General features: G+C 72.8%; 52 protein-coding genes (1 of these 52 only partly in view). 20 read left to right on the plus strand and 32 right to left on the minus strand.

Annotated elements, in window-relative coordinates; translation table 11 throughout:
• On the plus strand, positions 1-561 hold a 561-nt coding region (locus ACZ6ZR_RS08000; RefSeq protein ID WP_465640533.1), incomplete at its 5' end, for an RraA family protein.
• Between the two features lie 7 nt (positions 562-568).
• Here ACZ6ZR_RS08000 and ACZ6ZR_RS08005 read toward each other — a convergent pair.
• Positions 569-943, minus strand: a complete 375-nt coding sequence (locus tag ACZ6ZR_RS08005; protein WP_465640535.1) for an ATP-binding protein — start codon at positions 941-943, stop codon at positions 569-571.
• Positions 944-1055: 112 nt separating this feature from the next.
• On the minus strand, positions 1056-1961 hold the full coding sequence (locus tag ACZ6ZR_RS08010; RefSeq protein ID WP_465640537.1) for a SigB/SigF/SigG family RNA polymerase sigma factor: 906 nt from the start codon (positions 1959-1961) through the stop codon (positions 1056-1058).
• 241 nt (positions 1962-2202) lie between these two features.
• Between ACZ6ZR_RS08010 and ACZ6ZR_RS08015 the strand changes: the two genes are divergently transcribed.
• Positions 2203-2493, plus strand: a complete 291-nt coding sequence (locus ACZ6ZR_RS08015; RefSeq protein ID WP_465640539.1) for a WhiB family transcriptional regulator — start codon at positions 2203-2205, stop codon at positions 2491-2493.
• A 90-nt stretch (positions 2494-2583) separates the two neighbouring features.
• Positions 2584-3717, plus strand: a complete 1134-nt coding sequence (locus ACZ6ZR_RS08020; protein WP_465640541.1) for a mechanosensitive ion channel family protein — start codon at positions 2584-2586, stop codon at positions 3715-3717.
• On the opposite strand, the gene ACZ6ZR_RS08025 is transcribed toward ACZ6ZR_RS08020, so the two are convergent.
• Complete coding sequence (locus ACZ6ZR_RS08025; RefSeq protein ID WP_465640543.1) at positions 3687-4124, minus strand: protein-tyrosine phosphatase family protein; 438 nt, start codon at positions 4122-4124, stop codon at positions 3687-3689. The two genes, ACZ6ZR_RS08020 and ACZ6ZR_RS08025, sit on opposite strands and share 31 nt — an antisense overlap.
• Complete coding sequence (locus ACZ6ZR_RS08030; protein ID WP_465640545.1) at positions 4121-4873, minus strand: 2-phosphosulfolactate phosphatase; 753 nt, start codon at positions 4871-4873, stop codon at positions 4121-4123. Before ACZ6ZR_RS08030 ends, ACZ6ZR_RS08025 begins: the two co-directional genes overlap by 4 nt.
• Positions 4874-4952: 79 nt before the next feature.
• On the opposite strand from ACZ6ZR_RS08030, the gene ACZ6ZR_RS08035 reads away from it, so the two are divergent.
• Positions 4953-5684: a TSUP family transporter gene (locus ACZ6ZR_RS08035; RefSeq protein WP_465640547.1), complete on the plus strand. Its 732-nt coding sequence runs from the start codon at positions 4953-4955 to the stop codon at positions 5682-5684.
• A 54-nt stretch (positions 5685-5738) separates the two neighbouring features.
• Here the strand turns inward: ACZ6ZR_RS08035 and ACZ6ZR_RS08040 are convergent, their stop codons facing one another.
• A complete protein-coding gene (locus tag ACZ6ZR_RS08040) occupies positions 5739-6794 on the minus strand; it encodes a LacI family DNA-binding transcriptional regulator (RefSeq protein ID WP_465640549.1) in 1056 nt (351 codons plus the stop codon).
• Positions 6795-6975: 181 nt separating this feature from the next.
• On the opposite strand from ACZ6ZR_RS08040, the gene ACZ6ZR_RS08045 reads away from it, so the two are divergent.
• Both ACZ6ZR_RS08045 and ACZ6ZR_RS08050 read left to right on the plus strand, forming a co-directional pair.
• Positions 6976-8544: a DNA-3-methyladenine glycosylase 2 family protein gene (locus ACZ6ZR_RS08045; RefSeq protein ID WP_465640551.1), complete on the plus strand. Its 1569-nt coding sequence runs from the start codon at positions 6976-6978 to the stop codon at positions 8542-8544.
• On the plus strand, positions 8541-9047 hold the full coding sequence (locus ACZ6ZR_RS08050) for a methylated-DNA--[protein]-cysteine S-methyltransferase (RefSeq protein WP_465640553.1): 507 nt from the start codon (positions 8541-8543) through the stop codon (positions 9045-9047). The genes ACZ6ZR_RS08045 and ACZ6ZR_RS08050 overlap by 4 nt, the downstream gene beginning before the upstream one ends.
• A gap of 44 nt (positions 9048-9091) precedes the next feature.
• On the opposite strand, the gene ACZ6ZR_RS08055 is transcribed toward ACZ6ZR_RS08050, so the two are convergent.
• The gene (locus ACZ6ZR_RS08055; protein WP_465640555.1) at positions 9092-9601 is read right to left on the minus strand and encodes a MarR family winged helix-turn-helix transcriptional regulator; all 510 of its coding nucleotides are present in this window, start codon (positions 9599-9601) and stop codon (positions 9092-9094) included.
• A 103-nt stretch (positions 9602-9704) separates the two neighbouring features.
• On the opposite strand from ACZ6ZR_RS08055, the gene ACZ6ZR_RS08060 reads away from it, so the two are divergent.
• A complete protein-coding gene (locus ACZ6ZR_RS08060; RefSeq protein WP_465640557.1) occupies positions 9705-11288 on the plus strand; it encodes an MFS transporter in 1584 nt (527 codons plus the stop codon).
• Between the two features lie 39 nt (positions 11289-11327).
• Here the strand turns inward: ACZ6ZR_RS08060 and ACZ6ZR_RS08065 are convergent, their stop codons facing one another.
• The 3 genes from ACZ6ZR_RS08065 to ACZ6ZR_RS08075 all read right to left on the minus strand — a co-directional run bounded on the left by ACZ6ZR_RS08065 (position 11328) and on the right by ACZ6ZR_RS08075 (position 13352).
• A complete protein-coding gene (locus ACZ6ZR_RS08065) occupies positions 11328-11993 on the minus strand; it encodes a DUF305 domain-containing protein (protein WP_465640765.1) in 666 nt (221 codons plus the stop codon).
• A gap of 47 nt (positions 11994-12040) precedes the next feature.
• On the minus strand, positions 12041-12733 hold the full coding sequence (locus ACZ6ZR_RS08070; RefSeq protein ID WP_465640559.1) for a DUF3105 domain-containing protein: 693 nt from the start codon (positions 12731-12733) through the stop codon (positions 12041-12043).
• Between the two features lie 118 nt (positions 12734-12851).
• On the minus strand, positions 12852-13352 hold the full coding sequence (locus ACZ6ZR_RS08075) for a hypothetical protein (RefSeq protein WP_465640561.1): 501 nt from the start codon (positions 13350-13352) through the stop codon (positions 12852-12854).
• A 264-nt stretch (positions 13353-13616) separates the two neighbouring features.
• Between ACZ6ZR_RS08075 and ACZ6ZR_RS08080 the strand changes: the two genes are divergently transcribed.
• Positions 13617-15038: a protein phosphatase 2C domain-containing protein gene (locus ACZ6ZR_RS08080; RefSeq protein WP_465640563.1), complete on the plus strand. Its 1422-nt coding sequence runs from the start codon at positions 13617-13619 to the stop codon at positions 15036-15038.
• Between the two features lie 31 nt (positions 15039-15069).
• Here the strand turns inward: ACZ6ZR_RS08080 and ACZ6ZR_RS08085 are convergent, their stop codons facing one another.
• The 6 genes from ACZ6ZR_RS08085 to ACZ6ZR_RS08110 form a co-directional block, all read right to left on the minus strand.
• Positions 15070-15816 (minus strand): SDR family oxidoreductase, encoded by a 747-nt coding sequence (locus ACZ6ZR_RS08085; RefSeq protein ID WP_465640565.1) that lies wholly within the window; start codon positions 15814-15816, stop codon positions 15070-15072.
• Between the two features lie 92 nt (positions 15817-15908).
• Positions 15909-16514 (minus strand): TetR family transcriptional regulator C-terminal domain-containing protein, encoded by a 606-nt coding sequence (locus ACZ6ZR_RS08090; RefSeq protein ID WP_465640567.1) that lies wholly within the window; start codon positions 16512-16514, stop codon positions 15909-15911.
• Between the two features lie 184 nt (positions 16515-16698).
• Complete coding sequence (locus ACZ6ZR_RS08095) at positions 16699-18336, minus strand: FG-GAP-like repeat-containing protein (protein WP_465640569.1); 1638 nt, start codon at positions 18334-18336, stop codon at positions 16699-16701.
• A gap of 161 nt (positions 18337-18497) precedes the next feature.
• On the minus strand, positions 18498-20366 hold the full coding sequence (locus ACZ6ZR_RS08100; protein ID WP_465640571.1) for a trypsin-like serine protease: 1869 nt from the start codon (positions 20364-20366) through the stop codon (positions 18498-18500).
• Between the two features lie 65 nt (positions 20367-20431).
• Positions 20432-20890: a hypothetical protein gene (locus tag ACZ6ZR_RS08105; RefSeq protein ID WP_465640573.1), complete on the minus strand. Its 459-nt coding sequence runs from the start codon at positions 20888-20890 to the stop codon at positions 20432-20434.
• A complete protein-coding gene (locus ACZ6ZR_RS08110) occupies positions 20863-24282 on the minus strand; it encodes a hypothetical protein (protein WP_465640575.1) in 3420 nt (1139 codons plus the stop codon). Before ACZ6ZR_RS08110 ends, ACZ6ZR_RS08105 begins: the two co-directional genes overlap by 28 nt.
• 472 nt (positions 24283-24754) lie before the next feature.
• Here ACZ6ZR_RS08110 and ACZ6ZR_RS08115 point away from each other — a divergent pair, with 472 nt between their 5' ends.
• A complete protein-coding gene (locus ACZ6ZR_RS08115) occupies positions 24755-25240 on the plus strand; it encodes a hypothetical protein (protein ID WP_465640577.1) in 486 nt (161 codons plus the stop codon).
• Between the two features lie 182 nt (positions 25241-25422).
• On the opposite strand, the gene ACZ6ZR_RS08120 is transcribed toward ACZ6ZR_RS08115, so the two are convergent.
• The 3 genes from ACZ6ZR_RS08120 to ACZ6ZR_RS08130 form a co-directional block, all read right to left on the minus strand.
• A complete protein-coding gene (locus ACZ6ZR_RS08120; protein ID WP_465640579.1) occupies positions 25423-25797 on the minus strand; it encodes a hypothetical protein in 375 nt (124 codons plus the stop codon).
• A 264-nt stretch (positions 25798-26061) separates the two neighbouring features.
• Positions 26062-26406, minus strand: coding sequence for a hypothetical protein (locus ACZ6ZR_RS08125; protein WP_465640581.1), 345 nt, complete (start codon positions 26404-26406; stop codon positions 26062-26064).
• A 704-nt stretch (positions 26407-27110) separates the two neighbouring features.
• Positions 27111-27446, minus strand: a complete 336-nt coding sequence (locus tag ACZ6ZR_RS08130) for an HGxxPAAW family protein (protein ID WP_465640583.1) — start codon at positions 27444-27446, stop codon at positions 27111-27113.
• A gap of 82 nt (positions 27447-27528) precedes the next feature.
• Here ACZ6ZR_RS08130 and ACZ6ZR_RS08135 point away from each other — a divergent pair, with 82 nt between their 5' ends.
• From ACZ6ZR_RS08135 to ACZ6ZR_RS08155, 5 genes are all read left to right on the plus strand, one after another.
• Positions 27529-28011 carry a MarR family winged helix-turn-helix transcriptional regulator gene (locus ACZ6ZR_RS08135; RefSeq protein ID WP_465640585.1) on the plus strand — a complete coding sequence of 161 codons (483 nt, stop codon included), beginning with the start codon at positions 27529-27531 and terminating at the stop codon, positions 28009-28011.
• Positions 28012-28115: 104 nt separating this feature from the next.
• The gene (locus ACZ6ZR_RS08140) at positions 28116-28577 is read left to right on the plus strand and encodes a hypothetical protein (RefSeq protein WP_465640587.1); all 462 of its coding nucleotides are present in this window, start codon (positions 28116-28118) and stop codon (positions 28575-28577) included.
• Positions 28578-28627: 50 nt separating this feature from the next.
• A complete protein-coding gene (locus ACZ6ZR_RS08145) occupies positions 28628-29524 on the plus strand; it encodes a spherulation-specific family 4 protein (protein WP_465640588.1) in 897 nt (298 codons plus the stop codon).
• Positions 29525-29682: 158 nt separating this feature from the next.
• Complete coding sequence (locus ACZ6ZR_RS08150; protein ID WP_465640590.1) at positions 29683-30561, plus strand: glycerophosphodiester phosphodiesterase; 879 nt, start codon at positions 29683-29685, stop codon at positions 30559-30561.
• Positions 30562-30605: 44 nt separating this feature from the next.
• Complete coding sequence (locus tag ACZ6ZR_RS08155) at positions 30606-31985, plus strand: phospholipase D-like domain-containing protein (protein ID WP_465640592.1); 1380 nt, start codon at positions 30606-30608, stop codon at positions 31983-31985.
• A 9-nt stretch (positions 31986-31994) separates the two neighbouring features.
• Here the strand turns inward: ACZ6ZR_RS08155 and ACZ6ZR_RS08160 are convergent, their stop codons facing one another.
• From ACZ6ZR_RS08160 to ACZ6ZR_RS08180, 5 genes are all read right to left on the minus strand, one after another.
• Positions 31995-32909 (minus strand): GNAT family N-acetyltransferase, encoded by a 915-nt coding sequence (locus ACZ6ZR_RS08160; RefSeq protein WP_465640594.1) that lies wholly within the window; start codon positions 32907-32909, stop codon positions 31995-31997.
• A gap of 28 nt (positions 32910-32937) precedes the next feature.
• Positions 32938-33099, minus strand: coding sequence for a hypothetical protein (locus tag ACZ6ZR_RS08165; protein ID WP_465640596.1), 162 nt, complete (start codon positions 33097-33099; stop codon positions 32938-32940).
• Between the two features lie 234 nt (positions 33100-33333).
• The gene (locus ACZ6ZR_RS08170; protein WP_465640598.1) at positions 33334-34374 is read right to left on the minus strand and encodes an agmatine deiminase family protein; all 1041 of its coding nucleotides are present in this window, start codon (positions 34372-34374) and stop codon (positions 33334-33336) included.
• A gap of 54 nt (positions 34375-34428) precedes the next feature.
• Complete coding sequence (locus ACZ6ZR_RS08175; RefSeq protein ID WP_465640600.1) at positions 34429-36144, minus strand: urease subunit alpha; 1716 nt, start codon at positions 36142-36144, stop codon at positions 34429-34431.
• 31 nt (positions 36145-36175) lie between these two features.
• The gene (locus tag ACZ6ZR_RS08180) at positions 36176-36886 is read right to left on the minus strand and encodes an urease subunit gamma (protein ID WP_465640602.1); all 711 of its coding nucleotides are present in this window, start codon (positions 36884-36886) and stop codon (positions 36176-36178) included.
• A gap of 354 nt (positions 36887-37240) precedes the next feature.
• Here ACZ6ZR_RS08180 and ACZ6ZR_RS08185 point away from each other — a divergent pair, with 354 nt between their 5' ends.
• A complete protein-coding gene (locus ACZ6ZR_RS08185) occupies positions 37241-37762 on the plus strand; it encodes an ATP-binding protein (protein WP_465640767.1) in 522 nt (173 codons plus the stop codon).
• Positions 37763-38110: 348 nt separating this feature from the next.
• Positions 38111-40345, plus strand: coding sequence for a SpoIIE family protein phosphatase (locus tag ACZ6ZR_RS08190; RefSeq protein WP_465640604.1), 2235 nt, complete (start codon positions 38111-38113; stop codon positions 40343-40345).
• Between the two features lie 224 nt (positions 40346-40569).
• Here ACZ6ZR_RS08190 and ACZ6ZR_RS08195 read toward each other — a convergent pair whose 3' ends face one another.
• The 5 genes from ACZ6ZR_RS08195 to ACZ6ZR_RS08215 form a co-directional block, all read right to left on the minus strand.
• On the minus strand, positions 40570-41643 hold the full coding sequence (locus tag ACZ6ZR_RS08195) for a DUF2637 domain-containing protein (RefSeq protein ID WP_465640606.1): 1074 nt from the start codon (positions 41641-41643) through the stop codon (positions 40570-40572).
• A gap of 171 nt (positions 41644-41814) precedes the next feature.
• Positions 41815-42684: a (2Fe-2S)-binding protein gene (locus ACZ6ZR_RS08200; protein WP_465640608.1), complete on the minus strand. Its 870-nt coding sequence runs from the start codon at positions 42682-42684 to the stop codon at positions 41815-41817.
• A gap of 143 nt (positions 42685-42827) precedes the next feature.
• Entirely contained in the window at positions 42828-43613 is a 786-nt protein-coding gene (locus tag ACZ6ZR_RS08205) for a hypothetical protein (RefSeq protein ID WP_465640610.1), read from the minus strand.
• A 177-nt stretch (positions 43614-43790) separates the two neighbouring features.
• On the minus strand, positions 43791-44654 hold the full coding sequence (locus tag ACZ6ZR_RS08210; protein WP_465640612.1) for a hypothetical protein: 864 nt from the start codon (positions 44652-44654) through the stop codon (positions 43791-43793).
• Positions 44655-44806: 152 nt separating this feature from the next.
• Positions 44807-45397, minus strand: coding sequence for a nucleotidyltransferase family protein (locus ACZ6ZR_RS08215; RefSeq protein WP_465640614.1), 591 nt, complete (start codon positions 45395-45397; stop codon positions 44807-44809).
• 131 nt (positions 45398-45528) lie between these two features.
• Here ACZ6ZR_RS08215 and moaA point away from each other — a divergent pair, with 131 nt between their 5' ends.
• On the plus strand, positions 45529-46524 hold the full coding sequence (moaA, locus tag ACZ6ZR_RS08220; protein ID WP_465640616.1) for a GTP 3',8-cyclase MoaA: 996 nt from the start codon (positions 45529-45531) through the stop codon (positions 46522-46524).
• 170 nt (positions 46525-46694) lie between these two features.
• On the opposite strand, the gene ACZ6ZR_RS08225 is transcribed toward moaA, so the two are convergent.
• The 4 genes from ACZ6ZR_RS08225 to ACZ6ZR_RS08240 all read right to left on the minus strand — a co-directional run bounded on the left by ACZ6ZR_RS08225 (position 46695) and on the right by ACZ6ZR_RS08240 (position 52697).
• Positions 46695-48299 carry an alpha/beta hydrolase gene (locus ACZ6ZR_RS08225; protein ID WP_465640618.1) on the minus strand — a complete coding sequence of 535 codons (1605 nt, stop codon included), beginning with the start codon at positions 48297-48299 and terminating at the stop codon, positions 46695-46697.
• 40 nt (positions 48300-48339) lie between these two features.
• The gene (locus ACZ6ZR_RS08230; protein ID WP_465640620.1) at positions 48340-49098 is read right to left on the minus strand and encodes an HNH endonuclease family protein; all 759 of its coding nucleotides are present in this window, start codon (positions 49096-49098) and stop codon (positions 48340-48342) included.
• A gap of 164 nt (positions 49099-49262) precedes the next feature.
• On the minus strand, positions 49263-51491 hold the full coding sequence (locus ACZ6ZR_RS08235; protein ID WP_465640622.1) for a glycosyltransferase family 39 protein: 2229 nt from the start codon (positions 51489-51491) through the stop codon (positions 49263-49265).
• Positions 51492-51572: 81 nt separating this feature from the next.
• Complete coding sequence (locus tag ACZ6ZR_RS08240) at positions 51573-52697, minus strand: alpha/beta hydrolase (RefSeq protein WP_465640624.1); 1125 nt, start codon at positions 52695-52697, stop codon at positions 51573-51575.
• A gap of 160 nt (positions 52698-52857) precedes the next feature.
• On the opposite strand from ACZ6ZR_RS08240, the gene ACZ6ZR_RS08245 reads away from it, so the two are divergent.
• The 3 genes from ACZ6ZR_RS08245 to ACZ6ZR_RS08255 all read left to right on the plus strand — a co-directional run.
• A complete protein-coding gene (locus ACZ6ZR_RS08245; protein WP_465640626.1) occupies positions 52858-53874 on the plus strand; it encodes a LacI family DNA-binding transcriptional regulator in 1017 nt (338 codons plus the stop codon).
• Positions 53875-53909: 35 nt separating this feature from the next.
• Positions 53910-54578 carry a formylglycine-generating enzyme family protein gene (locus ACZ6ZR_RS08250; RefSeq protein ID WP_465640628.1) on the plus strand — a complete coding sequence of 223 codons (669 nt, stop codon included), beginning with the start codon at positions 53910-53912 and terminating at the stop codon, positions 54576-54578.
• Positions 54579-54701: 123 nt separating this feature from the next.
• Positions 54702-55025: the start of a sporulation protein gene (locus ACZ6ZR_RS08255; RefSeq protein WP_465640630.1), read on the plus strand. The gene runs 462 nt beyond the window's last position; the window shows 324 of its 786 coding nt (coding positions 1-324); it begins with the start codon at positions 54702-54704; the stop codon falls past the right edge of the window.

Raw genomic sequence — 55025 nt, forward strand, 5'->3', positions numbered from 1 at the left:
CTGCCGGTGCGGCACCACGGCAGCGTGGACGTCTTCCTGGAGGCCTTCGGCACGGCCGGCGCGGGTGAGGTGCTGGTGATCGACAACGGCGGCCGGACGGACGAGGCCTGCGTCGGTGACCTCGCGGTGCTGGAGGCCGCCGCCGCCGGGATCGCGGGCGTGGTGATCTGGGGCCTGCACCGGGACACCCCGCAGCTGGAGGAGATCGGCCTGCCGGTGTTCAGCTACGGCAGCAACCCGCTCGGCCCGCTCCGGGCTGACCCGCGCGCACCCGAGACGCTCGTCTCGGCCCGCTTCGGCCCCCATCTGGTCACGGCGGAGGACCTGGTGGTCGCCGACCGGGACGGCGTGCTCTTCCTTCCCGCCTCCCGGGCACGGGAGTTGGCCGAGACCGCCACCGCGATCCACACCACCGAACGGACCCAGGCCGACCGCATCCGGGCCGGTGAGACCCTGCGTCGGCAGACCTCCTTCGAGGACTACCTGGCCCGCCGCGCCACCGACCCGGCCTACACCTTCCGCGAGCACCTGCGCCGGGTCGGCGGTGCGATCGAGGTCTGAGGCGCCGTCACCCGGGGTGGTGCGGGACGTCGGCCCAGACGGTCTTGCCGGGCGGGGTGGGGTGGAAGCCCCAGGCGCGGCTGAGGTGGTGGACCACCAACAGGCCGTAGCCGCCGGGACGTTGGGCCGGGGTGCGCGGGCTGGTGTCGGTGACCTCGACCCGGACGGCGGCCGGGCCGTGCTCCGGCGGGCCGAGGTCGGTCAGCACCAGGCTGCGCGGGCCGCCGCCGTGCTGGACGGCGTTGGCCACCAACTCGCCCGCCACCAGGGCGACATCGCCGCGGCCCGGCCGGCCGACCAGCCAGTCGGCCAGCGTCACCAGGACCACCTGACGGGCGGCCGTGACCGGGGCCGGCAGCCCGGCCAGGTCCAGCCGGCGCACCCGCGCCGACGGCGGGGGGCGGGTCCGTGACGCCTTCGCCGCCACCGGCCACCTCCGATCTCTCGTTCCCGTGCTCTCCCGTGCCCGTCCTGTCGCCCCTGTGCACGGCGGGTCAGGACCGGTCCGCGTCCATGGCGGTGCGCAGCTCACCGAGCACCCGGGCGAGCAGCCGGGAGACGTGCATCTGCGAGACGCCGAGCCGCTCGCCTATCTGGGACTGGGTCAGCTCCTCGCCGAAGCGCATCGCCAGCAGCCGGCGGTCCCGCTCCGGCAGTGCGGAGATGGTCGGCTTCAAGGTCTGGACGGCGTCGACCTGTTCGAAGTGCGGGTCCTCCGCGCCGAGCAGGGCCTCCAGGGCAGGGCCCTCCCCGTCGTCGACGGAGTCCAGCCGGGCCTCCAGCGAGTTGGCCGTCCGGGCCTCGGCCGCGCCGATGCCCTCCACCACCTCCTCCTCGGAGAGGCCGAGGTGCTCGGCGAGTTCGGGCACGGTCGGGCTTCGGTCCAGCTGCTGCTCCAGCTCGTCACTGCCCCGCACCACGGCCAGCCGGGCCTCCTGGAGCCGCCTCGGGACGTGCACCGCCCAGGTGCTGTCCCGGAAGAAGCGCTTGACCTCGCCCACGATGGTCGGCACGGCGAAGGTGGTGAACTCCAGCCCCCGCTCGGGCTCGAAGCGGTCGATCGCCTTGATCAGGCCGACCGTCCCGGCCTGCACGATGTCCTCCAGCGGCTCCCGGCTGCCGGAGAAGCGCCGCACCGCGAACCGCACCAGCGAGACGTTCAGCTCGATCAGGGTGGCCCGCACGTAGGAGTACTCCGGCGTGCCCTCCTCGAGTTCGTGCAGCCGGGCGAAGAGCGCGCGGGACAGCTGGCGGGCGTCCGGTGCGGCCACTTCGCGGGGTCGGTCGAGCTCGGGCCCCTCTTGCAGATCGGGCAGGCCGGCCAGGGCGGTCCGGCGCAGCCCCGAGGGGGTGGGCGGGACGGGGCCGGTGTCCGCCAGGGCGGTCGTGATGGTCGCCATGTCGTTCCTCTCCTCGGGCTTCCGCGATGGGAACGCGGTTACCCGCGGTGCCGCGCGCCATGTCCGTACACACGCGATCGTCACAGGGTCGGCACGGCGCGTCCGGATCGCGGTGGCAGGTCTTCACGGACAAGTGGCTTGTGCCACAAGGACGGTTGGTATGCAGAGGGTGGGTTTCGCCCCGCGCAACGGGGTGAGACGAATCCCGGGCCGTACCAACGGAACGAGCGAAGGAGCACCCATGACCGTCGTCTCGCGCCTGCCCGGCGCCGTCGAACACCAGTGGAGCTGGCAGCTGCGCGCTGCCTGCCGCACCGTCAGCACCGACATGTTCTACACGCCGCTCGGCGAACGCGGGCCCGAGCGGGAGGCCCGGGAGGCGAGCGCCAAGGAGGTCTGCGCCCGCTGCCCCGTGCGCGAGGCCTGCCTGCGCCACGCGCTGCTCGCGCACGAGACGTACGGGGTCTGGGGCGGGCTGACCGAGGACGAGCGGGCGCGGATGCTCCGCGCCACGCGACGCCGCGCGGCCTGACGGCCGCTCACCACCTGCCCCTTCCCGTGCGGACGAGTCCCGTGCGGACGAGAGAGCCCGCGTACAGGAGAGAGAACGAGGAGCTCAGGCGTGCAGATCTGGACCGTCCTGCGCCCGGCGGTGGCGGTGGCCGCCGTCCTGGTACTGCTGCTGGTGCTGGACCGGGTGGTGCGCCGCGCCCTGCGGCGGCTCACCGCCGCCCACCCGGAGGCCGTCGCCTGGCCGGTGCTGCGGCGCTGCCGGACGCCGTTCCTGGCGGCGGCCGGGTCGGCGCTGCTGCTGGCCGGAGTGCCGGTGGCCGGGGTGGGGGTGGTGCGGCACGCGCTGCTGCTCGCCCTGCTGGTGAGCTGTGGGTGGCTGGCCGCCCGGATGGTGGCGCTGATGCTGGTCACCGGGCTGAGCCGGTACGCGGCCGGGCGGCGGGATCCCGCCCGGGTGCGGCGGGTGCGGACGCAGGCGAGCCTGCTCGGCCGGGTCTGCGGGGCGGCCATCGCGGTGCTCACGCTGGCCGGCGTCCTGATGACCTTCCCGGCCGTCCGCACGGTCGGCACCAGCCTGCTGGCCTCGGCCGGACTGGTCGGGCTGGTGCTCGGGGTGGCGGCCCAGAGCACCCTCGGCAACCTCTTCGCCGGGCTCCAACTCGCCTTCAGCGACATGGTCGGCATCGACGACGTGGTGGTGGTCGACGGGGAGTGGGGGACCGTGGAGGAGATCACCCTCACCTACGTCGCCATCGCCACCTGGGACCAGCGACGGATCGTCATGCCGGTCTCGCACTTCGTCGGCCAGCCCTTCGAGAACTGGTCCCGCCGCGGCCCCGGCATCACCGGCACCGCCGTGCTCCACCTCGACCACAGCACCCCCGTCGGCGAGCTGCGCGCCGAGTTCGAACGCCGGATCGCCGAGCACCCGCTCTGGGACGGCGTCGGCCGTGCCCTCCAGGTGGTCGACACCACGCCGAGCACCATCGTGGTCCGGGCCCTGATGACGGCCCGCAACGCCGATGACGCCTTCGAACTCCGTTGCTGGGCACGGGAGGAGCTGATCCGTCACCTCCGGCACCACCACCCCACCGCCCTCCCTCGGCTCGCCTTCGCCGCGGCCCCGGCGGCTGAGGAGGAACCGGCAGCTCCCGAGGCCCCGTCAGGCCAGGCGGCTCAGGTGGCTCAGGTGGCTCGCGGGGCTCGCGAGGCTCAGGAGGAGCCGGTGAACCGGGCGACGTAGCGGCGTTGCCACGGGGTCTCCACCGCGTGCGGGGAGTAGTGCGCGCGGACGTAGTCGACGGCCTGGTCCGCGGGGACCCCGTCCAGGACGGCGAGGCAGGCGAGGGCGGTGCCGGTGCGGCCGCGGCCGCCCGCGCAGGCGAATTCCACCCGCTCGGCGGCGCAGCGCCGCCAGGCCTCCCGGAGCGCCTCGGTGGTGGCGGCCGGGTCGGCCGGGAGGCGGAAGTCCGGCCACCGGAGCCAGCGGAACTCCCAGGCCACGGGCGGGGGTTGACGGCCCAGCAGGTAGAGTGCGAACTCCGGCTCCGGGCCCGGCGGCAGGGGACGGCTCAGGCCGCGGCCGCGCACCAGCCGTCCGGACGGGAGGCGGAGCACGCCGGCCGCCGCGTGGTCCCAGGTGGTGGTCATCGGGCGGCCCCGAAGGCACCGTCCGTCAGGAGCGGGACGGTGGTGGAGGCGTCGCGCTCGACGGCCACCGCGACGTCCTGCGGCCAGCCCCCGTCGGCCAGTTCGCGGCCGGAGGCGCAGGCCCGGACGGTGGCGGCGAGGTCGGTCGCGGCTGCGAGCGCTGCGAGGGCGGCCTCCGGGGAGCGGGTGGCGCTCCGGGGCAGGGCGGCGATCACCGCACCGGCGCCGAGCAGGTCCTCGACGGCGGGACGGAGCGAACCGTCCGGCCAGCGTTCACCGGCGGCGACCACGGCGAGGGGTCGCTCGGGCGTGCCGTAGCCCTGCGCGTGCAGGTACCGGGCGACGGCGGTGGCGTTGCGCAGGCAGGCCGCGTACACCGGCAGGCCCTCGGCGGCCGCGGCGATGGCGGAGCCGTTCGGCGAGGGCAGCACCAGGCGCGGGGTGAACGGCGCCTCGCGCAGCGCCGCGGGGGAGAGCGACCAGGGATCCCGCTGCGTGGCCTCCCGCCGTCCGACCGCCAGGTCCGCCCCGTGCCGGGCCGCGAACTCCCGGGCGGTGCCGTCCCGCCACGGGTACGGGTACACCCGCGTCCCGCGCTCCACCGCCACGCTCACGGCCGTGGTGAACGACAGCACGTCCACCACGACCAGCGCCGCCGCCCCGGCCCCCACGAGCCGCGCCGCGCCGACCGGCCCCCACTCGAACCGCACCCCGTACCCGGCCTGGGCGCTCCACGTCTCTCCGTCCATGACGGCGCATCATCCCACCGACCGGGCGCGGCCGGAAACCTCTTGATCGCGCCGGGGCAGGCGGAGCAGAGTGCCGGGCATGACGACTGGGTGGGTGGCGGAACTGTGGCTGGGCGGAGTGGTACTGCTCGGCTCGACGGTCCAGCGGATGGCCGGGATGGGTCTCGCGCTGGTCGCGGTGCCGGTGCTCGCCCTGCTGATCGGCCCGGGGGACGGGGTGGCCCTGGCCAACTGCGCCTCCGGCGTGGTCAGTCTGCTCGGCCTGGCGGGGAGTTGGCGGGAGGTCAGGCCGCGGGCGATGGTGCCGCTGGTCCTGGCGGCCGGCTGCACCGTCCCCGCCGGCGTGTGGGTGGCCGGCCGCCTGCCGGAGCCGGTCCTGCTGCTCGCCATCGGTTCGGTGGTGACCCTCGCCGTGGCGCTGGTCCTGGGCGGCGCCCGGGCCGCCACCCTGCGCGGCACCGGCGGTGCGGTGGCCGCCGGGGCGGCCAGCGGCTTCATGAACTCCGCGGCCGGCGTGGGCGGTCCGGCCCTCTCCCTCTACGCCGTCAACGCCGGCTGGACCGTCCGCGAGTTCCTCCCCAACGCCCTCTTCTACGGCTTCGTCGTCAACGTCTTCTCCGTCACCGCCAAGGGCCTCCCCCACCTCTCCCCCCTCGCCTGGTCCCTCACAGCCGCCGCCATCGCCGGCGGAGCCGCAGTCGGCGCCGCCCTCTCCGGCCGCGTCCCGGAACACTGGGCCCGCCGCACAGTCCTGACCATCGCCCTGGCGGGCGGGCTCAGCACGTTGGTGAAGGGCCTCTGGAGCTTGTGACACCCGGACACCCGGACACCTGGCAGGGACTCGTGGTGCGCCGCCGCCGGAGGGTCAGGCGGAGCCGCGGAGGATCAGGCGGGTGGGGGTGATGACGGAGGTGGGGGACGGTTGGGTGGGGGTGTTGAGGCGGCGGAGGAGGAGGCGGGCCATCAGGCGGCCCATTTCCTCGATGTCCTGGCGGATGGTGGTGAGTGGGGGTTCGGTCCAGGCGGCGATGGATTCGACGTCGTCGAAGCCGACCACGGCGACGTCGTCGGGGACGGTGCGGCCGTGGGTGCGGAGGATGTGGAGGGCACCGGAGGCCATCTGGTCGGAGGCGGCGAAGACGGCGTCGAGGTCGGGGCGGCGGTCGAGGAGTTCGGCCATCGCGCGGCGGCCGCCCTCGGGGGTGAAGTCGCCTTCGGCGATCAGGGCGGGGTCTCCGTCGGGGAGGAGGTCGCGGTAGCCGTCGAGGCGGTCCATGGAGGAGGTCTGGTCGAGCGGGCCGGTGATGGTGGCGATCCGGGTGCGGCCGAGGGAGCGCAGGTGCTGGACGGCGGTGCGGGCGCCGCCGCGGTTGTCGCTGTCGACGTAGACCAGTTCGCGGTCGGATTCGGCGCCGGGCCAGCCGGGGCGGCCGCCGATCACGGTGGGGAGGCCGACCCGGCGGGCCATCTCGGGCAGCGGGTCGCTCTGGTGGAGGGAGAAGAGCAGGGCGCCGTCCACGTGGCCGCCGGCCAGGTAGCGGCCGACCCGCTGGTAGTCCTGCTGGTCCTCTATGAAGAGGAGCACCATCTGGTTGTCGGCGGCGGAGAGTTCGCGGCTGATGCCGCGCAGGTGCTGGGCGAAGAAGGGGTCGGAGAAGAGCCGGCTCTCCGGTTCGGCGACGACCACGGCGATGGCCTGGTTGCGGCGGGTGACCAGGGTGCGGGCGGCCAGGTTGGGCACGTAGCCGAGCTCCTCGACGGCGCGCTGGACCTTCTCCCGCAGGGGCTCCCGCACGCCGGTGCCGCCGTTGATCACCCGGGAGGCGGTGGCGCGGGAGACGCCGGCGCGCTCCGCGACCGACTCCAGAGTGGGTCGGGAGAGCGGGGCGGCCGACTCGGCCTCGGGCTGCGGCTGGGCCACCTCGGTACTCCTCGGGAAGAGCTGTGGGCTGGGACGGGGGACGTGCCGGTACAGAGCTTACTCGTACCGGGCCAATTGTGAGAGCGCTCTCATTCGCCGTTCGCCGACCGGGCCGCCGGAGACGACGGCGGTGTCCGATTCCCGCCAGTCGAACCCTCCGGGGTGGCGCAGACTGGAGGACGTGACCGAGACTCTGACCGACGACACCCGCTACCGGGCGGTGGACAGCCGGGACGCCCGATTCGACGGGGTGTTCTTCACCGCCGTCAGCAGCACCGGCATCTACTGCCGCCCGAGCTGCCCCGCCGTCACGCCCAAGCGCGCCAACTGCACCTTCTACCCGACCGCCGCCGCCGCCCAGGGCGCCGGCTTCCGGGCCTGCCGCCGCTGCCGCCCGGACTCGGTGCCCGGCTCGCCGGAGTGGAACCACCGGGCCGACCTGGTCGGCCGGGCCGTGCGGCTGATCGGCGACGGCGTGGTGGACCGCGAGGGCGTCTCCGGCCTGGCCGAGCGACTCGGGTACAGCGCACGGCAGTTGCAGCGGCAGCTGAGCGCGGAGCTGGGCGCCGGCCCGATCGCGCTGGCCCGGGCGCAGCGCGCGCAGACCGCCCGGCTGCTGCTCCAGACCACCCGGCTGCCGGTCACCGAGATCGCGTTCGCGGCCGGCTTCTCCTCGGTCCGCCAGTTCAACGACACCGTGCGCGAGGTCTACGACCGCACCCCCAGCGGCCTGCGCACCGAGGCCAACGGCCACCGCCCCGGCGCCGCCACCGCCGGGCAGATCGGGCTCCGGCTCGCCTACCGGGGCGCGCTCGACAGCGATCACCTGCTGGACTTCCTCGCCCTGCGCGCCGTCCCCGGCGTGGAGGAGGTGGTGGCCGACGCCCCGTCAGGCGTGCGGACCTACCGGCGCACGCTCGCCCTCCCGTACGGCCACGCCGTCGCGGAGGTGGACGGTCTGGCCCCCGGCGAACGCCTGGACCGGGGCTGGCTGGACTGCCGCCTCCAGCTCACCGACCTGCGCGACCTCACCACCGCCGTGCACCGGCTGCGCGCGCTCTTCGACCTGGACGCCGACCCGGACGCGGTGGACGGCCAGCTCGGCGCCGACCCGGTGCTCGGCGAGCTGGTCCGCTCCCGCCCCGGGGTGCGCTCCCCGGGGCACGTGGACCCGCACGAGCTGGCCGTGCGCGCCGTGCTCGGCCAGCAGGTGACGGTGGCCGCCGCCCGGACGCTGGCCGGACGGCTGGCCGAGAAGTACGGGGCGCCGCTGGCCGAGCCGAACGGCGGGCTGCGGCTGCTCTTCCCGACCGCCGCCGCCCTCGCCGGGGCGGCCCCCGAGGACCTGGCCATGCCCGAGGCGCGCAAGCGCGCCCTGCGCGGGCTCTGCGCGGCGCTCGCGGACGGCACGGTACGGCTGGACGGCGGGGTGGACCGGGAGGCCGCCGCCGCCGAACTGCTCGCCCTGCCCGGCATCGGGCCCTGGACCGTCGGCTACCTGCGGATGCGGGCGCTGGCAGATCCGGACGTCTTCCTGCCCAGCGACATCGGCGTCAAGCACGGCCTGCTCCGGCTCGGGCACCCCGGCGACCCGAAGGCGGCGGCGGTGGCGGGCGCGGCCTGGGCGCCCTGGCGCTCGTACGCGGTGCACCGGCTGTGGGCCTCGCTCACGCCACCGGTGCGGGAGAATCCTCCGAAGGACAAGCGGGGGACGGTCATTGACGGTGCGTCAGGAAGTGGAGCGGCATGACGGCGACGGTGTACACCACGATGGAGAGCCCGCTCGGGCGACTGCTGCTCAGCGGGGTGCCGGACGGCTCCGGCGGGGTCGCGCTGCGCTCGGTCACCGCGCCCGGCCAGAAGGGCGCCCCCGAAGGCCCGGCCGACGGGTGGGTGGCCGATGACGCGGCCTTCACCGAGGTGGTGGCCCAGCTCGACGCGTACTTCGCGGGCGACCGCACCGACTTCTCGCTGGCACTCGACCCGGAGGGCAGCGACTTCCGCCGGGCGATCTGGGCCGCACTGGCCGAGATCCCCTACGGCGAGACGGTGACCTACGGCGAACTCGGCACGATGGCCGGCCAACCCCCGACCGCCGTCCGCGCGGTCGGCGGCGCGGTCGGCGCCAACCCCCTGCTGGTCATCCTCCCCTGCCACCGCGTCCTCGGCGCCAACGGCGCCATGACCGGCTTCGCGGCAGGAGTCGACCGCAAGCGCCAACTCCTGGCCCTGGAGCGCGGCGCGCTGTTCTGAGCGGCGAACCGTTCGGTCGGACGAACCGAACCGCCGTCGCACCGTCAGAGTGGGCGGTCCTCCGGGGAGGTGAGGGCTCGGGCGAGGAGTTCCAGGCCGGGGAGGGCGTTCATGACGGCTTGGCGGTCGGGTTCGCCGAGGCTGTGGAGGGCGTCGGCGAGGCGGCGTTCGTGGGCCTGTTGCCAGTCGCGGAGTTGGCGGCGGCCGGCGTCGGTGAGGGCGATGCGGGCGGTGCGGCGGTCGCCCGGGTCGGGTTGGCGGTCGACGAAGCCGGCGTCGAGGAGCTTGCCGACCAGGCCGCTCACGGTGTTCGGGGCGAGGCGCTGACGGGCCGCCAGTTCGCCGACCCGGAGGGGGGCGGCGGCCAGCGTCTGGAGGAGTTCGACCTGCGCCATCGGCAGGGACTCCCACGGGTAGTCGGTGCGGATGCTGCTGCGCAGCGCCCGCCGCAGCCGGGTGATCACGTCTGTCAGCCGCTGGGCCCGCTCCAGCGTGCCGTCGTCGTCCTGGGGGTCGGTGGGGGCGGACGGAACGGGGCTGGGCTGCGAAGACATGGGCGACAGCGTAGCGGGCGGTGCGCGAGGGCCCGGTCCCGTTCCGAGGAGTGGCCCGGTAGCTCTGTGGACCGATTGGATCGGCAGCAGATATATTTTGGGCATGACCACCGTGCGAGAGCTCACCGGACGCCTGCTGGTCGAGCGACCCCGGCCACGGCTGATCGCCACCCGGCCCTACGCGCATTGGCTGGCCGTCGGCGCGGTCTGCCTGGGCGCTTTCCTCGGGCAGCTCACCGCGAGCGTCACCGCACTGGTCTTCCCCGCCCTGGAGTCCGCCTTCGACGCGGGCTTCGCGGCCGTCGCCTGGGTGTCGCTGGCCTACCTGCTGGTTCTGGTGGCGCTGCTCGCCCCGGTCGGGCGGCTGTCCGACCTGATCGGGCGCAAGACGGTCTACCTGGGCGGCTTCGCGGTCTTCGCGCTCGCCTCGGCGGGAGCGGGGGCGGCCGGGAGCCTCGGCGCGCTGGTGGCCTGCCGGGCCGTGCAGGCGGTCGGCGGCGCGATGATGCAGGCCAACAGCGTCGCGCTGGTCGCCCGCGGCGTGCCCGAGCGGGCCATGCGGACGGCGCTCGGCGTGCAGGCCGCCGCCCAGGCGCTGGGGCTGGCGCTGGGCCCGACCCTCGGCGGCCTGCTGGTCCAACACGCCTCCTGGCGTTGGACGTTCTGGGTCAACGTGCCGATCGGGCTGGTCGGGCTGGTGGCGGGCTGGTTCCTGTTGCCGCGCACCCGCCCGGACGGCTGCGTCGGCCAACTCCCCGGCCCCGTAAGGAAGGTGGCGCGCACTCAACCGGCGGACGGTTGCGATGGCCGGCTCCCGGGAGTCGAGGGGGAGTCGGCTCACAAGGGCGGCCCGGTCCGCCGACTCCCGCGCTCCGAGGGGAAGTTCGACCTCGCCGGGCTGCTCCTGCTGGCAGGTGCCACCACCTCCGCCCTGCTCGGGCTCTCCGCCGCCTCCGGACTCCCGTTCCCCGCCTGGGCGGTGGCGGCGCTGCTGCTGCTCGCCACCGTGCTGGCGCTCGCACTGACCCGGCAGGAGCGGCGCGCCGACCGCCCGTTGATCCCGCCCGGCTTGGTCAACACCCCCGGCATCCGGACCGGCCTGCTGGTCGCGCTGGTGGGCTACCTGCTGCTGTTCTGCCCGTTGGTGCTCGGCCCGGTGGTGCTGGCCGGGGCAGGGGTGCCGGTCGCGGTCGCGGGGTTGGTGATCACCGCGCTGCCGGGGGCGTTCGCGGTGGCGGCCACCGTCGGCGGCGCGCTGCTGCCCGCCGCCTGGACGGACGGCGCGCGCTGCCGCTGCGGGGCGCTGCTGGCGGCGCTCGGCCTCGCCGGGGCCGCCGCCCTGCCCGTCTCCCCGGTGGCGATGGCCGTGCCGCTGGCGGTCGCCGGGTACGGGCTCGGGCTGCTGCTGCCGGCCAACAACGCGCTGGTGATGCGGGCCATACCGGCCGCCAGCTCGGCGGTCGGCGGCGGGCTGGTCAACATGGTGCGCAGCCTCGGTACGGCGCTCGGCACCGCCCTGCCGGTGCTCGGCGTCCACCTGGCCGGGCCGGCGGCCGGTGGCCGGGCGGTCTACGCGCTGCTCGTCCTGGTCGCCCTCGCGGCGGCCGTGGCGTCGGGGAACGCCGACGGGGCGCGGCGCGGACGGCGTACCGTCCGTGCCGCGCCCCGTCGGGCCGGGACACGCTGAGGCCGAAGCCAGGAGGCTAGTGCCGTGCCGGGCACGGCACTAGGAGAGCGGCTTGGCGCCGCGCGTGCCCAGCATCGAGGTCATCAGGTCGATCTCGGCGCTCTGCCCGTTGACGTTGGTCTGGGCGAGGCGCTTCTCCACCGGGTCGGTGCCGATGTCCAGGAAGCCCTGGGCCATCGCGACCCCGCCCTTGTGGTGCTCGATCATCAGCTGGAGGTAGAACACCTCGGCGTCCCGGCCGCTGAGCGAACGCAGCTTGTCCAGGTCGGTGTTGGTGGCCATGCCCGGCATCAGCGCACCGTCGTGGGCGGTGAACCGGTGGTCCATCTTCATCCACGCCATGGGGGCGGCACCGGAGTGCTGGGTCAGCCCCCACTGGTCCAGCCAGCCGGTCATCATGCCGCGCTGGTTGGCCTGGGTGTTGATGATGTCGAAGGCCAGGGTCCGGACGTCCGGGTCCTGGGTCCGGTCCCGGACGATGAACGACATGTCCACGGCCTGCTGGTGATGGGTCGACATGTCCCGCGCGAAGCCGGCCTCGGCCGACTCCTGGGCGGGGGCCGCCGCGGCCGTGCCGCCGGAGCTGCTGCTGACCAGCGCGGGCACGCCGAGGCCGAGGGCCACGGCGGCGGCCAGCGCTGCCGGCCACCAGACCCGGCGACGGCTGCTCCGCGACGGGGCGTCCGCCGTCTGACCCTCCGTCATCACCGGCTCGTCCCGGACGGTCGCGTTCTCGTTCTCGACGGTCACGGTCACATCACCGCCGCGCTGCAGGAGGCACCGGGCTCCTGGGTCTGCGGGCCGTTGACGTACTTGGTGAAGAAGGTGCCCACGCGCGGGTCGGCGGCGCTGTCCACCGTCAGCTGGGTGCCCCAGGCGGTCAGGGTGATGGTGCCCTTCTCGTCCGGGTACGGGCTGATGAAGGAGTACGGAGTGGCCTTCACCTTGGTGGAGAGCGTGGTGATGTCGTCGGCCGAGGCCTTCGAGCTGTAGGTCACCCAGACCGCGCCGTGCTCCAGGGCGTGCACGGCCTTCTCGTTCTCGACCGGCTTGTCGTAGACGGTGCCCATGCAGTTGAGCCACTGCGGGTTGTGGTCGCCGCCGACCGGCGGGGTCTGCGGGTAGGTCACGGTGGTGGTGACGTGGTTGCGCGAGAGCTTGTCGAAGGTCTGGACGCCGTCGATCGGGGCGTTGGCGGCCGCGCGCTCCTTGTCCTTCTTCGCCTTGGCGTCGAGCGCGATCCACGCGCCGCCGCCGATCATGCCGCCGATCAGCACGACGCCGAGGCTGATCGCGACGATCTTGTTGCGGCGGTCGCGGCGCTGTTCCTCGGCGCGCAGCTCGGCGATCCGGGCGCGGCGCTCGGCGGTGCTGCCCTTCACGGTGCCCTTGCCCTTGGCGGGCTGCTGGGGGGTGGTCGGCTGCTGCTTGGAAGCGGAACCCATGGAAGTGTGTCCTTGTCCCCGCCGGGCGGTGTCCGGCCGGCGGTATGCGGATTGGCAGGGGAAGCGGAGCCGCCCGGTCCGGCCGGTCGGCCGGGGTGGTTCGGGCGGTGGGTTCCGCTCAGCTCAGTTGGACCTGGAGGACGTGCAGGTCGGGCGCGAGGTCGAGATCGCCCACCGGCGTCGGCTGTGAGGGCTCGGGCAGTACCTGCGGCGGGACCAACTGGGCCGCGACCGCCGGTACGGGCTGCGGCGGCGCGTTCGGCAGCTGGGCCTCCGGCCCGCAGAACGTGTGCCCGGAGCATCCGCTGCCCGGGAACGGCCGCTCGCCGTCGACCGAGCACCAGACCAGCTCGACGGGGAGCTGGGCCGGGGAGGAACGGTGGTGCGCGGTGCCCTGCCCGGCGGCCTGGGTGTGGGCCTTTGCGTGGGCGCCCGGGAGCGCGGTCACCGTGGTCAGGGGCGCCGGAGCGGCGGCCGACCGGGCCACCGCGTGGGCCGGGCCAGAGCACGGCAGGGCCAGCAGCAGACCCGCCAGCAGGAACGCCCAGAGCGCGGCGACGGGGTAGTGGCCTGCGCGGGCCCTCCCCGGCTGCGGTCTGGTGGCACCCGGCGCGGTCATGCGCACATATTAATCAGCCGAACGGGTGAGGGTAGAGCCCCTTTAGGTCTCGGATCACCACCCCCCTCCCGCCCTCCTGCCGGGAATCCGCCCTGCTGGGCACCGCACCGGCCGCGCCGGAGGGGCCGTTCCGGCCGCTGAGCCCATGGAGTGACCGGTTGTCGCCGATTGCCGGACAGCGTCGTTCTCCGTTCGGAAGAATGACGTCGAGTCCGGGAGCAGGCCCCGCTCGGCAGTGGCCAGAGACGCACGAGGAGCAGCCGGATGAGCAACCAGGGCACACCGTTGCAGCGCGGCGACGGCTGGTGGCACGAGGTGTACACCGGTCCGGCGGCCACCCTGCCGGAGGCCCTGGCGGAGCCCGACGCGGCGGCCGAGGGCGCAACGGTGGACGAGTGGTTCGACTCCGCGGTCGGGATGATCGGGGCCCAGCGGACGGCGGAGGCGGAGCCCGAGGCGGTGCCTGCGGCCGCGCCCGAGGCCGAGGTGGTGGTGGATGCCGTCGAGCCTGCGGAACCGACCGTGGACGAGTGGTTCGACTCGGCGCTAGGGATGATCGGGGCCCAGCGGGTTCCGGACGCTCCGTCAGATCCACCGGTGGAGGTGGTGGCTGCCGAACCCGAAGCCGTCCCTGACGCAGTCCCCGAGGCGTCCGTCGAGCCGTCCGTCGCCGAGCCCGAGGCAGTCGTCGATGTCGCGCCCGAACCGGAGTCCGCACCCGAGCCCCTGACAGTTCCCCAGGCAGTGGAGCCCGAGGTGGTCGTACCGTCCGCCGAGCTGTCCGTCCCGCCGCTGACGCCGCCCGCCCGGCGGGCGTACGCGCAGCAGCCCGTGCCGCACGTGGGCGACCGCCCGCCGACGTACGGGCCGGAGCCGACCGCCGTCACTGCCCTGGAGCCGGACGAGTTGGCCCTGCTGACACCCGACACGGTGCTGGACGGTGCGCAGTACGGCGGGGCGACCGTCCGGGCCGTCTCGGTGCGGGGGGACTCGGCCCGGTACCGGGGCGAGGGGCGGCGGGACGCGCTGCTGCTGACCCGGTTCGGGGAGGGGGAGGACGGGCTGCTGCTGGCGGTGGTCGCCACCACGCCCGAGCCCTCGCTCCTGGCGGCGGAGGCCTGCCGGCAGTTGGCGGCGGCGGTCGGCCGGAGCCGGGCGGAGCTCGCCGAGGACCTGCGCGCGGGCGCGCGGGACCGGCTGCGCTACGGGCTCCAGCGCCTGGCTACCGGCGCGTTCGCCCCGCTGCGCGCCCCCGGGGTGCCCTCTGACGCCCCGCAGGACGCCGCCCTGCACTGCCTGATGATCTCGCTCGACCCGACCGCCACCCACCGGGCCGCCTTCGGCCTCGGCCCCGGCGGCCTCTACCTGCTGCGCTCCGGCCACTGGATCGACGCCTACGCCGCCCGACTGCTGCACCACCCGGACGGCCAGCCCCCGCTCCAGCCCGGCCCGAACCCCCGCTCGTTCCGCTTCCGGCTGGTCCCGGCCACCCCGGGCGACATCCTGCTGCTCAGCACCCCGGGCCTGGCCGACCCGCTCGCCGAGGAGCCCTCGGTGGCCCACTTCCTCGCCAACCACTGGGCCCACCCGCACCCGCCGGGCACGGTGGACTTCCTCCGCCAGATCCAGGTCCGCGCCAAGGGCTACGCCGCCGACCGCACCGCCGTCGCCCTCTGGACGGAGTGACGGCGCGTCAGAGGACGCGTCGGACGGCGGGTCAGCCGCGCTGCTTCACCAGCCAGTCCTCGAAGGTGGTCGGGGCGATCCGGGCGCCCGGCCCGGGCAGCAGGACGTTCCCGGCCATCGCGGTGGAGAACGGTCCGGACCAGGTCGGCACCAGCTTCACCGTCCGTCCCCGGGCCTGGTGTGTGCGGCGGGCCATGTCCACCAGGTCCTGGGTCTCCGGCCCGGCCACGTCGACATGGCGGCCCTGCGGCGTCCCGGCCGCGACCTCGGCGAGCACGTCCGCCACGTCGTCGGGGTCGATGGGCTGGACCAGCAGTGGCGCGAGGGTGGCGACGCCGTCCCGCTCCGTCCAGTCCGCGACCATCGCGGCGAAGTCGTGGAACTGGGTGAACGGCACCACCGTCCACGGCACCGGCCCCGCCGCGATCAGACGCTCCTGCTCGCGCTTGCCGGCGTAGTGGGCGTTGTCGGCACCGCCGTGGATGCCGACGATCGACAGCAGCACGTGGTGCCGCACCCCGGCGCGGGCCCCGGCGGCGAGTAACTGCCGGGTGGTGGTGCCGAAGTAGCCGACCGCCTCGTCCCGGTCGACGGAGGCCGCGTTACTGGCGTCGACCACCGCATCCACGCCGGCCAGGGCCGCGTCCAGCCCGTCACCGGTGATCAGATCCACCCCGAGCGAGCGGCTGATCCGGACGACCTGGTGGCCGTCCCGCTCCAGCGCGGCGGCGGTGCGGGCCCCGATGTTCCCGGTGGCCCCGGCGACGGCGATGCGCATCACGTACTCCCTCTCCTCACCCGGCGGACTGCCCTCGACGCTACCCGGCCCCGAAGCGGCGGACGGCGTCGCACCGCCGCCACCCGCAACTCTCAATCCGGCAGAAGCGCGCGCGACGCCGAGGCGAACCGTGCCTCCGCCACGCCCCGGTCGGCCCCCGGCAGCCCGATCGCCACCGGCACGGCCAGCCCGTCCAGCAGCGCCCTCAACTGCACCGCACGCTCGGCGGCTTCGTCACTGCCGACCCCGAACTCCCCGCCCGCCACGCCCTCTTCGAGCAGCGCGACCAACTCCGCCTGCCAGGGCGCCTCGATCTCCAACTGCCCCTGCCGGATCTCGGCACTCTCCGGCGAACGCCCCCAGACCTCCAGCCAGAGCACCCACCGCGGATCCCCCGCCCCCTCCGGCAGGTAGAGCCCGGCGTACGCGGCCAGCCGCTGCCGGACCGTCAGCTCACCGTCGGCCAGGGCGGCCCGACGGCGTTCGCCGAGCTGCTCCTCGCTCCAGCGGAGCGTCTCCAGCAGGAGCTGGTCCTTGCTGCCGAAGTAGTAGAGGAGATGACCCGCACTCATCTGCAGCTGCTTCCCGAGCCCGGCCATGGTCAGCTTCGCCAGCCCGTGCTCGGCGATCGCCGCCCGCGCGGTGGCGAACACCTCCTCGCGCGGCCGTGCCGGGCGCCGCGTGCGTGGCTCGGCCATCGGGGCTGTCCTCCCTGCTCGGGGTCGGTGTCGTGGTGGGTCCGGTCAGCCTCTCACGGCTGGGCGACCGCCGTTGATCCGACGGCGCTGCGGCAGCGTTGCGGCAGGCCCGAACGCGCCGCGGACCGGACCCGCCGTGGTGATCGGCAGGTCCGGTCCGCAGTATGGACATCCGGTGGTTCGGTCAGGCGCCGCTGGCGACCTTGCCGAGGTAGGCCCAGCCGTTGCCGGTGTCGCCGCCCTTCCAGACGTAGACCTCGACGCTGTTGTTGGTGGCGATGACGATCAGGTAGTCGGCGTGGCCGTCGCCGCTGAAGTCGACGAACTGGACCTGGTTCTGGTTGGTGGTGGCGCCGGTGGTGATCTGGCCGTAGTAGGTCCAGCCACCCGCACCGGCGGTGTCGCCGCCCTTGTTGAGGTAGACCTCGACCCGGCCGTCGGAGCGGATGACGTAGTAGTCGGCCCGGCTGTCGCCGTCGAGGTCGGCGAAGCGGACCTGGGTGCGGTCGGTGGTCAGGCCGGTGGTCACGCGGCCCAGCGGCTGCCAACCGGCGGCGCCGGTGGTGTCGCCACCGCGGTTGAGCCAGACGTGGACCTCGCCGTTGTCGGCGATGACGGTGTAGTCGGTGCGGCCGTCGCCGTCGAAGTCGGCGAGGCGGACCTTGTTCTGATCGGTGGTCGCCCCGGTGCTGACGCTGCCGAGGGGTTGCCAGCCGCCGCCTCCGGGCTGCTCGCCGCCCTTGTTGAGGTAGACGTCGACCTTGCCGTCGGGGGTGATGACCAGGTAGTCGGTCTTGCGGTCGCCGTCGAAGTCGGCGAAGCGCACCCGGGTGGGGTCGGTGGTGGCGCCGTAGGCAACCTTGCCCAGGCTCTGCCAGCCGTTGCCGCCGGCGGTGTCACCGCCGCGGTTCAGGTAGACGGACACCTCGCCGTTGTCCGCGACGGTGATGTAGTCCGGCTTGCCGTCGCCGTCGAAGTCGGCCCACCGTACGCGGCCGCTGCCGCCGGCCTCGTTCGCGGAGGCGTTGACCTGGGTGGTGACGCCGCTCACCCAGGTGCCGAGGTCGTCGACGCGGGTGCTGGAGGCGCCGGTGCGGGTTTCGGTGACGCCGAGGCAGCCGCCCTGCCAGGAGCGGCTGTTGACGGCGACGAGCTGGGGCTTGCCGCCCACGGTACGGAAGGCCGGGCCACCCGCGTCGCCCTTGCAGATCGCCGCAGTGGAGGACGCGGCGGGAGCGAGGTTGAGGGCGCCGGCGGTGCTGGCGCCGGTGGTGAAGTCGGCGGCGCGCATCTGGCCGGGAACCCACTCGGTCTTGGTGCGGCCGAAGCCGGTGACCTTGAGGGTCTCACCGGCGGCGGGAGCGGTGGTGGCGAGCGGGACGGGCGTGATGCCCTTGGCGGGAACCGCGAGGCGGGCCATGACCAGGTCCCGGCCGCCGTAGGGCACGAGCCGCGTCACGGTGGTGACGTGACCGCCGGAGGCGTTCAGGTCGGTGCGACCGATCGTGGCGGTGACGGTGCCCTTGGGCGCGCCGGTCTGCAGACTGGTGCCCTGAGCGGGGTCGACAACGAAGCAACTGGTGGCACTGAGAAGCCAGTTCGGGTCGACGAGGACGCCAGTGCAGCTGCGCCGGTCGGCTTCCTTGCCGGTGCCGCCGGCGTCGATGTCGAGCTTGGTGGTGAACGCGTAGGAGCCGTTGGTCGGGGGATCACCGGCAACGGCGTTGGCGGAGATGCCGGAGCCGGCTGCCAGGCCGCCCGCGGTGACGGCGGCCGTGAGCAGGCCGGCCTTCCACCGGGAGGTTCGGATTCTACGAGTCATGGGGTTCAGCTTTCGTTGAGCGTGCGAAGCCGCTGCCCGGCAAGGGCATTCGGCAGCGCGGGAGTTGTAGGCGAGCGGGCCCGCTGCACCCTGAACGTCGGAGTGCAGCGGGCCGCGTCACAGGCCCCGGGGCCTGTCGTGTTGCTCCTGCTGGTGGCAGGTCAGGCGAAGGTGTTGGTGTTCCAGATGGCGTTGCCGATGCCTTCGCCGCCCTCGGCCTTGTAGACGACGAGGTTGCCGTCGTCCTGGAGCTTCAGGTAGGCGCCGGGGGCCCAGAAGGTGCCGGTGTTCCAGACGCCGCCGTTGCCGTTGCCGCCGCCCGCCTGGTAGACGACGACGTTGCCGTCGTACTGCGTCGTCAGGTAGGCGCCGTTGTTACCACCGGTCTTCGACTCCCACAGCAGGCTGTGGTCGCTGACGCGGCGCAGGGTGAGGTTGCCGTCCCAGTTCACGGTCAGGTAGGTGCTCTTCGCGCGCAGGACGTTGCCGGGCTTGACCACGTTGCCGCCGCGCAGGGTGCCGGTGCTCCACACCGAGTCGACGACCGTCTCCGGACCGCCCTTCTTGAACATGAGCAGGCTGCCGTCGTCCTGGAGCTTCATGTACGCACCGGCGAAGCTGTAGGTGCCGCTGCTCCAGTAAGCGTTGGCGGCATTCTCGCCGTTGCGGTTGAAGACGATGGCGTTGCCGTCGGGCTGCACGCGCAGGTACAGGCTCTGGCCGCTGGAGCCGGAGGCCCAGTCGGCGTTGCTGCTGCCGCGGTCGTAGCGGACCAGGTTGCCGTCCTGCTGCATCTCCAGCACGCCCGTGGCGGACTCGATCCACTCACCCGTCCACAGCGCACCGCCACTGGCGACGGCCTGGCCCCGCTTGAAGGTGGCGGTGTTCCAGAGCGCGCCGCCGATGCCGTCACCGCCGCCGGCCTTGTAGATGACGACGTTGCCGTCGGCCTGGATGGACAGGTAAGCGCCGTTGTTGCCTGCGGTGTTGGAGTACCAGAGCACACCCTGGCCGGTGGCCGGGTCGCCGTCGGCCTTGTAGACGACGAAGTGGCCGTCGGTCTGCATGTACGCCCAAGCGCCGGGGTTGCCGGCGGTGTTGGTCGACCAGAGCACGCCGCCGTCGACCTGCTTGTGCGTCACGACCAGGTTGCCGTCCTGGCGCATCGTCAGCTTCAGGTCCGCACCCGTCATCGACTGACCCGACGCCAGCTTGGTCCCCGCAGCGATCGACAGGTTCTTGCGCTGGGTGCTCTGCACCCAGCTGCCGAGGTCATCGACACGGGTACTGGAGGCGCCGGTGCGGGTCTCGGTCACGCCGAGGCAACCACCCTGCCAGGACCGGCTGTTGACGGCGACCAGCTGAGGCTTGCCGCCCACGGTACGGAAGGCCGGGCCACCCGCGTCACCCTTGCAGATCGCCGCGGTGGAGGACGCGGTCGGAGCGAGGTTGAGGGTGGAGGCGGTGCTGGTGCCGGTGGTGAAGTCGCCGGTGCGCATCTGGCCGGGAACCCACTCGGTCTTGGTACGGCCGAAACCGGCGACCTTGAGCGTCTCACCGGCGGCGGGAGCGCTGCTGGCCAGGGCGATGGGCGTGATGCCCTTGGCGGGAACCGCGAGGCGGGCCATGACCAGGTCCCGGCCGCCGTACGGAACGAGCTCCGTCACGGTCGTGACGTGACCACCGGAGGCGCTCAGGTCGGTGCGCCCGACCGTGGCGGTGACGGCACCCTTGGGCGCGCCGGCCTGCAGACCAGCGGCCTGGGCGGGATCGGTGACGAAGCAACTGGCGGCAGAGAGCAGCCAACCGGCATCGACCAGGACACCGGAGCAGCTACGCCGGTCACCCTCCTTACCGGCACCGCCGGCATCGATGTCCAGCTTGGCGGTGAACGCGTAGGAGCCACTGGCCGGGACGTCACCGGACATGGCGTGCGCCGTGCTCCCGGAAGCGGCGGTCAGCAGACCTGCGGCGAGAGCCGCAGTGGTCAGAGCCGCTGCCCGGGTCGGGCGGGCGGTGGAGCGGAGCATACGGATGAACCTTCGCAATGTACAGAAGAGATGGAACAGGGGGTCGACTCGTGAAATCACGGGCTTCAGTCTTTTTCGACCTTGCAGCTGGATGCGCCGTCCGAGCGCTCAAAATTGTTGTCGCGACTGGCCGGCTGCTGGGTGTCGAAGAAAATCTGAGTTGTTCCCTGACGGCAGTCGAGTGCGAGTTCGACCGAGAACTGGCCCGGTGAGGTGTCACCCCACATTCCGTTGAGTCGAATGGTCGAAAGCCGCGCACTGTTGGACAGATTCCAAAGCCCGGTGGCACTTCTGGTCGAATCGGCAGCCGAGGCGAACATGGTCTTCTCGGAGATCCCGGCGAGAGTGAATGAGCCGTCTTCGCGGAAAGTGATTGTGCCGCCCTGGCCATTCGTCCACTGTCCGCTCAGGGTGGAGCGATCGACTGTCACTCGGTGGCCCTGTTGTGCACTTGTGCAGCCCGTGACGGCGACGAGCGCCGCCACTGCAGGGAGCGCTACTTTCCAGGCTTGATAGTGGGCCACTTTATTTCCTCCATCCACAGGAAATGCTGCTTGACATCGTGGACCCCAAGAGACCTCAAGGCGCCTGCCGCTCCTGAGTTGCTTTCGCTTCCGGAATATCCGCCAGATCCAGGAGGCCTGGTTCCTGACTCGACTGACATTGAGTTGGTGATCTCAAACTGGACCTTGGAAGATCCGCGCTTTTCGTCCCGATCGACAACTCGGTATCTGAGGTTGAAGCTTCCTAGCATCATCTTGGTCGCGCTACGGTCGTCGGCCCATGTGTTCGATATCTTGGGGATTCCGACCAGTGAAGTCACATCCTGCCAGAACAGTGACTTGATCTCTTGTTGAGAGTGGTCAGAGATCCTGTAGGGAGCGTTCACTTCGGTGCCAAGCGGCATGTTCATAATCGCACCGAACGCCAGGCTCTGGTGGACTCCCTTGACATGGTCGAGCCTCTTGACCTCGTTCATCAAGTAGTCGCCATCGAGGAAGTAGAGATCACTCGGAAGAACTCCGCCCAACCATCCCCACCCCATGTCCATCGGCCCCATCCGCTCTTGCCAGCGAAGGCGGGTGTAGCCGTTCACGGTTACCAACGGTCCAGTGATACTGGTCCCGGAGCCGCCGGAGCCGCCGGAGCCGCCACCCGCGTCGGGCTGTGGTGGCTTGGCAGCCTCCTCCTTGCGGCGCTTCTCGTCCTCGGCCTGAAGTTTCACCGCCAGGACACGGACGGTGTCCAGGGCGATGGCGGCAGCTTGAGCGGAGTCCTTCCCGGCTGCCGCGGCACTCTGCCGCGCGGATTCCGCAGCCGAGTACGCACTGGCTGCACTCGAGCGGGCCTGTGATGCCGATGCGCCGGCCTTCGAGGCGTACTTCGAGGCGGCCACGGCGGCAGCATTGGCGGTGGCCGCGGCGCCCTTCGCCTTCTCGGCGGATCCGCTGGCCTCTTGAGCGCTCTTGCTCGCACTCGTGGCGTACCCGTCAGCTGTCTTCTGGTAGCCGGTGGCCGTGGCAGCGGACCTGCCGGCTTCTTGGCGGTAGCCCTCTGCCTGATCAGCCGCACCGCGTGCGGTGGCTGCTGCTTCGTTCGCCGCTGCCGCGTCCGCGTGAGCCGTGGCCGCAGCGGCGGCGGCCTCCTCGAGCAGTTGGTTGATGCGGGCCACGTGGACGGTGGCGTCCAAATCTTGCTTCGTGGCTTCGAACTGAGCCCGCATCACGAAGGAACGGAGCATGGACGGGGGGCCGGCCAGTGCCACCTGAGCCATGGCCTTCACGTGCGGTCCCCCGGTGTTCATGATCGCGAGGGTCTCCACACGGTCGTCCTCCTCGGCCGCCCGGTACTGGCCGACGTCCAGGAAGTCGCGCAGAGCCTGAGGCGTCTGGCGGCGGACGGCGGCTGACCCTTCCTCCTTCACGGCGCGACCGCCGGTGTGCATGATTTCCAGGACCCGGACCCGGTAGTCGTCCATCTGGGCGATGTGCTGACCGGAGAGAAGGAACGCCTCGACGTCCTCGCGCCGGGAGTAGAGCACGGCTGCAGCGGCCTGCTTCAGGTCCGGGCTGCCGGTGTCGACCATGTTGGCTACCCGTGCGCGGTCGTCCTGCTCGGCGGCGTCGAGCCGGCCGACCGTGACCCAGCTGATCACGTCCGACTCGCTTCCGGTAAGCGCGGACTCCGCAGCCTTCGCGGTCCAGGGGCCGCCGGTCGCCTGAAGACGCAGCGCTGCGAGGCGTCCCTTGGCGACGACCGTCTGCGGGGATGTGCCGGGCGCCGAAGCATCGGCGATCAGCTGCTTGGTTTCCCCGTCGCGTCGGGCTTCCTCGGTCTGTTCCACGACAGTGGTCGCAGCACGGTCCTCGTACTCCTTCCGAAGCCTTCGGGCCTCGGGCAGGGCCAGGTCCCGATCCAGTTCCAACTGGACGGCCTCGGCGGCGCGTGCGGTGTTCATCACGGTCTTGGCCTGGTCCACCGCACGGCTCGCCGCGTCGGCGGCCTTCGTCGCGGCATCGGCATGCATGGCCGCCTGGTTCGCCCACTGATCGGCGGCGACAGCGTGGTCGGCCGCCTCGGAGGCGGCAGCCGCCGAGGCATTCGCATGAGCTGCCGATTCGAGCGCCGAAACGCGGGCGAGGGCGGCTGCGTCAGCGGCCTGCTTGGCCAGCACTGCGGCGGAGTTGGCGGCCTTCGTCGCGGTCTCGGCGTTGCGGGCAGCAAGCTGGGCGGCCTGGGTGGCCCGCTGGGCCTGGGCACCGGAGGCCTGGCTGTACCCACCGGCGGTCGCGGCGGCCTTGGAAGCCGCTGCCGAGTGGCCGCCGGCGCTCGCTGCGGCCTTGCTCGCCGTCTCCGCCTCACGCGCGGCGTCCTCGATGTTCCGGACGACCTCTGCTACGTCGGTCGCTGCGGTGGCGGCGTCCCGTGCGTTCTGAGCTGCCACGCGGGCCTCGGCTACCTTGCCGCGGTCCCGGGCTGCGGCTCCGGCTGCATTCCTGGCGACGTTCGCGGCCCGCTCCGCTCCGGCGGCGGCGGACTGGGCCGCCGCCGCAGCGGTGGCCGCGGCCCGAACGGCGGAGTTGGCCGAGCCTGCGGCGGAGACGGCCGTCTGTGCCGCATCTGCGGCGGCGAGTGCGGCATCGGCGGCCCGGCCAGCCGCGCCCGACGCCCGTTGCGTCGATTCCTTGGCGGCCTCGGTCTCGGTGGCGGCGCGTTCAGCGGCCTCCTTCGCCAGCCGGGCGGCCTCCTGGGCCCGCTGAGAGGTGTCCTGTGCGGCGGCCGTTTCCTTGCGCGCCTCCTGTGCCGACTGCTTGGCGCTGTCGACCAGTTGGGTGACGCTCATCTTCTCCTGGTCGCGCGCGCGGGCGGTCAGCACATCACGGGTCAGAAACGTGTGGATGTCAGCCGCGGAGCCCTTGAGGGCTTCCTGTGCTGCCTTCTGGACCTCGGTGCCCGCGCCCTTCAACATGGCGAGGACCTCGACGCGTTCGTCGTCCGCCTCAGCCTGTGGGCGGACGGACATGAGGAACGCTGCATAGGCGTCCGGCGTGCCGTCCTTGAGCGCCTGCTGGCCGGCTTCCCGAACTCCCTTGCCACCGACGTGAATCGCGGCAAGCACAGAGACGTGCTGGTCATCCCGGTCGGGGGCCTTCCAGCCCGTTTCGAGGAAGGTGCGGATGTCCTGGGGAGACCCCTTCAGGGCAGCCTCAGCTGCCGAACGGACCCCGGGGCCACTGCTGTTGACCATACGGAGGACTTCCGCGCGGCCGTCCTCGTCCATGGCGATCCTGAGACCTTCGCTGAGGAAGAGCGCGACATCCTGGTCGGAACCCGTGAGCGCCTTCTCCGCTGCGGTCTTGGTCGCACGCCCTCCATCGGACCAGGCGTCGAACACCTTTCCGCGATCGGTGAGCACCGGGCCCGCCTCCGGTGAGCTTCCAGGGCTGGGTTCAATCGCGACGGCCGGGCTTCCCAGCGCCCCCGTACTCAATCCCAGGAGCATCGCTCCCACAACAACCGCCCGGAATCGAGCAGCACAGCGCGGCTCGATCCGGGTTATCTGACCGAACATTCAATGACCAACCAAGCGAAACATGGAGCGGACACGGATCTTTGTCGAAGCGCATGACCAGCTGCTGAACATGCAGCTTGCAGATCCTATACGAATCCTTTAGGAGGAGTTTTGTTGCAGATCAACATAATCTGCCGCAAGTAGCGCAAATCAGGCATCGAGATGTGGCCCATGTGGTTCCTCTGTGTACGAGGGGTGGTTAGATGGGGCGGTCGCGCTGGGGTCAACGGACTGGCCGAGAGTCAGCTCTTGATTGACGAACAAGCGTGAAACTGTATTTGACTGGCAATTTGGGAATTTTAGGATGCGCGCTCTGATGAGATCTTCCAAGGCATTGCTGGCCTGTTGTGCAGCAGTAGTGATCAGCCTGGCTGCTGGCGCCTCGGCCGGCTTTGCCGCGGGCGGAGGTGAAGATCCTTCGGAGATCCCTCCGGTTGCCGTTGAAGACTTCTCCTACCCCGGTGCCGAGCAAATCTTCGGGAAGGCTGGAATTGTCCTGAAGGGCGGCGACGGGCATATCACCCTCGCCGACTGTGGTGGCCCTGATCTGATCGAGATTACGGCTCGGATGAAGCCCACGTTCTGCTTGAAGGTGACCGGTGATTCCGGGTCGCTGGTCATGGACGTTCCCAAGGTGACCAGCATCATGAGCCCCGCCTACAACCTCGTGGCAAGCATGAAGCGCGACGGCACGGACGTGACCTTCAACGTGCCGAAGAGTCAGCTGGTGGTCGAAGTTGGCGAGCCGACCGACCCGCAACGACGGGACCACAGCCTCGTCAAGATCACGGCGACGAAGTAGGGCCCAGTGCCGCATCTCCGGCGCGTCCGGCTCAGTGGCCCGATCCTCCGGGTTCGGGCGCGCAGGGGATGCGCTTATTGCATGGGCTCGCAGGGCCCTCCGGGTGACGGCGCCGAGCCCGTTGACCGGTGCGGTGTGATATTCCCCAGGGCCCGATGGATTCCGGGGAGCTCGTAACACGATCACGGTGTCGGTTTGTTGAGTCTTCGCCAGCAGATGTGGGTGCATGCGAGCGACAAGGGTGCGTCGTGGAAGTCGAGGTGGTGTTCTCGGTGGGTGGTGAGGCGCTTGAGTTGGTGGAGCAGGGCGAAGGTCTGCTCGATGACGTGGCGTAACTTGCCGAGATCGCTGATGTCGGGCTTGCCGCAGCGTGGGGTGATGGGCAGGATCCGACGTCGGGTCAGCTCGCGGCGGATGTGCCTGCTGTCGTAGCCCTTGTCTCCGAGAACGGACTCGAGCCGCTTGCGGGGCCTGCCGGATGGCCGGCGACGGGTGAGACCCCGTCGACGAGGGTGAGGGTCTGGGAGATGTCGGATGTTGCCGCCGGTGCTGAACACCTAGAACGGGGTGGCGTTGCCGTCGCAGATCAGACATCCCATGGGGTTAGCGGGTCAAGCCGCGATGGTGAGCTCGAGTTTCTCTGGGCGGAGGAGTAGCGGTCTCCGGCTTCGCGGCGGCGGTCGTGGTGGGCCCCTTGCGTCGGGCGAGGCGGCGAGGGGGGCGAAGGCCCAGACGTAGCCGGCTGCGGTCAGGCGCTGGTTCTTGATCCGACGGACGATGGCTGAGTGGCTTCTGTCGGAGGCGCGGTTGACGGGTGCTGATCAGGCCTGGGCCTTGAGGGCCTTGGCGTCGGTGAAGCGGGTGCGGTTGTTGCCGGTCTCGGCGAGGATCCGGGCGCCGCTGAGTGTGCCGAGGCAGGGGAAGCTGGTGATGACTGCCGCGTCGGGGTGCTGCTCGAACAGCTCGACAGATGCTTCGGCGAGGCCGTCCGCAGGATGCGCAGGGCGGCCTGCAGGCGCTCGGCCTCGGCGTCGATGCCGTGTTGGCGGCCGGGATGCTTGAGCACGGCCTCTGAGCTGGGTGCGGGTGAGACGGTCGGCGTGGCCGGGGTGGGGTGCGGCGGCCAGCAGGGTGCGGGCCAGTGGCGAGTTGAGGCCGCTGGTCATCGCCTGGACGGCGCCGAGGTGGCCGGGGAAGTACTCGCGCAGGTGGGAGTGGAGCTCTTACTGGAGCTCAGGGCCCCGTGTGTCTGTCAGAAGTGACCCGACGTTGGGCACCTTCACGGCCGTGCCACTCGGCGGTGGCCGGCCGACGCCCGGGGCCGGCCCTCTCTGGAGGGCTCAAGGCCCGGATGTGTCATAGGACTGACAGGACGTCAGCTGATCACCGCCGAGGCGAAGCCGGCGAGCCTGTCTGATCTGAGGGTTCTGGACCCCGTGGTGCTTTGGGTTTCACCGGCTTCGGCCCCCATTAGGTGGTGCTTGCTGCCCGGCTTGCCGCGGTCCACCGGCGACGGGCCACCCCCGGCACTCCCCTTTTGGCCCATACGCGGGAGGCGTCCACGCTCGCACGTGTCCAGCCGATCCGGCTGGCCGCGTTCGGCTCGGCGAGGAGTACCCGGTGGACCTGGTCGAAGACCCGGGCTTCCGTCAGGGCGCTCTGCCGGCAGAGCCGGTCGTCCACCGGATACGGGCCCGGTGGCCGCTCTGGCCACGACGGTAGGACCGGCTCGATCAGAGACCACAGGTCGTCATCGACCATCCAAGGCGCGCTCACATGCCACCAAGGGACAAATCGTCACACCGGACACGGCCCACCAGCTCGTGTCGACAAGATCCTCTTACGGGCCCTGAGGGCATCTGACTCGAGGTCAGATCTCGCCCGTCATTCGCGAGGGTCGACTGCGGGGTCGACCCCTGCCAGCCGGACGGCAGCCCAGGCAGTCGGTGTGGGTGGTGGTGTCGCGGGTGCGCCAGGGCCATTGGGATTCGGGGCGGGGGCCGCTGGGCTTGCCCCAGCCGGTGAGGTGGAGGGTCCAGGTGGTGAGGGCGCCGAGGAGGATGGTGGCGGCGCCGGTCCAGAGGAGGGTGGGGGAGGCGGCGCAGAGGCCGATGCCGGTGAGGGTGGTGCCGGTGGTGACGACGGCGGTGCCGGTCCAGCCGGCGAGGGTGTGGCCCATGTCGTGGTGGCCGTGGATGCCGCTCATGGCGGTGCTCCTTCGTCATGATGGGGGACGTAGGACCAGATGTCTTAGTTGCTAAGTATCTTAGACTGTAAGGAGCTTTTTGGTGGAGGGCAAGCCGCGCCCCGAGGCGTCCCCGGAGCAGGCCCTGGCGGCCATGGACCAGCTGATCGCGCTGAGCCTGACCGGTCAGCAGGACATCGCGCAGCGCCTGGGGCTGGGGGTCACCGACCTCACCTGCCTCGGCCACGTGCTGGGGGCGGGGGCCGAGCCGATCACCGCGGGGGAGCTGGCGGAGCGGGCCAACCTGACCACCGGGGCCGTCACCGGGGTGGTGAACCGGTTGGAGAAGGCCGGCTACGCCCGGCGGCAGGCGGATCCGGGGGACCGGCGGCGGGTGCGGATCGTCGCGGACGAGACGGCGGTGGGGCGGCTGTACGAGGTGTACGGGCCGTTCTACGCGCGGTTGAACGAGCTGTTCGCCGACTACACGGCGGATGAAGTCGCGGTGCTGGCGGACTGGTTCGGCAGGGCGGCCGGGTTGATGCGGGTCCGGCAGGAGGAGCTCCGGCGGCCCGTGGAGGGGTGACGGCGGGGCGTCGGCGGGCTGTCAGTGATCTGTCACCTCGCTGTCGGCGAGTTGTGGGTGGGCCCTGTGATTCTGGACTTCCTTTGAACGAGAGGGAGTTGGCGATGGATCAGGCGTTGGTGGACCGGATGTGGCAGTACCTGCACGCGGGGCTGGCGATGGACCTGGAGGTTCTCGACGCGCTCTACGACGAGGAGTTCGAGAACCTCCGGGTGGACCGGGCGGGTCTGAGCGTGCGGCTGGTGAAGGAGCAGTTCATGCACCGGTTCCGCGCGCTGCGGGCGGAGGGGAGGGTGGTCGGGGACTCGTTGGCCGACGTGTCGTTCCTGGCCACCACGGTGCGGGCGGACCACGGGTCGATCGTGATGCGCCGGGAGGAGGACGGTGTGCCGACGCTGTACGACTTCACCTGGCGGCGGGAGGGCGGCCGCTGGACCACCCTGCTAAGGGAACTGACGGTGGAACAGGACCTCCGGCCGTTGATCGCCGTGATCGAGGCGGCGGGGGCCACGACGGGCGCCACGACCGAGGAGAAGGCCGAGGAGAAGGTCATTTCGGCGGGGTAGCATCCGGCTCGGGGCGGAGGGAACGCCACGACCAACCCATGGGGGATTTCATGCGTGCACGTGCGAAGGGCCTGCTGGCCATCGCGTTCGGTTCGGTCCTGGCCCTGACAGCCGTGTCCACGGCCGGGGTCGCCGACGCCAAGGCCGGCAGCCGGGGCCTGGAGGTCGCGGTGCCGGCGTACGTCTGGCCGGGGGACCCGATGCTCACGGGTCTGCAGGCCACCTCGCCCGCCGCCTCGGTGGTGGTGCTCAACCCGGGCAACGGGGACAGCCCGTTCGACGCCGCCTGGCAGGCGCAGGCCGACGCGCTGCGCGCCGGGGTCACCGCGACCGGCGCTCACACCAAGGTGCTCGGCTACGTCCACACCGCCAACGGCACCCGCCCGGCGGCCGCCGTGAAGGCCTCGGTGGACAACTACCTGAAGACCGCCGACGGCAAGCTGCACGTCGACGGCATCTTCTTCGACGTGGTCAGCCGGGACTGCGGCGCGGCCAACGCCACCCGCGACCACTACCTGGCGCTGCGTCAGTACGTGCAGAGCACCGTCGAGTCGGTGGCGCCCGGCACCGAAGAGCTGGTGATCGACAACCCCGGCACCGCGATCGCCGACTGCTACCTGGAGCCCGGCCACCGCACCGCCGACACCTTCGTCACCTACGAGGGCACCTACGCCAACTACACCGGCGGCGGCTGGCTCGGCGGCAACGTCTTCAACCTGACGGCCGGTTACTACTCGGGCGCCTCCTTCGACCCGAGCGGCACCGCGTTCTGGCACCTGGTCTACGGCGCGCCCGGCCAGGTCGAGATGAAGACCGCGCTGGACACCGCCTTCGCCCGGGGCGCCGGCTACGCCTACGCCACCGACGACACCCTGCCCAACCCCTGGGACGCGGCGCCGGGCTACGGCTTCGCGGCGCAGACCTCGTACGCCGCGACCATCGGCTGACCGCGAGCAAGGCCTCGGCGGGCCACTGGGAGCAGGTCGCCCGGTAGCCCGCCGAGGGCGTGCGCGCCGGGGTGAGCGCGCCGTCGGCGCTCACCCGTTCGTCTGATTGTCCGCAGGTTCCCGGGCGAGGGAGGCGCTGACGGGTCATCACTGGACGCATGGGACGAACCGGTACCGTGCTCCTCTCCTCGCTGCTCGTGCTCGCGGCGGCCGTGCCGATCTCCTCCGACCTGGTGCTCGCGGACACCACGCGGGCGGGGAGCGAGGCCGTCGGCTGCCAGCGGATCCCGGTGGCCGGGCACCGCGGCGCGCCCACCCTCGCGCCCGAGAACACCATGGCCTCCTTCGAGGCGGCCCTCCACGAGGGGGCCGACTGGCTGGAGACGGACGTCCTGGTCAGCAAGGACGGCGTCCCGGTGCTGATGCACGACCCGACGGTGGACCGGGTCACCGGCGGCACCGGCCACGGCGCCGTCGCCGACCTGGGGATCGCCGAACTGGACCGGCTGCGCGTCACGGTGGGCCCCGGCGGCCCGCAGCCGATCCCCCGCCTCACCGAGCTGCTGGACCGGCTGCGCGGCACCGGGGTCCGGCTGTTGATGGAGATCAAGGACGTGGGCAGCCCGGCGGACGCCGCCGCGATCGGCCGCCTGGCGGCGGTGGCGGCGGCCTCCGGCGTGGAGGTGGAGCTCTACTCGTTCTACCCCCAGCACCTGCGGGCCGCCCACGACGCCGCACCGGAGCTCCCGGTCACCCTGCTCCAGGCCTCCTGGTACGCCCGCGACCCGGAGGGGCTGCCGCTGCACGCCGTCTCGCTGGAGCAGGTGCTGGCCACGCCCGAACGGATCCGGGCCGAGCACGCGGCCGGCCGCCGGGTCTACGCCTGGACCGTGGACGACCCGGACGGCTGGGTCCGGACGGCCGGGCTCGGGGTGGACGCGGTGATCACCGACACCCCCGGGGCCGCCCGCTCCCGGCTGGACCGTGACTGCCCGCGCCGCAGCGGCCACCAGTGGCAGCGCCTGACGGCGCGTTAGCCGTGCGGGGGGTGGCCTGGAGGCGTGGTCTAGAGTGGCCCGCGATGATCATCAAGAGACTGACCGTCAGGAGGCCCGGCGCCACGGCGCTGCGGGCCCGGCGGATGCTGCCCGCGCTGCTCTGCGGGCTCCTGCTGGCCACGGCCGTCCCCACCGCCGCAGTCGCCGAGCCGACCACCTACGTGACCACCGGCCCGGTCTTCAACAACCCCAAGGCGCCCGACATCGCGGGCCAGAACGCGATACTCGGCCACCTCGGCCGGCTCACCGGCGGGGCGCTGCCCGGCTCCACCATCCGGATCTCGATCTTCTCGCTCCGCTCCGACTGGTACGCGGGCAAGCTGGCCGAGGCGCACCGCAACGGCGTCAACGTCCAGGTGCTGGTGGACCACACCAGCGTCGAGGCCGACGGCTCCGGGGCGACTCCCGGGCTGAAGGTGAAGAACACCCTGGACGCCGCGTTCGCCGAGACCGCGCCCGCCGGGAAGACCTACGGCAGCTCCTGGATCCGGGTCTGCGCGCCGGACCAGGCCTGCCTGGCAAAGAACGCCGAGGCGTACGCGCCGTTCAGCAACAACCACAACAAGTTCTTCCTGTTCTCCCGTACCACCGGCAGCGGCCTGCCCACCCTGGGCGTCCCGCTGGACGACGTGACCGTCCAGTCCTCGGGGAACCTCACCCCCTGGGACCTCAAGTACGGCTGGAACGACGCCATGACGGTGGTCGGCAACGCCGAGCTGCACGCCGCCTACCGCACCTACTTCGAGAAGCTGACGGCCTCCCAGGCCGCCCCGGACGGCTCGCTCCAGACCAAGGATTACCCCGTCGAGGTGCAGGCCGGCGCGGCCCGGGCCTACTTCTTCCCGCGCGCCACCTCGGACCCGGTCGTCGACGTCCTCAACGCGGTGGACGACCCGATCGGCACCGCCCCGGTCTGCTACGGCAACACCAGGACCACCGAGAACCCCGAGGGCCGCACCGTCATCCGGATCGCCCAGCACCAGATCTCCCGAGAGGCCGTCGCCCGGAAGCTCTGGGAGCTGGCCGAGGCCGGCTGCTACGTGGACGTCGTCTACCGCCTGCTCAACGACTGGGACGCCCCCGGCCCCCAGCGTGACGTCGGCTTCTGGCTGACCCGCTCCACCAAGAACGGCAAGATCTCGCTCCACCGCCTCAACAACGACACCCGCGGCGGCTCCGCCACCCACACCAAGTACCTGCTGGTGGAGGGCGGTTACCAGGGCCAGGCCGACCAGAAGGTGGTCTTCACCGGTAGCCACCCCTACACCAACATGGGCCTCACCGAGACGGACGAGGCGCTGCTGAAGTACCAGGACGCGGCCGTCCACGACGCCTACGTGAAGAACTTCCGCGACCAGCGCGCCGCCGCCGTCGCCGAGGACGCCCTCGGCGGGGTGGCATAGGAGACAGCCCTAGCCCAGCTCCTTGCGGTGGACGGTGGAGCTGCGGCGCACGCGCATGCCGGCGCTCAGGTAGAGGGCGAGGGCGCCGGTCTCGGAGTGGGTGCCGAGGGTGGTGGTGGGGCGTCCCGCCCGGCCGAAGGCGTGGAAGGTGCCGGCCAAGAGGTGGCGGGCGATGCCGCGCCGGCGGTGGGCGGTGTGGACGGCGAGTTGTTCGATCCAACCCTCGTCCGGTTCGGGGGAGTCCAGGGAGACGGTGGCGCCGACGAGTTGGCCGCCGGTGAAGGCGAGCAGGGTGGCGTCCGGGGCGAAGGCCGGGTGGGCGACGGCGTGCGCGGCCCACTCGGGGTAGCCGTGGCGGCGCTGCTGCCACTCGTCGAACGCGTCCTGGACCAGGGCGTGCAGGGCCGGGCCGTCACCCTCGCGGTACGGGCGGACGGTGAGGCCGGGAGGTGCGTCCGGAGTGTCGCCGGCGGCCGCGGTGTGCTCCAATTGCCATTCGGTGACCCGGGGTTGGTACCCGCGCGAGTGCACCAGGGCGACGGCCGCCGCGTCGGCGTCCGGCACGACCTGGGTGATCTGCTCCCCGCCGGCCGCCCTGGCCCGGGCCTCCGCCCAGTCCAGCAGCGCCGCCCCGATTCCGCGCCCCCGGTGCTCCGGGTGCACCTGCACCACGGACCGCCGGTCCACCCAGGCCCAGCCCACGACCACCCCGGCGGCGTCCCGCACCACCGCCGTGTCCAGCTCGGCGATCAGCCCGGGCCGGGCCAGATCGGCGGCCGCCCGCCCGGCCCCGCTGCCCGCCCGCCCGTACAACTCCCGTTCGCAGGAGCCCAGGAGAGCCGCGATCCCGGCCAGGTCGGACGCCCGGACCGGATCGCTCCGGTACCCGGTGGGCAGTGACGGCTCGATGCGTGTTCCCGGCATGGGGCCAGCTTAAGGGCGGCCCCCGGGGTCAGTCCGTGGCGGGGGTCTGGCGGATCGGGTCGAGGTGGTCGCCGCCGGGGGTGGAGTAGTTGGCGTAGGGGGTCACTCCGCTGAGGACGTGGGCCACCGAGGTGGAGGTGGCGGCGGTGAGGCAGGTCGCCACGGCGATGGCGGCCGCTGCGGCGGTCATGGCGCGGATGTTCATCGGGACCCCCGTGATCCTTCCAACCCGACCGCACCGGTCGGGGCGGTGATCTTCGCAGGCCCACGGCCCGTCGCACAAGGGCGGTCCGAAGGTGGGCGGCGGTTGTGTCAGGTAGGGGGATGACGACCGTGTGACCGACGGCTCCAGGGCTCCGGACGGCGAAGGGCCCTCCGGCGCGGGGAACGGGGTGCGCCGGAGGGCCCTCGGGGTGACGGTGCGTCAGGGCTGGGGCTGCTGCTGGGTGATGCAGTGGATACCGCCGCCGTTGGCGAAGATCTCGCGGGCGTCGACCAGTTCGACGGTGCGGCCGGGGTAGGCCTCGGCGAGGAGCTCGGCGGCGACCTGGTCGCGCGGGTCGTCGAAGGCGCAGAGGATGACGGCGCCGTTGGCGACGTAGTGGTTGATGTAGGAGTAGTCGACCGGTTCGCCCTCCTCGTCCAGGAGGACGGTGGGGGCGGGGAGTTCGATGACCTCCAGCTGCCGGCCCCGGGCGTCGGTGGCGGCGCGCAGGATGGCGACCAGCTCCTGGCAGACCTCGTGGTCGGGGTGGGCCGGGTCGGGCTGGATGTGGGCGACGACCACGCCGGGGCGGACGAAGGAGGCGACGATGTCGATGTGGCCCCGGGTGCCGAACTCGTCGTAGTCGCGGGTGAGTCCGCGCGGCAGCCAGACCGCCTTGGTGGTGCCGAGCTGGGCGTGCAGCTCGGCCTCGACCTGCTCCTTGGTCCAGTCGGAGTTGCGGCCCTCGCCGAGCTGGACGGTCTCGGTCACCAGCACGGTGCCCTCGCCGTCCACGTGGATGCCGCCGCCCTCGTTGATCAGGCGGGAGGCGAACCGCTGCACCTCGGTGAGCTTGGTGATCTCCTCGGCGATGTGCTGGTCGTTGTCCCAGCGGGCCCAGGACTGCGCGCCCCAGCCATTGAACACCCAGTCGGTGGCGGCGAGTTCACCGGAGCCGTTGACCAGGAAGGTGGGGCCGATGTCCCGCATCCAGGCGTCGTCCAGCGGGCGCTCGACCAGCTCCACCGCGGCGTCGACGTAGCGGCGGGCCGCGTCCAGCTCCCCGGTGTTCACGATCATCGTGACCGGCTCGTACCGGACGATGGTGTTGGCGACCCGGGCCCAGGCCTCCCGGGCGGCGTGCAGGTGGTCGGGGGTGTCGAAGGTCGGGTTGTCGGTGGGGAAGGCCATCCAGGTGCGGTCGTGCGGGTGCCATTCGGCGGGCATCCGGAAACCGAGCGAGGCGGGGGTGGCGGTCATGGGTGTGAAGTCCTCAGCGGGTGACGGGGGTTGGATGGAGGTCGAGCAAAGGGTTCAGAGGAAGTAGAGGCGGCTGAGCGAGACGGAGTCGGCCGGGGCCGAGCGCAGCGGTTCGCCGTCGAGCGAGACCAGGCCGGTGGTGGCCTCGACCTGGACGGTGCCGGTACGGGCGTTGCGGACCAGGTCCGCCGGGCCGATGCCCCGGGTGCCGTGGACGGCGACCCGGCGGCGCCGGGTGGGCATCGCGTCCCCGTTCTCGACCGCCGCCCGGGCCACGAAGGCGACCGAGAGGTCGGCGGCGGTGGCGCCGTGGGCGCCGAACTGGGGCCCCAGGACCAGGGGTTCGCAGCGGTCGGTGGAGGCGTTGGGGTCGCCGGTCACGCCGTACGCCGGGAAGCCGGACTTGAGCACCAGCTGCGGCTTGGCGCCGAAGTGGTCCGGGCGCCAGAGCACGATGTCGGCGAGCTTGCCCACCTCGATCGAGCCGACCTCGTGGGAGAGGCCGTGCGCGATGGCGGGGTTGATGGTGAGTTTGGCGATGTAGCGCAGCACCCGCTCGTTGTCGTCGCCGGCCTCAGTGGTGCCGACTGTGCCCGATCCCTCTGGACCGTCCAGCGGCCCGAGTTCGAGCTTCATCTTGCCGGCCATGGCGAAGGTGCGGCGCACCGTCTCGCCGGCCCGGCCCATGCCCTGGGCGTCGGAGGAGGTGATGCCGATGACGCCCAGGTCGTGCAGCACGTCCTCGGCGCCCATGGTGCCGGCCCGGATCCGGTCGCGGGCCATGGCGGCGTCGCCGGGGAGGTCGACCTTGAGGTCGTGGGCGGAGACGATCATGCCGAAGTGCTCGCCGAGGGCGTCCCGGCCGAACGGGAGGGTGGGGTTGGTGGAGGAGCCGATCACGTTGGGGACCCCGGCCATCTTGAGCACGTTGGGGACGTGCCCGCCGCCGCAGCCCTCGATGTGGAAGGCGTGGATGGTGCGGCCGTCCAGCACCCGCAGGGTGTCCTCCACCGAGAGGCACTCGTTGAGGCCGTCGGTGTGCAGGGCGACCTGGACGTCGTACTCCTCGGCGACCCGCAGCGCGGTGTCCAGCGCGCGGGTGTGGGCGCCCATGTCCTCGTGCACCTTGAAGCCACAGGCGCCGCCCTCGGCCAGCGCCTCGACCAGCGGGGCCGGGTCGGAGGACGAACCGCGGCCCAGGAAGCCGATGTTGACCGGCCAGGCGTCGAAGGCGTTGAAGGCGTGCCGCAGCGCCCAGGGGGAGTTGACGCCGACGCCCCAGACCGGGCCGAACTCCTGGCCGATGACCGTGGTGACGCCGGAGGCCAGCGAGGCCTCCATGATCCGGGGCGAGAGCAGGTGCACGTGGGTGTCGATCGCGCCGGCGGTGGCGATCAGGCCCTCGCCGGAGACGATCGTGGTGCCGGTGCCGACGACCACCTCGACACCGTCCAGGGTGTCCGGGTTGCCGGCCCGGCCGATGCTCGCGATCCGGCCGCCGACCAGGCCGATCGAGGTCTTGCGGACGCCCAGGACGGCGTCGATCACCAGCACGTTGGAGATGACGACGTCACAGGTGTCGCGCACGGCGGCGGGCTTGAGGTGCAGGCCGTCGCGGGCGGTCTTGCCGAAGCCGGCCAGGAACTCGTCGCCGGGGGCCTGCGAGTCGGACTCCACCCGGACGATCAGCCCCGAGTCGCCGAGGCGGATCCGGTCACCGGCCCGGGGGCCGTGCACGGAGACGTAGTCGTGCGGGGTGATGGCGGTCATCGGCCGGCCTCCTCGGGAGCGGCGGGGGCGGTCACGAGTCCAGCTCCGCGTCGTCGAAGCCGGTGAGGTAGCCGGTGGCGCGGGCCTTGGCGAGCGCGGCCTCGCGGGCGCCGGGGGCGTCCAGCGGCCCGTCCACCAGGCCGGCGAAACCGATCGCCACCCGGGCCCCGCCGATCGGCACCAGGCCGACCTCGACGGTGGCGCCCGGGTCGAAGCGGACCGAGGAGCCGGCCGGGACGGCGAGGTGGGTGCCGTAGGCGGCGGAGCGGTCGAATGCGAGGCGCGGGTTGGCCTCGAAGAAGTGGAAGTGCGAGGTGACCGAGATCGGCACCGCCGCGGTGTTGTGGACGGGGAGCAGCAGGGTCTCCTCGACCGGGTCGTAGCCCTCGCCGCTGCCCAGCAGGGCGGTGCCGGGGGCCTCGTCGCCGAGCGAACCGGCGCCCCGGAACGGGTCGTTGACCACCGCGAGGCGGGTGCCGTCGTCGAAGACCGCCTCCACCTGGACCACCGTCACCACGTCGGCCACGCCGGGCAGCACGTCCTCGGCGGAGAGCACGGAGCGGCCGGCCTCGACCGCCTCGGCCAGCCGGCGGCCGTCGCGGGCCGCCTCGCAGACGGTGTCCGCGATCAGGGCGGTGGCCTCGGGGACGTTCAGCTTCACACCCCGGGCGCGCCGGGCGCGGGCGAGTTCGGCGGCCGTGAAGATCAGCAGCCGGTCCCGCTCGGTGGGGGTCAGTCGCACCGTGCCTCCTCGCTCGCGCCGATGTTAGAACGACGTTCAAACTCTCTGTCCGGCCATTGAACCCGGACCGCGCCGCCGTGTCCAGCCTTGTCCGTTCCGGGGTGTTCTGCGCGCCGGGCGTCGCAATCGTGTGGCCGTGGCGAGGGGCCCGGTCGTGGTCCAAACCTCCGGGGCGCCCTGAAAAGGATCACTTCGGGCCCGTTGAGCCCCACTTCACCCCAGGTGACCGTCCGCACACTGTTGCGTGTCCCCGCCAGTGGGCATGAGGATGGTCGTCGGTATCGGGACAGTCCGCCAGCGGGGGACGCGACGCGGCCAACTGTCCGGGAGAAGGGCTGTGGGGGGCGTTACGTGATGGAAGGCAAGGCAAGGTTCCCGCGTCAGCGGACGGCTTCGAACAGCACGGCGGCCGACGGTGACTCCGTCCGCGCCAGGGACCACGAGCAGTACGCCCACGACGGCCGGGCCCGTCCGCCGCAGGAGCCGGGCTGCGCCCTGCACCGCAGGCTGCACGCCGCCCTCGACCCGGCCGACCTGACCGGCGTCGGCGCCGTCCGCCGCCGCCTGCGGGCCGCCCTCGACCTCTGGGGCGTACCCGAACTCGCCGACACCGCCGAGCTGTTGACCTCCGAGCTGGTGACCAACGCGCTGCTGCACACCGAGCGCGGCGCGGTGCTGGACGCGGTGCTCAGCCCCGAGCAGCGGCTGCGGATCGAGGTGCAGGACGGCACCACCCGCCTGCCGAGCCGCCGGATCGCGAGCGAGACCGCCACCTCCGGGCGCGGCCTCCAGCTGGTCGAGGCGCTGGCGGACGACTGGGGCGTCCAGCTGCGCGGCGACGGCAAGGTCACCTGGTTCGAGCTCGGCCCCGTCTGAGCCGCTCCGCCCGGCCTCGGCCAGGCCCCTGCCCGACCGTCCCCCGTGCATATGCCGCGTCACCACCCGGTCACGAAATGCTCCCGGCTCATTGCCCGGGCCGCCGTCCTGTGCTCATCTGGACCTGGCCTTTCGGGTACGTCCCGCGCGTGCGGCCGGTCCCGTCACCCGAAAGCCCGCTGGTGAGGCGGTACTAGTAATCTTTCGGCAGGATAGTGAGAATGTGTGCCCGGGAAGGCAGCGGGGAGAACCGAGCCTCGACCGACCGCCCCGAGCACCGCCCACCCACTCGGCACACGGCCGTCCCGGTCCGCCCGGACCTGACGGCACGGCAGCGGCAGGAGAAGCATGGCGACTGAGCCCGAGTCCACGGGGCCCGCGCGCCGCACCCCGCCTGCCCAGTCGGCCCGCGGCACGGCCGGCCACGGCCGGTCCGCGGTGAACGCGCTGCGCCCGGCCGCCGCCGGCAGCGGCCTGGCCACCGGCCGGATCGCCCCGGTGGTCCCGCGCGGCCTGCCCACCAGGACGGGGGACTCCACCCCCGACTGGCTCGAACCCGCGATGGCCGCCAACGGCATCGGCTCCTTCGACTGGGACATCCGCCGCGACGTGCTGGAGGGGGACCCGCGGGCCTGCGCCATCCTCGGCCTGGACCCGGGCCGCTTCGACCGCAGCGCGGCCGCCTTCCTGGCGATGCTGCACCCCGAGGACGCCCCGGTGGTCCGCCGCCGGGTCGAGCGGGCGGTGGCCGAGCTGGGCCAGTGCGGCGCCTACTACCGCACCGTCTTCCCCGGCGGGGAGCTGCACGCCGCGCGCTTCCGCGGCCGGGTGCTGGCCGACGCCTTCGGGCGCCCGTCCCGGATGGTCGGCTTCGTCTGGGACGCCACCGTCGAGCTGCACAAGCGCGAGCGGGCCGGGGCGATGGCCGCGCTGCGCGAGGACCGCTCGCGCTTCATCAAGGAGGCCGCCCGGGCGCTCTCCGAGTCCGTCACCGTCCGTGACGTGGCCCGGGTCTTCACCGAGCTGCCGCTGCCCGGCCTCCCGCCGGACGGCCTGATCCTGGCCTCGCTGGAGGCCGGCCGGTTCCAGGTGCTCGGCGCCAGCGGCTACCGCAACGGCGACCTGCGCCAGTACGACCGCGCCCCGGTCCCGGCCGGCCACCCCGCCGCCGAGGCGATCCGCAACCGCGCCCCGGTCTTCATCTCCAGCCGCGAGGAGTACCGCGAGCGCTACCCGGACGCCTACCCGCAGATGGCCGAGACCGGCCAGCGCAGCGCCTGGGCCTTCCTGCCGCTGGTGGCCAGCGGCCGGGTGACGGGCGTCTGCGTGGTCGGCTTCGACGACGACCGCGAGCTGGACGCCGACGAGCGCACCCTGCTCTCCACCCTGGGCGGGCTGGTCGCCCAGTCGCTGGCCCGGGCCCGGCTGCACGACGCCGAGCACGAGCTGGCGGCCGGCCTCCAGCGGGTGATGCTGCCGCGCACCGTGCCCTCGATCTCCGGCGTGACCACCGCCGTCCGCTACCTGGCGGCCGGCTCCGGCCTGCAGATCGGCGGCGACTGGTACGACGTGGTGCCGCTGCCCGGCGGGCACGTCGGCCTGGTGATCGGCGACGTGCAGGGCCACGACGTGCACGCGGCCGGGATCATGGGCCAGCTGCGGATCGCGCTGCGCGCCTACGCGGCCGAGGGCCACCCGCCCGCCGCCGTGATGGCCCGGGCCTCCCGCTTCCTGGCCGACCTGGACACCGACCACTTCGCCACCTGCACCTACGCCGAGGTGAACGTGGACTACGGCGTGGTCTACGCCGTCCGGGCCGGCCACCTGGACCCGGTGGTCCGGCGGTCGGACGGCACCACCGCGGTGATCCCGGTGGCCGGTGGGCTGCCGCTCGGCGTCTCCCCGGACGAGGAGTACCGGGTCACCCGGTTCTCCCTGGACCCGGGGGAGACGGTGGTGCTCTGCACCGACGGCCTGGTCGAGGCCCGGGACATGGACCTGGACACCGGCTACGACCGGCTCTGCGCGACCGTGGCCCGGCAGCTGCCCGGCCGGGGTGAGGGCCCGCGCGACCCGCTGGACGAACTCGCCGACCGGATCGCCTCGTTGGCCGCCGACTCGACCGAGCGCGAGGACGACATAGCGCTGCTGCTGCTCCGCTGGGACGGCCCGGCGGGCGGGCTGGCCGCGCAGCAGCTGCGCCGCCGGATCGGCCAGGCCGACCTGGCCCGGATCTCCGAGCTGCGCGGCGAGCTGCGGGACGCGCTGCGCCGCTGGGGCGTGGCCGAGCTGGTCGACTCCGCCGAGCTGCTCGCCTCCGAGCTGGTCACCAACGCGATCCGGCACACCGACCGGGACGCCATGTTCACCGCACGGCTCTACCGGGAGGGTTCCGAGGAGGGCCGGGCCCGGCTGCGGGTCGAGGTGGAGGACGAGTCCGACCTCTGGCCGACCAGGCGCACCCCGGGCGAGCAGGCCTCCTCCGGGCGCGGCCTGATGCTGGTCGAGGCGCTGGCCGACGCCTGGGGCGTGGAGCCGCGCGGCAGCGGCAAGCGGATGTGGTTCGAACTCTCCGCCGACTGAGGCGGGTTGCGACCTCGGGCGGACGGCAGCCGGGCGGACGGCGGGTCGGCGGACGGCAGGGCGACGGCGCCGGTCCGGACCGGACGGGCCGTCAGGCCGCGGCCCGGGGGAGCCGGGCCGCCGCCTGATCGGTCCGGTCACGGGTTGCGCCGGGGGCGCGGGCCTCGCACCGCGCGCCGCGGAGTGCCGCCCCACGGCCTATCCACGCTCGAGCGGCTGATCGGTCAGCCGAACTGCTGCTCCAGGTCCTTGAGCTTCTGCTCCAGGGAGTCCAGCCGGGGCAGCGGCATGGTCTCCTCCTCCGGTGTCAGGTCGATGCTGCGCCGCACCGGCAGCGCGCCCTCGGTGGCCGGAGCGGCGGGGGTTGTCGCCCCGGAGTCCGGCGAGTTCCGGGAGTCCGGCGAGTTCGGTGAGCTCTGCGAGCTCGGGGAGTCGGGTGACGGTTCTATGACGGGCTCCGAACTTCCCGGCGTCAGCTGCCGGTTGGCGCCCCGGGCCCGCCAGGCGCTGCCCGGCTGACGGCCGATGGCGCGGATCTCGGCCCGCTCCCGGCGGCTGGCCATCCGCTGGCGCTCGCGGTCCAGCGCGGCCTGCCGCTTGTCGTCGCGGACCTCCTCGACCGCCTCGTCCAGGCTGCGCACGCCCTCCAGCAGCATCAACGACCAGGCGGCGTACGTCTCCAGGGGCGCCCGCAGCCAGCGGACCACCCGGATCTGCGGCAGCGGCCGCGGCACCAGGCCCTGCTCGCGCAGGGCGGACACCCGGGTCTGCTTCAGCGCGCGGTCGAACAGGATCGCGGCCGAGAGCGACATCCCGGCGAAGAACTGCGGGGCGCCGACGTGGCCGTAACCCCGGGGCGCGTGAACCCAGTTGAACCAGGCCGAGGCGCCGGCGAACAGCCAGACCAGCAGCCGGGAGCCGAGCGCGGCGTCACCGTGGCTGGCCTCGCGGACGGCGAGCACCGAGCAGAACATCGCGGCGCCGTCCAGGCCGAACGGCACCAGGTACTCCCAGCCGCCGGAGAGCCCGAGGTTCTGCACCCCGAAGCCGACCAGGCCGTGGAAGGACAGAGCCGCGGCCACGCCCGCGCAGCAGAACAGCAGCGCGTAGGCGGAGACCCCGTACATCGACTCCTTGCGGCGGCGGCGCTCCTCGCTGCGCTCCCAGGAGTCGGTCGCACCGGTGGCGGCCGCGGCGGCCGCGGTCCTGGTGCGCAGGAAGGTCACCAGGACGGCGACCGCCACCAGACCGGCCACACCCGTGATGGCCCAGCCCAGTGGAATATCGGACAGTTTCATGGCCGGAACCAGCCTCGCTTTCCCGCCGTGTGACGGCGAGTCACCACTATGGCCGATGGTCGGCGGCCTTTCGGCCGAATCCGGTCCAATGCACTGAGGAGAGGGAATTCCGAACGCGTTGAATCCATACGGTCATATGAAATGACTGAGCCGAATCGGACCCGGAATGCGCTATTCCGGACAGCTCCGCGGACAGCTGAGACAGGTTTCTTCCGGACGCACCGTGTAGAACAGGCAGCAACTGACCCGGGTCCTGGTCCGGGCGGCCGGGCCGTCCGTCAACCGCCTGAAACCCGCCCCGCCGACGAACGGGCGCTCGGACGGGCCGGGCAGCAGTTCGGCCACCTCGGCGGCGGCCCGCTCCTCCTCGCCCAGCAGGCCGCCGAGGAACCACAGCCCCTCGATCACGTCGTCGGTCGCCATCCCCCACAGGGTCCGCGAGCCGCGCCGCATGGCCGGGTGGAAGGCCGTCAGTACGGGGGTGAGCAACTCGGCCAGCGCGGAACGGAGTTCGGACCGCAGAGCGTCCTCGTCCGGCACCACCCGGGCGCCCGGCAGGTGGGCCGCCGGGTCGTCGGGCAGGCAGGCGAAGCCGTCCGGGTGGACGGCGAGCTCCCCGGCCGGGCGGTGGATCGCCACCCGTCCGGCGGGCAGCCGGGGCACCCGGCGCTCCAGGAACCACGGCAGGGTGAGGGCCAGCGCGGCCGGCCAGACGTAGCGGTGCAGGCAGAAGCCGGCCGCCACGTCGGGCCGCAGCAGCTGCCCGTAGTCGGCCAAGGCCAGCGACTGGTCGTGGGCGATGAGCTCCTGACGGACCGATTCCTCAGTCACCAGCGCGGTGGTAGCCACCCAGCCGGGGCCGGTCGGCAGCGGGCCGGTGACGATCCGCAGGCTCGGGAAGACCCGGTGCTGGCGGGCGTAACTGCCGAGCAGCGGCGAGTCGTCGCGGAGAGGGCCGTCGGAGAGGAGGCCGTCGTCGGTGCGGCCGTCGGCGAGGGGGCCGGGCCCGGCGGGGCGGGCCTCGGTGCTGCTGGCGGTCATGCGGGCCCCCGGAGGTGGGCCGGCGCTCGGGGAGCCCGGGGCGGCGGTACGGGCCGGCCCGCGCGGGCGAGCCGGACCTGCCCGGAGTGGGTCTCCCCGGGCAGGTTAGGCTCACCTTAGCTGATGCTCCTTCCGACGTCCCGTCAGCTTCCGCCGTCCGGGGGAGCGGCCGGGGCGGGCACGGTGTCCAGCCGCCGTGCGAGCCAGACCGGCACGCCGCCCAGCGCCTGTACGAGCCGGGCCGCCTCCGCCCGCAGCCGGGCCGCCTCGGCCGGCTCGGAGACCTCGGCCAACGCCGCCAGGGCCGGTGCCACCCCCACCGTGAAGCCCAGCTCCTCACGGATCGTCAGCGAGGTCCGGAAGCCCTCCCTGGCCTGTTCGAGGTCGCCCGCCGCGAGGGCCAGCGAGGCCAGGTGGCGCCAGGTGTAGGAGAGCAGGAGTTCGTCACCTCGCTCGGCCGCGCCGTCGTGCGCGCGCCGGTACGCGATCCAGGCCGCCTGCCGGTCGTGCAGCAGGTTCTCCGCGACCAGTCCGCGCCGGAAGTCCAGCAGCGGACGCCCCGGGGAGTCCGGCGGGAGCAGGGCGGAGGTCCGCCCGAGCGCGGCCTGGGCCTCGTCCAGCCGGTCGCGCGGGCCCAGCACGCTGGCCACGTAGGCCAGGAAGCCGCGTGCGCAGGTGGCCTCGGCGCGCTGGTCCGACGAGGCGGCCAGGGCCTCCGCCGCGCGCAGGGCCTCCTCGCCCTGCTCCCAGTGCGCGGCGGTGAACATGCACTGTTCGATGAGGAGTTCGGCCCGGGAGAGGGCGGCCGAAGGGTCCTCGTGGGCCGCCGGGAGGAGCAGTTCGGCGGCCTCCTGCCAACATCCCCGGGACCGTAGCCGCCAGACCGCGTCCGTCTTGCTGCCCCCCAGAGCTGTTCCGTGCTCCGACAACGCCACCTCCTTGTGTGCGGTGTCCAGCGAGCGGGCATGGCCGCCGTGGCGGCAATTCAACACGGGGGCGAGCTTGTGCACCAGATCACGAGCGCGAGATGATCCGGAATCAACTCCTCCTGATCATCTGGTCCAGACCGGTTCGGGGTGCCGGCCCGGCGGGTCCTCCGTGTGCCGTCAGGAGGTCCAACCCGTCTCCAGCAGGGCCTCGGCGGCGCCGTTGGCCGGCTGCGGGATGCCGGACTCGTCCAGGTGGAACAGCGCTACCAGCAGCTGCTCGCCCCGCACCAGCGCCTGCTGGGTGAAGCCGGAGCGGCTGAACAGCGCCGCCGCGATCTCCTCCGCGTGCAGGGTGCGCAGCCAGAGGCACTCCACCGTGCGCAGGTCGGCCGGCGCCCCGGAGCCGTCCACCTGGGCCACCATCCGGCCGCCCAACAGGGAGACGGAGGAAGTCTCCTGATCCTCCGTCAGCTCCAGGTCGTCGAAGCCCAGCCACTGGAGGTAGCGGGCGGTGGTGAGCACCGCGTCGTCCTCGGAGCGCACCGGGTGCGGGCGGAACGGCGGCCGGTACTCCCAGGCGGACGGCCCGCCCTGGACCGGCACGGTCGGCCGGGGGTCGGCCGGCAGGCCGTCCAGCCCGTCCAGTCCGTCGAGGGCGCGGGCGTCGAACGGCAGTGGGGTGCCGGGGCGTTGGTGCCGGGGGCCGGGGCCGGCGCTCTGCAGCCGGGGGGCCCGGTCCACCGGGAGGCGGACGGTGGCGCCGCAGTTGCAGGTGAACTCGGGCTGGGGCCACTGGTCGTCCCGGCCGCAGTGCGGGCAGCGCATGCTCAGCCAGGAGTCCTCCCAGGAGCGGAACCGGATCTGCACCGGTATGCCGCCGCGCAGCAGCGGCACCCGCAGCCGGGCCCCGCAGGGGCATGGCAGGCTCGGCGGCTCGTACAGGTGCTCACGGCGGCAGGCCGGGCAGCGGATCGGGCTCGCGCCGTGCGGCCGGTCCGCCGCCGGCTCGTCGAAGTCGTCGGGCAGCGGTGCTCCGGGCATCGTGCACACCGTCCGTTCTGGTCGCCTGGCCTGGTCCGTCCCATCGTCCCCGATCCGACCGGCCGTCGGCCCGGATATCGGCAATCCTCAGGGAGAGACCAGGGGCACGTCAGGGGCGCACGGTCCACGCGGGGGCGGCGCGGACGGGGGGCTCAGCCCGCGTCCCAGCGGGCCAGGTCCTCCGGGGTGTCCAGGTCGTCCGGGACGGCCACGTCGCCGCACTCGACCAGCTCGACCGGGTGGGCGGCCAGCAGGGCACGGGCCCCGGCGTCGCCGACCGCTCCGGCGGACGCCTCGGCGAAGTGGCGGGCGCCGATCAGCACCGGGTGGCCGCGCCTCCCGCCGTAGGCGGCGGCGGCCAGTTCGGCGCCGGCCGCGTGGGCGGCGAGCAGCCGGGCCACGGCGGCCGGAGTGACGCCCGGGGTGTCCACCAGCATCACCAGCGCGGCGGTGGCCCCCGGCGGGAGCGCCGCCAGCCCGGCGCGGAGCGAGGAGCCCATGCCGCCCTCCCAGTCGGGGTTGTCCACCAGGACGCTCGCCCCGGTGTCCACCGTGGCCCGGACCTCCTCGGCGGCGGCGCCCAGCACCACCACGGCGCCCGTGCAGCCGCCCGTGCGGACCACCCGCAGGGCGTGCGAGAGCAGCGGGCGTCCCTGACGGGTGATCAGCGCCTTGGGGCGTCCGCCGAGACGGCGCCCGCCGCCCGCCGCGAGGACCAGGGCCGGGACGTTGACAGTGCTCATGCCGCCAGTCTGGTGCCCCTGGGACCGGAGGGGCAGTTGTGCGATCGCACAGGGCGACGCCGCAGGTCAACGCGGTGGGCCGGTGCTTCCGCCGCTGGTGCTCCCCGGGGCCCGGGCCCTGTACTGGGCAGATGGACACCGCACCAAGCCCGCTGGTGGACCGCTTCGGCCGGGTCCACACCGATCTCCGGGTCTCCCTCACCGACCGCTGCAACCTGCGCTGCACCTACTGCATGCCGGCCGAGGGCCTGAACTGGCTGCCCCGCGCCGAGGTGCTCACCGACGACGAGGTCGAACGGCTGGCCCGGATCGCCGTCACCCGCCTCGGCATCACCGCCCTGCGCCTGACCGGCGGCGAGCCGCTGCTCCGCCGCGGCCTGCCCGGCCTGGTCGGGCGGCTGAGCGTGCTCGGCGCCGAGGTCTCGCTGACCACCAACGGGATCGGACTGGCCCGCACCGCCCACGAGTTGAAGGCCGCCGGGCTGCACCGGGTGAACGTCAGCCTGGACACCCTGCGGCCCGAACGCTACGCCGAGATCACCCGCCGGGACCGGATCGCCGACGTCTTCGCCGGCCTGGCCGCCGCCCAGGCCGCCGGGCTGGCGCCGGTGAAGGTCAACGCGGTGCCGGTGCGGGGCGTCAACGACGACGAGATCGTGGAGCTGGTCGAGTTCGCGGCCGAGCACGGGTACCGGATGCGGTTCATCGAGTCGATGCCGCTGGACGCGCAGGGCGCGTGGGAGCGGGACCGGATGATCACGGCGGACGAGCTGCTCGCGGTGCTGACGGAGCGTTGGGAGCTGGTGCCGGTCGGACGGCACGGCAACGCCCCGGCGGAGGAGTGGCGGATCGCCGGCACGGAGGTGGTGGTCGGGGTGATCGCCTCGGTGACGCGGCCGTTCTGCGGCGGCTGCGACCGGGTCCGGCTGACGGCCGACGGGCAGCTGCGGAACTGTCTCTTCGCGACGGAGGAGTCGGACCTGCGGGCGCTGCTGCGGGGCGGCGCGGACGACGACGCCGTCGAACGCGCCTGGCGCAACACCATCGCCCGCAAGGGCCCGGGCCACGACATCGGCTCCGCGGACTTCGTCCAACCGGCCCGGCCGATGTCCGCCATCGGAGGCTGACGCGAGGGTCCGGGAGGGCAGCGACCTCAGGGGCGCGAGGCTCTGCTGATCTGCGGCTCCGCCGCGCGGGCGCGCTGGGGAACGGCAACACGTGCAACTGGCTGACGTGCCCCGATCTCACGCTGGTCCGCCTTCCGGACTCGCGCAGTTCCTCGCGCCCCTGTGGGGCGCTAGCAGCGCGTGCCAGGGGCCGGGAGGGTGCCTGTGGTGAGGTAGGTGTTGACGGCGGTGGTGGTGCACGGGTTCTTGTTGTAGCCGGTGTGGCCCTCGCCCTCGCGGGTGAGGAGGGTGGCGTTGCCGAGTTCGGCGGTGAGCTGCTGGGCCCAGGCGTACGGGGTGGCGGGGTCGCCGGTGGTGCCGACGACCAGGGCGGGGGCGGCGCCGGGGGCCTTGGCGGGGGCTGGCTGCTCGGTGGTGCGGTAGGGCCAGCTGCGGCAGTCCGGGTCGAACAGGTCCTCGTCGGTGTAGCGGGCCGAGATCAGTGGTGCCTCCGCGTGCAACTTCTGCTTGGCGGCGGCGAGTTGCGCGTCGGTGGGCACGTCGGCGCCGGGGTCCGCGCAGTGGATGGCGGTGTAGGCGTCGAGCATGTTGCTGTGCTTGCCGTCCTGGTCGCGGTCGTAGTAGTCGTCGGCCATCGCGAGCAGGTAGTCGCCCTTGTCGCGGATCATCGCCCAGCCGACGGCGTTGCGCAGGTACTCCCAGCTGGCGGCGTCGCCGTAGAGCATGCTCAGGGTGCCGGTCCAGCCGGCGGAGGCGGTGAGCTTGCGGCCGTCCGTGGTGGTCAGCGGCTCCTTCGCGAGGCCGTCCAGGAAGGCGGCCAGCTTGGCCGGGGCCTGCTCGGGGTCCTTGCCGAGGCTGCACTGCTTCTGCTCGGCGCAGTCGGCGGCGAAGGCGCGCAGGGCCTTCTCGAAACTGATGTTCTGCTGGACGGCGTGGTCGAGTTGGGTGAGCGTCGAGTCCACGGCGCCGTCCAGGACGACCCGGCCGGCCTTGTCCGGGAACTGCTCCAGGTAGCGGGAGCCCAGGTAGGTGCCGTACGAGAAGCCGAGGTAGTTGAGCTTGGGCTCGCCGAGCGCGCCGCGCAGGACGTCCAGGTCGCGGGCGGCGTCGCGGGTGCCGACGTGGGGGAGCAGCTTGCCGGAGTTGGCCCGGCAGGCGTCGGCCATGGTCCGGCCGCGGGTGCCGTCGCGGGTGTCGGTGCTGTCGAACTCGTCCCTGGCGCGGTCGTCCAGGCAGTGCACGGCGGTGCTGGCGCCGACGCCGCGCGGGTCGAAGCCGACCAGGTCGTAGCTCTCGCGCAGGCCGTCCTTGCCGAACTCGGTGCCCCGCTGGACCATGCCGACGCCGGAGCTGCCCGGGCCGCCGGGGTTGAGCAGCAGCGAGCCGATCCGCTTGCCGTCCTGGGCGGTCTGACGGCGCGCCAGGGCGATCTCGATGGTCTCGCCGCCGGGGGCCCGGTAGTCCAGCGGGACGCGGAGCCGGGCGCACTGCGCGGTGGACTCGTCGAGCTTCTCGGTCTTCGGGTCGTCGGCGCAGGCGGCCCAGCCGAGTTGCTGGGTGTAGAACGGCCGGAGCGCCGGGTCGGCCTCGCCGGTCGGCTTCGGGGTCGGGCTCGGGCTCGGTGTGGGGCTGGGACTCGGGCTCGGGAGGGCGCTCGCGGTGGTGCTCGGTGCGGAGGCCTCGGTGGAGGAGCCGGAGGTGCAGCCGGCGAGCAGGGCGGCCGCCAGGGCGACGGGGAGGAGACGGCCGGAGAGCCGGACGGTGTTCGCGATCACCGCCCATGGGTATCACCCGACCATCACATTGATCACCTCGTTATCCGCCGCAGAGCCCCAGCATGGTCTTCTTGTCGGCCGGGGCGACCGGGAGTTGGTACTTGAGGGAGACCTGGGCGAAGCGGACCGCGTAGGAGCAGCGGACCGCCTCGTTGGCCGGGAGCCAGGAGGAGGGGCCGGAGTCGCCCTTGGAGGCGTTCTGGGAGCCGTCGGCGGGGATCAGGTTGAGCGGGTCGTTGGCGATCTGGACGCGCTTGGCCTTGGGCCAGGCGGCGGCGCCCTGCTTCCAGTCGTAGGAGAGCGGCATCACGTGGTCGATCTGGATCTTCGTGGCCTGCTGCTTGGTCCACTGCACCGTCTGCCCGGTGTAGGGGTCGTAGATGGTCATGCCGGTGACCACGCAGGCGGAGCCGTCCTTGCGGGCCACCGACCGGCCGTCGCGGGCGAGCAGGTCGTCACGGGTGCCGCAGTCGTTGTGGCCGAACGGGACGCCGTCCACGTTGTCCGTCCACGGCGGGCCGAACTGGTCGCGGTCGTAGCCGGCCTGGGAACCGGGCTCGGCGGTGGTGACCTTGGCGATCAGGTCGCGGGCGGCCTTGCGGTCCCCGTCGGAGGTGATCGGGGCCAGACCGGGCTTGGTGCCGTCCGGGTTCTGCAGCGGGCTGGTGCCCAGGGCGGCGCCGTCGGCGGAGGAGGGGGCCTTGTCCTGGGAGTTGCCGGTGGGGCCGCAGGCGGCGAGGGCCGGGGCGAGCAGCAGGAGCAGGGCGGTCGCGGTGAGTGTGGTCCTGCGGGCGCGCACGGTGTCTTCCCCCGGTCGGTGGTGCGGTCGGTGACGGTGCACCAGCACAGCAGCCGCCTCACGGGGGGTCAAGTCGGCGCGACGGCGCGCCGGCCCGGAGTGCGCAAGCACACACGCGCCCCTCGGCGGGGGAGCTGCCGAGGGGCGCGTGCGGTACCGGGGCGTCAGCTCTTGGGCTGGACCGTCAGGTCGTAGAGCGTGGTGCCGCCGACCGTCTTGGCGGTGAAGTTCGCCGTCACCCAGGAGGCGATCTCGGACGACCAGTTGGAGCCGCCCATGCCGCCGCCGCCCATCCCGCCGCCACCGATGAACCAGTGCACCTTGCCGTCGGCGACGTACTGCTTGAACTGCTCCAGCGAGAGGGAGGGGTCCGAGCCGTTGAAGCCGCCGAGCGCCATCACCGGTTCGCCGCTGGCGAGTTGGTAGCTGGCCTGGTTCTGCGAGCCGACCGCTGCGGCGGTCCAGGTGTACCGGTCGGCGTCCTGCTTGAGCAACTGGGCCACCTCCTCCCTGACCTTGGCGCCGTTGAGCAGGCCGCCCATGCCGCCGCCGCCCGTCCCGCCGCCGAAGCCGAACCGGCCCTCGCCGCCGTCGCGGGGGAACTGGCCGGTACCGCCCGGGAACTGGCCGGTGCCACCAGGGAACTGGCCGCCGCCCTGCGGGAGTTGGCCACCGCCGTTCATCCGCATCCGGGGACCGCCGCCGCCCCCCGGCCCGAAGCCGTTGGCGCCCTCGACCCGGGGACCGGCCGTGACGATGGAGCCGGTGTGCGCGGTCGAGACGGTCTCGGCCGCGTAGGCCGCCGGACCGCCGAGGGCTGCCGCCAGGGCGGCCAGGCCGGCCACCGCGCCGAGCCGGGCGCCGGTACGGCCGGGCAGGTGCAGCACCGGGGCGAAGGCCAGCGCGAGCGCCGCCAGCAGCCCGGCCGCCAGTACGGCCCAGCGCAGCCACGGCACGAAGGTGGAGCTGCGGCCGAGCAGCACGTACGCCCAGACCGCGGTGGTGCCGACGGTGAGCGCCAGCAGCGCCGCGGACGGGACCCGGTGCCGGGCCCGCCAGAGGCCGTCCGCACCCATGCCGACCAGGGCGGCGACCGCCGGGGCGAGGGCCACCGTGTAGTACTGGTGGAAGATCCCCGACATGAAGCTGAAGGTCAGCCCGGTGCAGAGCAGCCAGCCGCCCCAGACCAGGAAGGCGGTGCGGGCGCCGTCGGTGCGCGGGGCGCGGCGGGTGGCCCAGAGGCCGGCCAGCAGCAGGATCAGCGCGGCCGGCAGCAGCCAGGCGATCTGGCCGCCGATGTCGCCGTCGAACAGCCGGGTGATGCCGGTGGAGCCCCACATGCCGCCGCCCTGGCCGCCACCGGGGCGGCCACCGCCGCCGACGCTGCCGGTCTCGTTGCCGGTGATCCGGCCGAGGCCGTTGTAGCCGAAGGTGACGGAGAGGAAGTCGTTGTCCTGCGAGCCGCCGATGTACGGGCGGGAGGAGGCCGGGACGAGTTCCACGACGGCCACCCACCAGCCGGCCGAGACCACCAGGGCCAGTGCGCCGTACAGCAGTTGGAGCACGCGGCGGCCGAGGCCGGTGGGCGCGGCCACCAGGTACACCAGGGCGATGGCGGGCAGCACCAGGAAGGCCTGCAGGGTCTTGGTGAGGAAGCCGAAGCCGAGCATCACGCCGACGAACAGCAGCCAGCGGGTGCTCGCGGTCTCGGTGGCCCGGACGGTGCCGTAGGCGGCCAGGGTCAGCAGCAGCACCAGCAGCGCGTCCGGGTTGTCGAAGCGGAACATCAGCGCGGCCACCGGGGTGAGCGCCAGCACCGCCCCGGCCACCAGGCCGCCGAGCGGGGAGAACCGGCGGCGCACCGTCGCGTACACGGTGGCCACGGTGGCCACGCCCATCAGCACCTGGGGCATCAGCAGGCTGAAGGAGTCGAGGCCGAACACCCGGGCGGAGAGCGCCATCGGCCAGAGCGACATCGGCGCCTTGTCGACGGTGATGAAGTTCGCCGCGTCCGAGGAGCCGTAGAAGAAGGCCTTCCAGCTCTGCGAACCGGCCTGCACGGCGGCCGAGTAGAAGGAGTTGGCCCAGCCGGAGGAGGTGAGGTTCCAGAAGTACAGGACCGCCGTCAGGGCCAGCAGGCCGAGCAGCGCCGGACGGGCCCAGGCCGGGTCGTCCGGGCGTCCGCGCCAGGTGCGGGCCGGGAGGGTGGTGAGCCGGGCGGCCCAGGTGGCCGGGCCCTTGGGGCCGGTGGCCGGCAGCGGGGCGGAGGGGAAGAGCGGGGGGACCTCGGCCCGGGCCGGTGGCGTCGGGGCGGCGGGCGGCACCGGCGGCGGGTAGTTCGCAGCCTCGGGCCACGGTTCGCTGGTCGGAGGAGGGGAACTGGTCGTGGTCATGGGGGCTACGCTCGGGCACCCCGCTGAGATTCTCGTGAAGCCCGGCTGTGAGCCCGGTTCAATCTCCCCCGTGACGCTTCGTCAGGCGGGCCGGACCTGCTGGAACTGCTTGCCGAGCCACTCCAGCGCGGGCGGGATCTCCCTGGTCCAGGTGTGGAAGTTGTGACCGCCGCTCTCCAGGGTGATGGTGGACAGCTTGGTCGGGGCCTGGAAGGCCTTCACCATCTCCTGGGTGGCCTGGTAGTTGTACTCGTTGTAGCTGGTGGCCAGCAGCAGCGACACCGGCTGGGCAGGCCGGTTCTTCAGCAGCCAGAGCAGGTCGTTCTCCTTCTTCAGCTGCTCGTCGCCCTCGAACAGGTCGCCCGTGGTGACGTCGGTCGCGGCCTCGTAGTAGCCGGAGAGCGCGATCGCCGAGCGGTACGAATTCGGCTTGCGCATGGCGAACTTGAGGGCGCAGTAGCCGCCGGTCGAGTTCCCGATCGCGGCCCGCTGCTCGGGCTTGTCGGAGACCCGGTAGGTGGCCGCCACGGCGGTCGGCACGTCCTCGGTGAAGAAGGTCTCGGTCTGCGGGCCCTTGGGGACGTCGACGCACTCGGTGTCCCGGTTGCCGGTCACGGACGGACGCATCATCACCAGGATGGTCGGGGGCAGCTTGCCCTCCCCGATCGCCTCCAGCGTGGAGGAGGGGTAGTTCAGCAGCGTGACCAGCTTCTCGATCGAGCCCGGGTAGCCGGAGAGCACCAGCAGCATCGGGAACTTCTGGTGCTCGTAGCCGGGCTGGAAGTACTGCGGCGGCAGGTAGACGGCCGCGTCGCTGAAGATGCCGGACTTGGTGCCGGTCAGGCTGACCTGCTGGAGCACCCCGGACCGCTCCCGGGCCGAACCCTGGGAGGAGAACACCTTCTCCTCCCAGCGCAGCGAGAGCGAGCCCTTGGACGAGGGCTGCTGGTCGACCACCTTGCCGGGGGACCCGTCCGTCCCGAGCAGGTCGGTCCAGGTGGTGTAGAAGCCGAAGTAGGAGTTGGCCACCAGACCCATCGCGGCCAGCATCGCCACCTGGGTGACGAAGAAGGCGCCGAGCCGTCCGGTCCAGGCCTTCCAGCCCTTCCCTGCCAGCCGTGGCCAGAGCCACATGGTCAGCACGAAGGCCAGCACCGCGAAGGTGACGGCGACGATCTGGATCGGGTTTCCGGTCAGGCTGGGCACTTGCTGATCGTAGATGAGAGATTCCTGGGACTTGCCCGCAGGGGTGGCGGAATGCCCCGTTCCGTGTCGACTCTGCCCGGTTCCGCGCGATTGCTGCCCCGGAGGCCGCACCGGCTCTGCCCTCGCGGCCCCCTGTGCGGCCCGTGCTATAAACGGCCGCATGAGCGAAGCCCTGGCGCGGCGGCCCGCGACGTTGGAGGACGTGGCCCGGGAGGCGGGGGTCTCGCGGTCGACCGTCTCACGGGTGATCAACAACATCCGGAACGTGGACCCCGAGATCCAGCAGGTGGTCCGGGACGCGGTGGCCGCCACCGGCTACGTCCCCAACGCGGCCGCCCGCGCCCTGGTGACCAGACGGGCCGGGTCGGTGGCGCTGGTGGTCTCGGGCACCCCCGGGCAGGGCGAGATCTTCACCGACCCCTTCTTCGGACGGGTCGTCAGCGGGGTCATCGGCGCGCTGCGCCCGCTCGGCGTGCACCCCGTGCTGATGCTGGCGGACGACGCGGCGGCCCGCGAGGAGGTGCTCTCCTTTCTCCGCCAGGGCAACGCCGACGGCGCGATGCTGGTCTCCGCCCGGGCCGGGGACCCGCTGCCGGGGCGGCTGGTGGAGGCCGGGCTGCCGGTGGTGATGTTCGGCGCCCCGCCGGAGGGTCTCGCCGACCGGCTGAGCTGGGTCGACCTGGCCAACGTCGAGGGCGGCCGGCTGGCCGCCGGGCACCTGCGCGAGCGCGGCTGCCGCCGGATCGTCTCCATCGCCGGGCCGTCCGCGCTCGCCGCGGGGCGGGACCGGCTGGTGGGGCTGCGCGAGGTGCTCGGTGACGTGCCGTCGGCCGAAGGCGACTTCGGGCAGGCCAGCGGAGCGGCGGCGATGGCGGAGCTGCTGGCCGGCCACCCGGACCTGGACGGCGTGGTGGCCGCCAACGACCTGATGGCCCGCGGGGCGGTCGCGGTGCTGGCCGAGCACGGCCGGCGGGTGCCGCAGGACGTGGCGGTGGTGGGCTTCGACGACAGCAGCGCGGCGACGGGCGGGCTGCCACTGCTGTCGACGGTGCGTCAGCCGGTGGAGCGGATGGCCGCCGAGATGGCCCGGATCCTCCTGGAACGCATCGCCGACCCGGCCACCGGCCCCGCCTCGGTGGTCTTCGAACCGGAACTGGTCGTCCGCGAGTCCGCCTGACCTCTGCGCCTCCGGGGGCGTCGTAGGGTGAGCCCATGGACGTGGGGGAAGAGTTCCGGCTGGTGGATGTCCCGGCGGGGCGGGTGCTCCTCTCGGACCGCAGGACGCAGCGGAGTTGGGAGGTCGCGGTCGCGGGGTTCGCGCTCTCGGCGGTCCCGGTCACGCAGGAGTCGTACGCCCGGGTGACGGGTCTGCGGCCGGGAGCGGGGACGGGGACGGGGCTGCCGGTCGAGGGGGTCTCCTGGTTCGACGCGGTCGGGTTCTGCAACGCGCTGTCCGAGCGGGCCGGGCTGACGCCGGTGTACCGGATCGACGGCGACGCGGTGGAGTGGGAGACCGCGGCAGACGGCTACCGGCTGCCGACCGAGGCGGAGTGGGAGCACGCCTGCCGGGCGGGCAGCACCGGCCCGCGCTACGGCGAGCTGGACGCGATCGCCTGGTACGCGCGGAACTCGGACGGCCGGGTGCGCCCGGTCGGCGGCAGGAAGCCCAACGCCTGGGGCCTGTACGACATGCTCGGCAACGTCTGGGACTGGTGCTGGGACGTCTACGACGCCGAGGTGTACGGGAGTTACCGGGTGCTGCGCGGTGGCGGGTGGTCGGACGAGCAGTGGAGTTGCCGGGCCTCGGTGCGCCGCCGCAGCCACCCCACCTACCGGATCGACGACGTGGGCTTTCGGATCGCCCGGTCGGGCCGGGGGTAATGCGGAGGTCAACTCCGTCGGGCGGAAAGGGAATTGTTGTGACGATCCGGCCGCACCGGGAATGACTTCCGGCATTCCGGGTGAGGTGGGAGACTCGGGGCATATCCGATGAGAGGAAGCGCGATGGGATTCAAGCGACTGCTGGCCGGGCTCGGAGCCGGTGGGGCCTCGGTGGAGACGGTGCTCACCGACCCGAACGTGGTGCCCGGCGGCACGCTCCACGGTGAGGTGCGGATCCAGGGCGGCAAGGTCGACCAGCGGATCGAGGGGCTGACCCTCAGCCTCCAGGCGCGGGTCGAGGTGGAGAGCGGCGAGGGCGAGCACCACCAGGACATCCGCTTCCAACCGACCAGGCTGGGTGGGGAGTTCGAGCTCAAGGAGGGCGCGCTGCACGCCGTGCCGTTCGCGATCCCGGTGCCGTGGGAGACGCCGGTGACGGCGGTCGGC

The organism is Kitasatospora sp. NPDC088742 (assembly GCF_055584905.1).

Bases quoted from the DNA above. Each gene is read 5' to 3' on its own strand.
- ACZ6ZR_RS08185 (WP_465640767.1), top strand. From the start codon at position 37,241: ATGGAAGGCAAGGCAAGGTTCCCGCGTCAGCGGACGGCTTCGAACAGC.
- ACZ6ZR_RS08145 (WP_465640588.1), top strand. From the start codon at position 28,628: ATGCGTGCACGTGCGAAGGGCCTGCTGGCCATCGCGTTCGGTTCGGTC.
- ACZ6ZR_RS08070 (WP_465640559.1), bottom strand. From the start codon at position 12,733: ATGGGTTCCGCTTCCAAGCAGCAGCCGACCACCCCCCAGCAGCCCGCC.
- ACZ6ZR_RS08190 (WP_465640604.1), top strand. From the start codon at position 38,111: ATGGCGACTGAGCCCGAGTCCACGGGGCCCGCGCGCCGCACCCCGCCT.
- ACZ6ZR_RS08030 (WP_465640545.1), bottom strand. From the start codon at position 4,873: ATGGACGGAGAGACGTGGAGCGCCCAGGCCGGGTACGGGGTGCGGTTC.
- ACZ6ZR_RS08080 (WP_465640563.1), top strand. From the start codon at position 13,617: ATGAGCAACCAGGGCACACCGTTGCAGCGCGGCGACGGCTGGTGGCAC.
- ACZ6ZR_RS08170 (WP_465640598.1), bottom strand. From the start codon at position 34,374: ATGACCGCCACCCCCGCCTCGCTCGGTTTCCGGATGCCCGCCGAATGG.
- ACZ6ZR_RS08165 (WP_465640596.1), bottom strand. From the start codon at position 33,099: ATGACCGCCGCAGCGGCCGCCATCGCCGTGGCGACCTGCCTCACCGCC.
- ACZ6ZR_RS08025 (WP_465640543.1), bottom strand. From the start codon at position 4,124: ATGACCACCACCTGGGACCACGCGGCGGCCGGCGTGCTCCGCCTCCCG.
- ACZ6ZR_RS08075 (WP_465640561.1), bottom strand. From the start codon at position 13,352: ATGACCGCGCCGGGTGCCACCAGACCGCAGCCGGGGAGGGCCCGCGCA.
- ACZ6ZR_RS08150 (WP_465640590.1), top strand. From the start codon at position 29,683: ATGGGACGAACCGGTACCGTGCTCCTCTCCTCGCTGCTCGTGCTCGCG.
- ACZ6ZR_RS08115 (WP_465640577.1), top strand. From the start codon at position 24,755: ATGAGATCTTCCAAGGCATTGCTGGCCTGTTGTGCAGCAGTAGTGATC.
- ACZ6ZR_RS08065 (WP_465640765.1), bottom strand. From the start codon at position 11,993: ATGACGGAGGGTCAGACGGCGGACGCCCCGTCGCGGAGCAGCCGTCGC.
- ACZ6ZR_RS08140 (WP_465640587.1), top strand. From the start codon at position 28,116: ATGGATCAGGCGTTGGTGGACCGGATGTGGCAGTACCTGCACGCGGGG.
- ACZ6ZR_RS08215 (WP_465640614.1), bottom strand. From the start codon at position 45,397: ATGAGCACTGTCAACGTCCCGGCCCTGGTCCTCGCGGCGGGCGGCGGG.
- ACZ6ZR_RS08200 (WP_465640608.1), bottom strand. From the start codon at position 42,684: ATGACCGCCAGCAGCACCGAGGCCCGCCCCGCCGGGCCCGGCCCCCTC.
- ACZ6ZR_RS08175 (WP_465640600.1), bottom strand. From the start codon at position 36,144: ATGACCGCCATCACCCCGCACGACTACGTCTCCGTGCACGGCCCCCGG.
- ACZ6ZR_RS08130 (WP_465640583.1), bottom strand. From the start codon at position 27,446: ATGAGCGGCATCCACGGCCACCACGACATGGGCCACACCCTCGCCGGC.
- ACZ6ZR_RS08235 (WP_465640622.1), bottom strand. From the start codon at position 51,491: ATGACCACGACCAGTTCCCCTCCTCCGACCAGCGAACCGTGGCCCGAG.
- ACZ6ZR_RS08125 (WP_465640581.1), bottom strand. From the start codon at position 26,406: ATGACCAGCGGCCTCAACTCGCCACTGGCCCGCACCCTGCTGGCCGCC.
- ACZ6ZR_RS08195 (WP_465640606.1), bottom strand. From the start codon at position 41,643: ATGAAACTGTCCGATATTCCACTGGGCTGGGCCATCACGGGTGTGGCC.
- ACZ6ZR_RS08250 (WP_465640628.1), top strand. From the start codon at position 53,910: ATGGACGTGGGGGAAGAGTTCCGGCTGGTGGATGTCCCGGCGGGGCGG.
- ACZ6ZR_RS08085 (WP_465640565.1), bottom strand. From the start codon at position 15,816: ATGCGCATCGCCGTCGCCGGGGCCACCGGGAACATCGGGGCCCGCACC.
- ACZ6ZR_RS08210 (WP_465640612.1), bottom strand. From the start codon at position 44,654: ATGCCCGGAGCACCGCTGCCCGACGACTTCGACGAGCCGGCGGCGGAC.
- ACZ6ZR_RS08090 (WP_465640567.1), bottom strand. From the start codon at position 16,514: ATGGCCGAGCCACGCACGCGGCGCCCGGCACGGCCGCGCGAGGAGGTG.
- ACZ6ZR_RS08055 (WP_465640555.1), bottom strand. From the start codon at position 9,601: ATGTCTTCGCAGCCCAGCCCCGTTCCGTCCGCCCCCACCGACCCCCAG.
- ACZ6ZR_RS08050 (WP_465640553.1), top strand. From the start codon at position 8,541: ATGACGGCGACGGTGTACACCACGATGGAGAGCCCGCTCGGGCGACTG.
- ACZ6ZR_RS08245 (WP_465640626.1), top strand. From the start codon at position 52,858: ATGAGCGAAGCCCTGGCGCGGCGGCCCGCGACGTTGGAGGACGTGGCC.
- ACZ6ZR_RS08095 (WP_465640569.1), bottom strand. From the start codon at position 18,336: ATGACTCGTAGAATCCGAACCTCCCGGTGGAAGGCCGGCCTGCTCACG.
- ACZ6ZR_RS08035 (WP_465640547.1), top strand. From the start codon at position 4,953: ATGACGACTGGGTGGGTGGCGGAACTGTGGCTGGGCGGAGTGGTACTG.
- ACZ6ZR_RS08100 (WP_465640571.1), bottom strand. From the start codon at position 20,366: ATGCTCCGCTCCACCGCCCGCCCGACCCGGGCAGCGGCTCTGACCACT.
- moaA (WP_465640616.1), top strand. From the start codon at position 45,529: ATGGACACCGCACCAAGCCCGCTGGTGGACCGCTTCGGCCGGGTCCAC.
- ACZ6ZR_RS08155 (WP_465640592.1), top strand. From the start codon at position 30,606: ATGATCATCAAGAGACTGACCGTCAGGAGGCCCGGCGCCACGGCGCTG.
- ACZ6ZR_RS08060 (WP_465640557.1), top strand. From the start codon at position 9,705: ATGACCACCGTGCGAGAGCTCACCGGACGCCTGCTGGTCGAGCGACCC.
- ACZ6ZR_RS08160 (WP_465640594.1), bottom strand. From the start codon at position 32,909: ATGCCGGGAACACGCATCGAGCCGTCACTGCCCACCGGGTACCGGAGC.
- ACZ6ZR_RS08015 (WP_465640539.1), top strand. From the start codon at position 2,203: ATGACCGTCGTCTCGCGCCTGCCCGGCGCCGTCGAACACCAGTGGAGC.
- ACZ6ZR_RS08010 (WP_465640537.1), bottom strand. From the start codon at position 1,961: ATGGCGACCATCACGACCGCCCTGGCGGACACCGGCCCCGTCCCGCCC.